A 57,671-nucleotide genomic window follows, 5' to 3' on the forward strand; every position below is an offset into this window, starting at 1 on the left:
GTCGGACGCGCCATGACGGACAGCCTGGCTCACTGCGGTGACCACGGTTTTTTCAGCATCCAGGTCAAAGGTCAAGTCAATATCAGTAATCTGGTAATCCGGAGCACGATAATCGTGGCGGTATTTGGCTTGTGGCTGTTGTGTCATAAAAAAACCTTTAGCATCTTTGGTAGAGTCTCGGCTTCAGTCTATTCCTGTTGCGTAAATCGCGCTACGCAGAATGTTCATCTTTTCAGGCACAAACGCCCTTTTTGCTACATTTTTATAACACGCGGCACGAATTGCCCTCGACCAGAAAGACAGCTTATGGTGTGATCGGGGTTCAATAAATCGCTAAACAGGGTATACTCCAGCGGTTTTCTTAGTTGTTTATTGTACTAAACGCTCCCGTGAGAGGATGCTACTGCGCACCTATGACACAATTCGCTTCTCCTGTTCTGCACTCGCTGCTGGATACAGACGCTTATAAGTTGCATATGCAGCAAGCCGTTTTTCACCACTACTATGATGTACAAGTAGCGGCTGAATTTCGTTGCCGTGGCGATGACCTGCTCGGTATTTATGCCGATTCTATTCGTGAGCAGGTGAATGCTATGCAGCACCTGCGACTGCAGGAGGACGAGTACCAGTGGCTCTCCGGCCTGCCTTTCTTCAAAGCTGATTACCTTACCTGGTTACGTGATTTCCGCTATAACCCGGAACAGGTTTGCGTCACCAATGATAACGGTAAGTTGAACATTCGCTTAACTGGTCCATGGCGCGAAGTGATCATGTGGGAAGTTCCGCTGTTGGCGGTAATAAGCGAGCTGGTACACCATTACCGTTCGCCTGAATCAGGCGTCCCACAGGCACTCGATGAGTTGGAAAGTAAACTAGTAGAATTCTCTGCTTTAACAAAAGATGTCGATATGTCCCGCTTCCATCTGATGGATTTCGGCACGCGTCGTCGTTTTTCACGTGAAGTCCAGCAGGCTATTGTTAAACGCCTGCAGCAAGAGTCCTGGTTTGTCGGTACCAGCAACTACGATCTCGCCCGCCGCCTGTCATTAACACCAATGGGTACGCAGGCGCATGAGTGGTTCCAGGCTCATCAGCAAATCAGCCCCGAGCTTGCCACCAGCCAGCGCGTTGCTCTGGCCGCCTGGTTAAATGAATACCCTGACCAACTCGGCATCGCGCTGACAGATTGCATCACCATGGATGCGTTTCTACGCGACTTTGGCGTCGAGTTTGCGACCCGCTACCAGGGTTTACGCCATGACTCAGGCGATCCGGTGGAATGGGGTGAAAAAGCCATCGCCCATTATGAAAAACTGGGCATTGACCCGCTGAGCAAAACGCTGGTGTTTTCAGATAACCTCGATCTGAAAAAAGCGATTGAGCTCTACCGCCACTTCTCTTCTCGTGTGCAGTTGAGTTTTGGCATTGGGACACGACTAACCTGTGATATTCCCCAGGTTAAGCCGCTCAATATAGTCATCAAGCTGGTGGAATGTAACGGCAAACCAGTGGCGAAGTTATCTGACAGCCCGGGTAAAACCATCTGCCACGATAAAGCGTTTGTTCGTGCGCTGCGCAAAGCCTTCGATCTCCCGCATATTAAAAAAGCCAGTTAAACCTTCCAGGGAGCCATTTGGGCTCCCTAATTCGCATTTATTTCCGAAATCTTTCACTCCAGCTACGAATTCTGCTTGTCTGATTGCAGATGCCAGGTAACATAGGTATCCCCCCATTACGGGTGGACATGTGTTTATATATCCGACTATTAACAGAGAGAATATTATGAGCGTTGTGCCTGTAGCCGACGTACTCCAGGGCCGCGTAGCCGTTGACAGCGAAGTCACCGTGCGCGGATGGGTGCGTACCCGCCGAGATTCAAAAGCTGGCATCTCCTTCCTCGCCGTTTATGACGGTTCCTGCTTTGATCCTGTACAGGCCGTCATCAATAATTCTCTGCCCAATTACAATCAGGACGTACTGCGCCTGACGACAGGTTGTTCAGTTATTGTAACGGGTAAAGTCGTTGCATCCCCTGGGCAAGGACAGAGCTTTGAAATTCAGGCCACTGAGGTTGAAGTCGCGGGCTGGGTTGAAGATCCTGATACCTACCCAATGGCGGCTAAGCGTCATAGCATTGAATATCTGCGTGAAGTGGCGCACATGCGTCCGCGTACCAATATGATTGGTGCGGTAGCGCGCGTACGTCATACGCTGGCGCAAGCGCTGCATCGCTTCTTCCACGAGCAGGGTTTCTTCTGGGTATCGACTCCGCTGATCACCGCTTCCGATACGGAAGGTGCGGGTGAAATGTTCCGTGTTTCTACGCTGGATCTGGAAAACCTGCCGCGTAACGATCAGGGTAAAGTCGATTTCGATAAAGACTTCTTTGGTAAGGAAGCGTTCCTGACCGTTTCCGGTCAGTTAAACGGCGAAACTTACGCCTGCGCCCTGTCCAAAATTTATACCTTTGGTCCGACTTTCCGTGCGGAAAACTCTAACACCAGTCGTCACCTGGCAGAGTTCTGGATGCTGGAACCCGAAGTGGCGTTCGCCGACCTGAACGATGTTGCAGGTCTGGCTGAAGCGATGCTGAAATACGCGTTCAAAGCCGTATTGGCAGAGCGTGCGGATGATATGAAATTCTTCGCTGAACGTGTCGACAAAGATGCGATTTCGCGTCTGGAACGTTTTATTGACGCTGACTTCGCGCAAGTGGACTATACCGACGCGGTGAGCATTCTGGAAAAATGCGGCAAAAAGTTCGAAAACCCGGTTTATTGGGGTGTGGATCTCTCTTCCGAGCATGAGCGTTATCTTGCTGAAGAGCACTTTAAAGCGCCGGTCGTAGTTAAAAACTACCCGAAAGATATCAAAGCGTTTTATATGCGCCTTAATGAAGACGGTAAAACCGTTGCGGCAATGGACGTTCTGGCTCCGGGAATCGGTGAAATCATCGGTGGTTCTCAGCGTGAAGAACGTCTGGACGTACTGGATGCCCGCATGCTGGAAATGGGTCTGAATAAAGAAGATTACTGGTGGTATCGCGACCTGCGTCGCTACGGTACCGTTCCGCATTCCGGCTTCGGTTTGGGCTTTGAGCGTTTAATCGCTTACGTTACTGGCGTACAAAACGTCCGTGACGTTATCCCATTCCCGCGTACACCGCGTAACGCCACTTTCTAAACCTGAATGTTTGATTCAAAGGCCAGCACTGCTGGCCTTTTTTGTACCCGTTTCCCCACGATGGGACTCTTCACTTAAAACACAACTTTCCCTTTTCCTGTTACTTATTATTTCACCGCAACACATTCGCACAAAAAAAAATCAGCACTTTTATTGTGGATTAGCATTTTCTGATTAAATAGTACATTTTATGACCACGCGCACAGCATTCCAGACGTCCAAAAATAGCCATCTGGAAAACCGGATCTTTGCGATGCAACACAGCAAAAAATGCCTTATCAAAATTAAACATAAGAAAATCATATAAATAGAATTAAAAGCGGTGAATTTTAGTGCAGAGACATCTGAAGTTTGACGTTGTTCACAAAGTTGCACAAAAACAACATTTTGTTACACATTTTTTCTTTCTGAAACCAAATCTTTATATTTGTAGCACTTTGACGGTAGCGAAACGATAGTTTGAATGGAAAGATGCCTGTCAGACACATAAAGACACCAAACTCTCATCAATAGTTCCGTAAATTTTAATTGACGGAATTTATTGGCGGCAGTGGCAGGTGTCATATAAAAACCAATGAGGGTAATAAATAATGATGAAGCGCAATATTCTGGCAGTGGTTATCCCTGCTCTGCTGGTAGCCGGGGCAGCTAACGCTGCAGAAGTTTACAACAAAGATGGTAACAAGCTGGATATCTACGGTAAAACCGTTGGTCTGCATTATTTTTCTGACAGCGCTGCTGACGATGGCGATCAGACTTATGCTCGTCTTGGTTTCAAAGGGGAAACTCAGATTAACTCCGAGCTGTCCGGTTACGGTCAGTGGGAATACAACTTTGCCGGTAACAACTCTGAAGGCGGTAGTGACGCTCAGAACGGCAACAAAACCCGTCTGGCATTCGCTGGTCTGAAATACGCAGACCTGGGTTCTTTCGACTACGGTCGTAACTACGGTATCGTTTACGATGCTCTGGGTTACACCGATATGCTGCCAGAATTTGGTGGTGATACCGCATACAGCGACAACTTCTTCGTTGGTCGTGTTGGTGGTGTTGCAACCTACCGTAACTCCAACTTCTTCGGTCTGGTTGACGGTCTGAACTTCGGTATCCAGTATTTGGGTAAAAACGAACGTGATGGCAATACCGGTCGCTCTAACGGCGACGGCGTTGGCGGTTCTGTAAGCTACGAAATGGATGGTTTCGGTATCGTGGGTGCTTACGGCGCAGCTGACCGCACCAACGCGCAGGAAAACTCTTTCTACGGCAATGGCGGTAAAAAAGCTGAGCAGTGGGCGACCGGCGTGAAATACGATGCTAACAACATCTACCTGGCAGCTAACTACGGTGAAACCCGTAACGCGACCCGCATCTCAGGTGCTGGTAACAGCGGTTTTGCGAACAAAACTGAAGACGTATTCGTCGTTGCTCAGTACCAGTTCGATTTCGGCCTGCGTCCGTCCCTCTCCTACAACAAGTCTAAAGCGAAAGACGTAGAAGGTATCGGTGATGTGGATCTGGTCGATTACTTCGAAGTAGGTGCGACCTACTACTTCAACAAAAACATGTCCACCTATGTTGACTACAAGATTAACCAAATCGATTCTGACAACAAACTGGGCGTGAACTCTGACGACATCGTTGCAGTTGGTATCGTTTATCAGTTCTAATAGCAGACCTCTTTGTTAAATGCCTTAAAAACAGGACTTCGGTCCTGTTTTTTTATATCTGCCAGCGGATTCTTGCGTCTTAAAAAAACACCTCAGCTTTTCGCCAGTAACGGTTGGCATTTTGTAAATCTACCGTTAACCTGATAGCGGACTTCCCTTCTGTAATCACTATGGAACCTCGTCATGTTTGAGAACATTACCGCTGCTCCTGCCGACCCCATTTTGGGTCTGGCTGATTTGTTTCGTGCCGATGATCGCCCTGGAAAAATAAACCTCGGGATCGGTGTATATAAAGATGAGACAGGCAAAACGCCAGTACTGACCAGCGTTAAAAAAGCCGAGCAATATATACTGGAAAATGAAACCACCAAAAATTACCTTGGCATTGACGGTATTCCAGAGTTTGGTCGTTGCACTCAGGAATTACTGTTTGGTAAAACGAGTTCGCTTATCATTGATAAGCGCGCACGTACAGCACAGACTCCTGGCGGCACTGGCGCACTGCGAGTGGCAGCTGATTTCCTCGCAAAAAATACGTCGACTAAACGCGTATGGGTGAGCAATCCAAGCTGGCCGAACCATAAGAGCGTCTTTAATTCTGCCGGTCTGGAAGTTCGTGAATACAACTATTATGATGCAGCGAACCACTCATTAGACTTTGATGCGCTGCTGGCAAGCCTCAGCGAAGCGCAGGCTGGCGATGTAGTACTGTTCCACGGCTGCTGCCATAACCCAACCGGTATCGATCCTACGCTTGAACAGTGGCAAACGTTGGCTCAGCTTTCTGTCGAAAAAGGATGGTTGCCGCTGTTTGACTTCGCATACCAGGGCTTTGCCCGCGGTCTGGAAGAAGATGCCGAAGGTCTGCGCGCGTTCGCCGCGCTGCACAAAGAGCTGATTGTCGCCAGTTCCTACTCCAAGAACTTTGGTCTTTACAATGAGCGCGTAGGCGCCTGTACGCTGGTTGCAGCTGATGCTGAAACCGTCGACCGTGCGTTTAGTCAGATGAAATCCGCCATTCGCGCTAACTATTCCAACCCGCCAGCCCACGGAGCATCCGTAGTTGCCACGATTCTGAGCAACGACGCGTTGCGGGCTATCTGGGAACAGGAACTGACTGATATGCGCCAACGCATTCAGCGCATGCGTTTACTGTTCGTGAATACGCTGCAGGAAAAAGGTGCGAACAGCGACTTCAGCTTTATCATCAAACAGAACGGCATGTTCTCTTTCAGCGGCCTGACAAAAGAACAGGTTCTGCGTCTGCGTGAAGAGTTTGGTGTCTATGCCGTCGCTTCCGGGCGTGTAAACGTCGCAGGAATGACGCCAGATAACATGGCACCGCTGTGCGAAGCGATTGTCGCAGTACTGTAATTTATCGCGCATAAAAAAGGCCGCAATCGCGGCCTTTTTATTTATCTGCGGTGTTACCAGACGGGCATTTCATCCTGCAGGAACGGGTTATGTAGCCGTTCGTTACCCAGTGTAGAAAGTGGGCCGTGACCCGGAATAAACGTCACGTCATCACCCAATGGTAAAAGTTTACGTTTAATCGAATCAATCAATTGGTTGTGATCTCCGCGTGGAAAATCGCTGCGCCCTACGCCGCCTTTGAAAATCACATCACCAGAAATCATTAACTTTGATTGCTCATCAAAGAAAACCACATGTCCCGGCGTGTGGCCCGGGCAATGCAGTACCTGTAACGTCACGTTGCCAACGCTTACTCTGTCGCCTTCATTCAGCCAGCGATCGGGCGTCAGCGGCTCACAATCGCCCAGGCCAAACATGCGGCTCTGAGCTGGGAGTCCCTGTAACCAGAACTCATCTTCTTTTTCCGGACCAATAACCGGAACACCATAATGCTGTGCCAGTTCAGCCGCTGCCCCTACATGGTCAAGATGACCGTGGGTAAGCAGAATCTGCATAAGCGTCAGACCGCTGGCATCCACTTCCTGTTTGATTTTCTCGGCATCACCGCCGGGATCGACCAGCGCGGCCAGACGAGTCTGCTCACACCAGATTAACGAGCAGTTCTGGGCGAATGCAGTGACCGGAATAATACGATAGTTCATACAGCTCCTGTTTCATTAAGCTTATGGATCACCAGTGCCGGGCAGGCCCGGTGTCGATATGCACAAAGTTACTGCTGGGGTAGTATCCTACACCACCTGCGCGCATAGATAACGCAGCTTTGCGAATATTGCTTAATGCGATGCCTTCAATATGGAAATCCATGGCCTGGCCTTTAGTGTGGTAGCTTTTCTTTGCCACACCCCGGCTGCGTGCACGGAGTTCGTTATTGGTATCGATAGAGCGATAGCCTGAGATTAGCTGTACGGGTTTACGCGTGCCCAGCAGGCCCTGCAGACGGAAGAGTTGATCAAACAATCCCGGGTCAATGGATTTCACTTTATTTGCCCGAAAATCACGGAAAAAGTGGTTAAGTTTTGCTAATTCGTCCTGAATATAGCCCCTGCCATCAAAAAACTCTGCTTTTATTGACTCACCGGTATGCAGGTTATTCAGAGTCAATATACGCGGACGTGGGGTGGAAAGAGTGGCAAACGCGGGCGTAGGCAGGATGGCAGCGCCGAGGGCAATACCACCAAGCGCCAGCAGTTTGCGGCGATTAGCGTCAAATTTGTCCATGGTATTAAGGTCTACAAGGTCAATGTTATCGTATGTATGCTCTAGCGCACGCGAGAAACCTTATCTGGCTAAGTAGTCCACGTCAAGGCTCCCAACCCCAGGAAACACGGGGCTTACAGCCATTCCGCCCCGTTTCCCGCATAACTTACGACAATCATTTTCCTCGAACTGCTTCATTTATCTGATTAATTGTTCAGCTTTTGACACAATTTGTGCACTGGATCGCGCTGTCAGATCGTAATTGTAAATATCTGTACGATACTGCGTGCGGCCATCCGGGCCAACAAATGCGGTCAGATAATAGAGGTTAACCGGAATATTCTGCCGGATATTCACGTATCGCGTATCCCCTTGCTTCAGGGCATCCGAGATGCGCGTATCATTCCATCCCGCATCCTGTAGCAGCATATTCGCTAACTCAGATGCCTTATTCACACGTACGCAGCCGGAGCTTAACGCCCGCGTATCCTTCTGGAACAGATTGTGGTTCGGCGTATCGTGCAGATAAATAGCATCCGAACTCGGCATATTGAATTTATAGCGCCCGAGCGAGTTACGTGCACCCGGAGCCTGCTGGAAGCGGAACGGCAAATTAGAGGCGGTGATGGTGGCCCAGTCAACCTGCCACGGATCTATCGTCTCTTTACTGTTCCAGCCGCGCATCACGGTATAGCCATGGCGTTCAAGATACCCCGGATCATTCCATAATTTAGGCAAGATATCTTTTCGGGCCAGCGTCGGCGGCACATTCCACGGCGGGTTAACGACCACATTATTCAGCGCACTGCTCATCATCGGCGTTTTACGATCGGGGCGCCCGACGATAACGCGCGAGGCTAGCACCTGATTTCCGTTCTGATAATAAACCAGCGAGTAGGCAGGAATGTTTACCATGATACCGGTAGACAGATCGCTCGGCAGCAGGCGCAAGCGTTGAATATTTAACGCCAGCACTCCCGCACGCTGAGCAGGCGTTACGTTCAGCCAGTCACGCGTCGCAGGGCCAATCGCGCCATCGGCGCCAAGTCCCTGCCATGTCTGAAACCGCTTTACCGCGTCGACAAGTTCACGATCGTAAGCGCTACGTCCTTCTTTAGCAGACGTACTGACGGCAGACCCCAGCATTCCAGTACGGCGCAAAATTTCACGCAGCGCGGGAATGTCGTTACTCCACTCTCCCGGACGCAGCGTCGCGGTACTGGTTAACCGTGGCCAGGGTTGCGTATCGCTCACCAGCTTGAGTAGTGAGTCATGCATTACGGCGTACTGCGGATGCTGTGGCGCCAGGCTGGCGACGAACGACGTCAGTTGGCCGTTATCCAGCGCGACCTGCCACTGGTTGATCACAGAAATCGGCGGCGTCGTCAGCGCATAGGGCTTATCGCTATAGAGCCAGCGATTTCCTTTAACGGGAATATTGGCTATAAAGTGCAGATATCCCATCATTGCATCAGACAGCACAATGTCTCGCGCCTGGCCGGACACTGCCGGGTCAGTCAGAAGCGCAACCCAGGAGGTAAACTGCGGCTGAAACCCGGCAATCGCCACCTCGGCTAACTGTTGCTGAAAGGCTTTTACCGCATCACGATTTTCCCACATCGGTTTCATTTCGCGTGCGGCATACAGCAGTTCCAGCTGGTTCATATAAACCGGCGTGAAGCCCGCTGGAAGTTGAGATTGTAATTCGGCGCGGGCTTGATCAACGGACACGCCCTGCGGCAGCGGTTGAATTCCCGCCATGATAGCCGTCGCGGAAGATTGTACCTGCGGTTGCGATAACGCTGTTGGCTGTTCACTGACGCTCGCTGAGCTATCGCCAGGGATCATTTCAGGCTCATCGGCCTGCGCATTGAACAGTGGAGCGAATGTTACGGCCAGGCACAAACTGATTGCCGACAGCCGACGACCATACATTTTATTAAGCAACATCCCTTGCCCCCTGTTTTCTTTATCATACTCTATAGCCAGGCACCATTAACCGGGTGTGGAACGCCTGTAGACGCCAATACAACTGAAGTATGACGAGTAAGCCTGCATACCCGTCAGGCTTAACTTCAGTATATAAACTTCGCCAATGTTTTACCTGGTATAATGTAAAGAAGTTAAAAGAAATTGCACCTGCAATTGAGACTTTTCGGAAAAGAAGAAAGGCGGTCATTTGACCGCCTTTTTATTCAGCTCGCCTGCGACGAGGCATCTTCGGTCCCTGGCAGCGGCTCAGGTAACTGAGGCGCAAACCCACGCAGACCAACCACGTGAACGTGTTCAGTGTTCTGGAAGACTTTACGCACCAGTTTGTAGGTTGTGCCTTTCTCCGGGCTGATGTTTTCCGGCGCGGCGATAATCAGCTGCATTTGCAGACGTTCGCACAGTTCAAACAGGGTCGCGATAGAGCGCGCATCAAGTCGCGCAGCTTCGTCAAGGAACAGCAGACGGCAAGGAGAAATATCTTTCCCGCGCAGTCTACGCCCTTCATCTTCCCAGCTTTGTACGACCATCACCAGAATAGACATCCCGGTACCGATCGCTTCCCCCGTTGACAACGCGCCTGATTCAGCACGCAGCCAACCGTCAGAACCTCGGTTTACCTCAACTTCCATCTCCAGATAGTTACGGTAGTCCAACAGCTCTTCACCTATGGTTTGCGGCGTACGCTGTCCCATGTCAATCTGCGGATTCAGACGTTGATACAGCTTCGCCAGCGCTTCAGAGAAGGTCAGACGATTGCTGTTAAACAGATCCTGGTGCTGCTCATGCTGCTCGGAAAGTACGTCCAGCAAGGTGGCATGGGTCTCACGTACGTTGACGTTCAGACGCACGCTGTTTACCTGGCCAAACGACACGCTTTGCAGCCCCTGGTTCAGCATGCGAATACGGTTCTGTTCGCGCTGGATCGTCTTACGAATAATATTCGCCACGCTGCGAGAGCTGATCGCCAGCTTCTGTTCGCGGGAGGTTAATTCTTCCGTCAGACGGCTCAGTTCAATCTCCATCTGTTCGATGGCTTCAACCGGATCGTCGGTACGGATAATATCCTGGCGAATACGTTCACGCAGATGTTGGTAAACCGCGACAAAGAACTGAATTTTACGCTCTGGACGTTTTGGATCTTCAGACATGCGCAGCACATCGCGCAGATGTTCGTTATCCGCAACGGCCAGACGCAGCGCGCCGAGCGCCTTATCCGACATAGAGCGCAGTTCATCACCGGACAGATACGCCAATTCACGACGGTGCAGACGACGTTCAACACCGTTGTCTTTCACCATTCGCATTACCGCACACCATCCCGCTTTCGCAGTAACCACCTGCTCGCGCATCTCAAAATAATCGCGTTCCAGCTTGCGCAGCTTGCGGGTCAGGTTATCCATCTCCGCTTCGCAGAAGGTCAGCGCTTTTTCCAGTTGGTTGCGACGAGCGCGGTTGTTACTGAGCTGCGCATGCAGTTCATCACGACGGATACGCGCACGCTCTTCGGCACCGCTGTCCGCGCGAACGCCAATGTCCTGCAGTTCACGTTGTAAATCGTTAAGCAGCTCTTTTTTGGTGTCGTACGAGCTTTTCAGCGACGCCATGACCTGATTGTACTGGCTTAACTGCGCGGCGTGGCTGCGCAAAGCTTCACGGGCGCGGGTACGTTCAGCTTCCGCCTGTTCAAGACGTTCACGCAGTTTTTCGTTTAGATCGCTGTTACCGCTCAGCATTTCGGCCGAGTCGGAATAGCTAAAGTGCGCCCGGCGCTGCACCACTTCGGTCAGGGCAAAAGCCTGCTGACGCGCATCGCGCTGCATCTGCTGGGAATATGCGTAGTCTTCCTTCAGTTGTTCAAACTGCTCAGGGTCATTTTGCAGAACCGAAACCATCGGCTCCAGTTTGGCTAACTGATTGCCGTGCTGCTGCACAAAACGCGCCGCTTCCTGAGCTTCATCCAGACGCTCACGAATTTCGTCCACACGATCGGCCAACGTGTCATCTGCCAACAGATTCAAACGCGGCAGCAGACGGTTAAGAGCAGAAACCCCCTCTTTCGCCTGTTCAAACTGCATACGGCTTTGCTGATTATCATTTTCATGATTGGTCAGCGCACGTTCCAGTTCAACGCGACGGCCATTCAGTTGACGAATTTCCGCTTCCGGGTCGGCTTCAAACGCCACCGACAGATGGCTGCCGATAAAGCGGCTAAACGCCTGGTGCAGACGTTGGGTTTTCTGGACGTCAAAGGAGAGCGTTGCAAAACGTTCAGACAGCCCTTCACGCTCGGCATGCAGGGTTTCGATACGGCTTTCGCGCGCGGCACGACCAAAAATCGGCACCGTCGGGAAGCGGGAATAACGCCATTGACGCTCGGCGGTTTTTACTACTACCGCTTTTTCCAGCTCATCAACGCTGAAAACGCTGTCATCAAACGACTGAGGATCCCCTTCGATGAAATAGAGATCTTCCGGACAATCCGTCAGTCCTTCAAGCTGTTCGGTGATCAGCGACAGATCCGGCACCACGATAGCATGACGCGAAGGACCGTACAGCGCAGAGAAGTACGGCGCATCTTCAAGGCTAACATCGTCATAGATTTCAGACAGCAGAACGCCGCCGAAGCGTTCCGCCAGCGCGTTCAGACGCTGATCTTCCGCCCCGCCCGGCTGACTTAAACGTTCAATCTCTTCATCAACCGCATTTTTGCGCGCGCCGACTTCATCACGCTCAACAATGGCTTCACGCTCGCGCTCCAGCAACTGTTGCAGGTACTCGGTGACGTCCTGGCTGGAGGTAAATTCTTCGCCACATTGCTCGCTAAGCTGGTTCAGGCTATTTTGCGCGGCCAGCCAGACAGGCGCACGCTTCATCAGATGCTGGATACGAGACTGAAGTTGCTCCTGCTCCTGACGCAACGTCATACGTTGTTCGCTGGCAGAAGAGACGCTGTCAGACAAGGCGGCGATACGTGCTTCCAGCTCCTGGTGCAGCGCTTCCAGCTCATCGATGTCGAACTGTTTACCCTGACGCTTGCAGAATTCAGCCAGCAGACGCTCGGCGTCTTGCTGTTCGCGCAGACGCTGCTCCAGCTCGCTGAGGCGCATACGTAACGGCTGAACCTGCTCCGCCAGATGGCGCTGCTCAACACCTTCCCGCAACAGTTCGCGCGCCACGCTCCAGGCTTCACCGCGCGCCAGCGGACCGTTGATAGCCGCCACCAGCTGATAAGCCTGCTCGAACTGGCTGTGCGCGGTTTGTGCCACGCTCATTTTTTGTTCCAGCGTCAGCAGTTTTTCCGTGGCTTCCTGCTCTTTCGCCTGGAACGTCTCCAGCCATTCGACAGCACTGTCGGGCGTCAGATCCGGTAAGTGACAGAGCTCTTTCGCCCGATTTAGCGCCTGAATCGCCTGAGTGTACTGGATGGCGCGCGTTTGCTGGACATCCAGCGCTTGCTGGTAATCGGCAAGCTGGCTTTTTAGCTCATCTACTTCCAGTTCGGCGGCTTCCGCGCGGGCTTCGTTTTCATCCTGGCGGTCAACGGCTTCCGCGACCACCTCATTTTGTTCTTCGAGACGAACCTGCAGTTCTTCGAGATCCGCTTCGTAGCGTTCAATTTTTTCCTGCTGACGCAGCGCGGTTTGCACCAGATTCAGGTGATCGCTCGCAGCCTGATAATCGGCTTCCAGATCGCCTTCAGCGCCGTTATGCTCACCCAGTTCACGCGCCATATCCACATGCTTATACTGCTCTGCGGCCAGTTGCTTGCGTGAGGTATGCAGCTCACGGCGATATTCCAGCGCTTTATCAAGATGGATACGACGTTCGTTGGCGTGGCGCATATAATCTGCGGCCACATAGTTGGTCGCCTCGCTGATCAAATGCTTAAACAGGTCGCGATCAGACTGGGTTACGCGAATCGCTTCCAGCGTCATGCGGTTTTCACGTAGCGCAGCTTCCATATCCTGGAACGCTTTACGCACCCCACCGTTTTCCGGTAGCAGGTAGTCACGCAGCGAGCGGGTAATGGCGCTGGAGATCCCGCCGTACAGCGATGCTTCAATCAGGCGATAGAACTTACTGCGGTCTGAGGCTGAGCGCAGACGACGGGCGATGATGCCCAGATCGAACATCAGCGAGTGATAATCGGTTATCGAGTTGAACTGCTTAAACTGCACGCCTTCCATCTCATCAAGCTTCTCTTTCAGCTCAGAGAGGGGCAGCACGCGCGCCTGGCGTTCATTCAGTGTTTCCGTTACCAGTTGGGTTGGCTGCACGGACATCGGCAGTCCCTGAATGGCAAACGGTTTGATATCCACTTTACGATCGCGGCCAGCAACCTGCTGCAGACGCACACCCACGACCACACGCTGATGGCGCGAGTTGAGGACGTCAAGCATTGAGTAACAGACACCCGCTTTCAGCTTACCGTGCAGGCCTTTATCACGTGAACCGCTGGTTGCACCGGCTTCGGTGGTGTTACGAAAATGCAGCAGGGTCAAGTCAGGGATAAGCGCCGTAACAAATGCCGCCATGGTAGTGGATTTACCCGCACCGTTACCGCCTGACAGCGTGGTAACCAGTTCATCAAGGTCGAACGTACGGGCAAAAAAACCATTCCAGTTAATCAGCGTAAGTGAGCGAAATTTACCGCGTTCAATCATTATTCTTCTTCTCCACTGTCCGGCTGATTCTCTTCGGGCTCATCGTTGAGCTGCAGGCGGTTCTCGACCGGCATCGCTTCGCCATCACGAATTAAGCGACGCTGTGCTTCGCGCGGATCGTCACCGCTGCGCACATCCGCGCCAAAGCGGAAGACTGATTCCGTAATTCGGAATTTGCTGCTGTCATGACCCATAAACCACACCATGCCTAAACGGCGCAGGCGGTTTAGCGAAGAACGAACCTTTTCCTGGAGTTTCTGGCGATCAACGTCCGAACCGGTTGAACGGTTGTTCACCAGCTTCAGCAGTTTGGCTTCATCCGCCAGCGTCAGCAGCTCGTCATACAGCTCTTGCTGGGTAAAAATCCCTTCGTTCGCCAGGCGTTCCGGGCTGAGGTAGAGATAACAAAGAATTTTACCGACCATCATGTCCAGTTCAGACAGAACCGAACGGGGAATGAGCGTCGTTGAACGTGGACGAAGGTAGAAGAACCCCTCCGGCGCACGGATCAATTCCACGTTATAGCGGCTGTAAAACTCTTCAAAATATTCCTGAAAATCCATCAGGAAGGCATGATTATCCAGTTCATCCAGGCCGATATGTCGGCCTGAACGTAAGGCGCTATCCAGCGCTGGAAATAACGGGTTCGCCAGCGCCTGCGCCAGCTTTACCGGCATCACTTGTTCAATATTTGTCAATGACATGCGCCTGTACCTTGGCTCCGTAATCATTAATCGGCTGCCATTTTGCGGGCAGTCCGGTGAAATCTGCTTGCGCTACGCCAAGACGTACCGCCTGATCAATAACAATACGCGCAACGTCGAAGTGACGAGCACGTGGGTATTGCGCCAGATACTCGCGCACGACCAAACCGAGATCCAGTGGTGTTTGTCTGGATTTGTAGATAGCCAGCTGTTCTTCGATGATCGCCGCCAGCTGTTCACGGATTTCGTTAAACTCTTCGTATTCCAGATCGGCCGGAAGCTCACCAGTGACCTCTTCGTCACGCAGTAGCATCTCTTCGTCGCGCATATCCAGCAGACGATCGGCGTTGGCATAGGTCAGCGCCCACGGTTCGTCAAAGTATGTCTGCACAGACTGGCGCAGACGCTGGGCAAAGACGCGGTTTTTATCCATATCGATCGCGGTACGGATAAACTTATGCACATGTCGATCGTAACCGATCCACAAATCAATAGATTGCTGGCCCCAACTGATAATGCGATCGAGCTTGCTTTGTAAGTCAAACACCAGCCGGTCGACAAAATGCAGATCGTCATGCGTCATCGTGGCGTCCTGAATGCGTAACAGGTTAGCCTGTAGCTTATCCCCTGCCGCTTCCAGCGTATCTTGCAATTCACGCAGCGTACCAGACGTTTCAGAAAGCAGCAGTTCACAGCTGGAAATCGCCGCTCGCCAGTCTTTGTTCAGTAACTGCGCGATATCGTCTTTTACCTGCTGCTGCTGTTCATCCATGATGCGCTGAGTCAGATCGATGCTGTCGAAAATCTCCGCCACCGAATATTTCAATGGCGCGTAGACGTTGCGATGCCAGTGAAACTCATCGCCACCTTCTTCCGCCGCATCCGCCGCGCGCTTCAGTTCACCGGCAACAATTGACAGCTGCATGGAAAGACGCAGCGTAGAGAATTCGCGCTGTCGAATATAGTAATCCGTGATGCCAATTCCGAGCGGCGTTAAACGATAAATGGCGTTGCCTTCAGCCTGCTCGCTGGTAAAGCGGTTCAGCAGACGTTGACGCACCATATCGTTGATCGCGTTGTTGGCGCGCACGCCGATGGTTTCGCTGGTTTGCTCAAACGCATCACTCACATGGCGGAACGCATCCACCAGCTCACCTTCACTCATCTCGCCGTCGAGTCGCTCACCGTTCAGTGTGGCGACAGCCAGCAGGAACGAAAGTCGGTCTACCGGCAGAGAGATGGAGAAGTCATTTTTTCTGGCCCAGGCAACCAGTTCGGGGACTGTCTGGGAAAATTCACTCATAAATTATCCTTGCATCTGCGGCTCGGGCCGGACGTTTAATCGCGGTGACGTGAATATAGCGCCCAAGGCTGATATACGGTTCCTGACGGCAATAGCGCGTTTCTAACTCAAGTAACATTTCGTAATCGTCATGCTGTTTATGCTTATCTCGCAGATAATCATGAAACACGCGGACGCCCGTTTTACCGGTAATTTGCCAACCGATCTCTTCCAGCCACTGGTAGACCTGCCCCGGATCGCGTGGGTAATCCGGTGAAAGCGTACGCTTTTTACGTTTCGGCATCCCCACCTGAACATAGTCAAAGTTCCCTGCGACCATGTTGTGCATCAACAGACCGTTAGCATTGTAGAACATTAACGACAGCGCGCCGCCAGAACGCAGCACTGACCATAAACTCTGCAACACGCCGACCGGATCTGTCACCCACTCCAGCACAGCATGAAACAATATCAGATCAACCGGGCTTTCCAAATGCGAAGCAACATCCTGAGCGGCGCATTGTATAAAATGCATGTTTCCGCTCACACCTTTTGCCTCTGTCGCCTGTTGCGCACGAGCGATCATCTCGCCTGACAGATCGCATAATGTGACAAAATGTCCACGTTCTGCCATTTTAATGGCCGTTTGCCCTTCACCACCACCGGCATCCAGAATGTGCAGTTTTTGCTCACCGAACGAGTCCAGTAATCGATCCAGATCCTGCCAAAGGATAGCCTGCCTTAGTTGACCTTTGGTGGTGCCGTAAATGTTACGGGAAAACTTCTCTGCAATGTCATCAAAATTGCGATCCCGCATCGGGCTCTCCACATACTGGCTTTAGGGTGACTAAGTAAAACCGCTATTTTGTCACACCCACGCCAAGAAGGAACCTTCCTGGTGTAATATCCCTGCAGATCCCCTGCTGTATGGTTAAAAAAGGAACCAAAAAGCATGCTTTTTACGCTGAAGAAAGTGATGGGCGGTATGATGCTGCCGCTGCCACTGATGCTAATTATGATGGGTATAGGCCTGGCACTGATCTGGTTTAGCCGTTTTCAAAAAACAGGGAAAGTGTGTATTAGCCTGAGTTGGCTGGCGCTGTTACTTTTAAGTTTGCAGCCCGTCGCCGATAGCTTGTTGAAACCGATTGAGGATAGTTATCCAACCTGGCAGGATAAACAAAAAGTGGAGTACATTGTGGTGTTGGGGGGCGGATATACCTGGAATCCGCAGTGGGCACCAAGTTCAAACCTGATCAACAACAGCCTTCCACGCCTGAGTGAAGGTATTCGCCTATGGCGCGCAAACCCGGGATCTAAGCTTATCTTTACTGGCGCTGCCGCAAAAACTAATAACGTCAGTACCGCAGAAGCTGGTGCACGCGTTGCGCAGTCGCTGGGGGTGCCAGCCGATGAAATAATCACCCTGGATCAACCGAAAGATACCGAAGAAGAAGCCGCCGCGGTAAAACAGGCCATCGGTAACGCGCCGTTCCTGCTGGTAACCTCAGCCTCACACTTGCCGCGAGCGATGATCTTCTTCCAGCAGGCCGGGTTACATCCTTTGCCAGCGCCAGCTAATCAGTTAGCGATTGATTCTCCGCTTAATCCGTGGGAACGCGCGATTCCTTCACCCGTCTGGCTGATGCATAGCGACCGCGCGGGTTACGAAACGCTGGGGCGCATATGGCAGTGGCTAAAAGGTTCAGGCGAGCCACGGCAGCAGTGATTTCGTAGCCAGGTCAAAGTTGGAACGATTAAAACGCCCGGTGTTAACCAGTTGCGCCACTTCATCCCATAACACATATAACCAGCGCCGCCAGATGAACGACTCCGCTACTGGCGCGCGCTGCAGGTATTGCCATAGCAGGCTTTCCGCCAGCGCATTATCCATTAAACGGAACAATTCATATTCCCTGGGTGCCCACAGCATCAAACCGGGCCCCACCATGGCCAGAAGCTGATCGCTACGGGCGTCTTTAAGCATGCTGCGTAAACTGAAATTACCATGGATCAACACGCAGTTATCATTGAATCCTTCAAATAAAGCGGGCAAACACTCGCGGGTCCGAAACAGGATCCGCTTGTCCTGCATCGTCAGCCCGGTATTGTTGAACTGACTTAACGTAGTCCACAGCACCTCAACTCGTTGACGATACCAGGATGGCCAGACATTCTCTTGCGTATTATCCACCATTCCCACGCAGCCACGGCTATCCTGCCGATGCCATGACAGCAGACCTTCTACAATCTGATCCTTTAAATGTTCCCAACGTTCGGGCGTTCGGGCTGGCGCTTCAACCGGCACCCCGCGTAAACGTTCAAGCAGTAGCACATCGGGACCGGGATGCTCCTCGTGCGTTAAGACTCCATAAATAACGGGCATACGTACCGTTCCACTGCGCGCCAGCATCGAAGTTTTCCATGCCAGCTGCTGCGCCATACCCGGCGTAGTGAAACTTCTTGCCATCAGCGGCATTGGATTTCCCTGGCTGTCGTACAGTGCCCACAGGGCCGTATCCACTTTTTCATTCACGCATTCTATACGACTGAGTTTTTCGCCCAGCAGATGGCTGAGTTCGGCACGCAACTGTTCCATTTCAGATTGCCCTCATTAATGCTACTGCTTTCATAATGAGCGTCGTGCAGACAGATGTCACCCGGATGAGATCAATTGATGAAAAGAAAAGTGGAGGGAAAACGTAACGATACGACACTCCTCCCAAAAATTCGCATCACCGGGGGGAGTGTCATGAGAAAAACTAACGCATTTCAGCGCGCACGCGTTCAAGGTCTTCGGCAGTGTCTACGCCGGTTCCGGGGACTTCTTTTGCGACGGCAACGTGAATTTTTTCGCCGTACCACAGCACGCGTAACTGCTCCAGCATTTCAATATGCTCAAGCGGGCTGGGCTGCCAGTTAACATAGCGGCGGATAAACCCGGCACGATAGCCGTAAATACCCAAATGACGCAGGAAGGTGTCACCCACCGTTTCCAGGCTTTTGGCGAAACGGTCACGATCCCACGGAATGGTCGCGCGTGAAAAATAGAGCGCATACCCTTCGGCGTCCAGAACAACTTTTACCGCATTCGGATTAAAGGCCTCTTCCGCGCTGTGAATCGGGGCTGCAAGGGTCGCCATACCAACCTGGCGCTGCGCCAGATTCTCAGCGACCTGGCGAATAATGACCGCCGGGATCATCGGCTCATCACCCTGGACGTTCACAATAACGGTATCGTCGCTAAAGCCACATTTCTCGACAACTTCCGCCAGGCGCTCCGTACCGGACTGGTGATCCGCGCGAGTCATACATACTTCACCGCCTACCGCTTCTACCGCGCGAGCAACATCTTCGTGATCGGTCGCAACGATGATGCGTTCGGCTCCAGATTCACGCGCACGCTCCAGGACATGCACGATCATTGGCTTGCCGTTGATATCCAGTAGCGGCTTGCCCGGCAGACGAGTGGACGCATAACGCGCAGGAATAATGACCACAAAACTCATGATTTACTCTCATCAGCAGTCAGAATGCGGGCTTCGGTTTCCAGTAACACGGGAATGCCATCACGCAGTGGGAAAGCAAGGTTATCCAGTTTACAAATCAGTTCCTGTTTTTCCTGGTTAAACCAGAGTTTGCCATTGCATACCGGGCAGGCAATGATTTCAAGCAGACGATGATCCATAGTTCCTCCAGATGGACCGGATTGTGAATCCGTAAATATTAACATAATCGCTTACAGGGCTGGGTCTATTTCCCAACCATGGCGTGCATCAGCAAATAAACCTTCAGGATAGCGCCCCAGCGTTACGCGAGTTGCCTGCTGCCAGCGGGCAAAATCATCAATCGCCTGAAACAATCCTTTTCGCAAAGTGCCCCCTGGTTTGACGCCATCCTGCAACCACAGCGAAATAACCTCCAGTACGCCCGTTTTGCGGTGCATTTTGGCATCCATCCGCCCAACCAACTGCCCGTGATGCAGCAACGGCAAGACAAAATAACCATATTGACGTTTCGGCGCTGGCGTATAGCATTCCAGCCGATAGCTAAAGTCGAATAGCTGCTCTGCCCGTTTACGATCCCAAACCACCGGATCAAAAGGCGATAAAACAGCGCTATGGGTCGCCGTTAATTTACCCGCCAGCGCCTGTTCCAACTGCGGCTGAAGGTGACTATGCAGCCATAGCGTTCCCAGCCCTTCAACGTCGACAGGAATAATTTGTTGCTGTTCTTTGCGCACCTCACACCAGCTTTTTAGCGCCGGGCGCTTCAGTCGGTAATAGTCTGCCAGCCACTGTTCGCGAAAAATCCCCAGACTGCGGGCGCTGTTATCCAGCATGACGCTTTCAGCATCTTCCTGTGAAAGTAGGTCGCGTTCATCATCCCAGTGCGGCATGACGCGATGGGTTAAATCATACACGCGCTGGAAATTACGCCGTTCAACTACCATGACTTTCCCGGCAGTGAACAAGCCTTCAAGATGGCGTTTGTGCGGTTTCCATTCCCACCAGCCGCTGGCACCCTTGCGCGGATGCTCAAAATCGACAGAGCGTACTGCTCCGTTATGCTGGATGTGCTGGAGCAGTTGCTCGATCTCCTGCGCATGTTCTTTCATCCACACCGCTTGATACTTCCAGCCCATTTTCTCCGGGGCCAGCATGCGGTGGCGGATCAGCATAAAGTCGCTGCGTGGCAAAAAGCAGGCCTCATGCGCCCAGTATTCGATCAATTCGCCCTGCAGGAGTGAGTCATCCAGCCACTGGGGCGAGTAATTGCCCAAACGACTAAACAGCACCAGATAGGGGCTACGCGCGACAATATTGATGGTATCGATTTGCAGTAAAGACATGCGCGAAATGGTGGGAAGAATATCTGCAGGCGTTGCCCGGCGGCGTGTTTTTTTCAGCAGCCCCTGGGCCGCAAGGTGAAGATGGCGGGCATCCGTCAGAGAAAGACGCGGCAACGACATTTATGGCCTCATAAATGATTCGCTGCCGCAGTATGAACCCGTTAGCGAGTCAGCGAGATTAAGCTATCCAGCAACACGTCAGGCCGGTCGCCTGACAAATGAGCGTCAACCGGTAAATACCACCAGTTTTCATCAGCAAATGCACGACATTTAACCGCATCTTTTTCCGTCATCACCAGCGTTTGTCCGGGGTTGGCAAGCGCGCTGACCTCACTGTAGGTCAGAGACTGATGGTCTGCCAGCGCGATACATTTTTGCACTCTGGCCCCACACGCTTCCAGTGTGGCGAAAAAACGCGGTGGATGGCCGATGCCCGCCATAGCGACAATATTGGGCAGGAGCGCCACATCGCGGCGTTCGCCCGTGCGTAAATTAACCGCCAGTCCAGGTTCAAGTCGCATCGGGATTTCCCCTGGCTGCGCAACTCCACCGTTCACAATAGTCGCATCTACCGATTTAAGGCGACCTGCGCGTTCCCGCATTGGGCCTGCGGGAAGCCACCAGCCATTGCCAAACCGACGTTCACCATCAATAACCACGATTTCAACATCCCGCGCCAGACGATAATGCTGTAGACCATCGTCCGTCACAATGATCTGCACGTCGTGATGGGCCAAAATGGCTTTTACCGCATCCGATCTTACCGGGGATACCGCTACCGGCACGCCGGTACGTTGGGCTATCAGCACCGGTTCATCACCCGCTTCTGCGGTGGTGGTCTCTGCAGTCAATAACAACGGGTAAGCAGCCGCTTTCCCACCGTAACCACGCGACACTACGCCCACGCGAATCCCGCGTTGCTGCAGTTGTTCAACCAGCCAAATTACCACCGGTGTTTTGCCATTGCCGCCGGCTGTAAGGTTTCCGACCACCACAACCGGTACTGGCGCGCGCCATGCGCGTTTCAGCCCAAGCTTGTAGCATAGGCGGATCCCGCCACTCACCAGGCCATACAGCCAGGAGAGTGGAAGTAACAGCCGCCACAGTGGCGACTCACCAGACCAGATTCGTGCGATCATTGGCCGAATTGCATTTTGTGTAATTGCGCATAGACCCCGCGCTGCTCAATCAGCTCGCTATGGGTTCCACGTTCAACAATAATACCGTCTTCCACCACGATGATTTCGTCCGCTTGTTCAATGGTAGAAAGACGGTGAGCAATCACCAGGGAAGTACGGTTTTTCTGAAGTTCATCCAGAGCAGCCTGAATCGCGCGTTCGGATTCGGTATCGAGAGCCGACGTTGCTTCATCAAGGATCAGAATCGGGCTGTCACGCAACAAGGCGCGGGCGATAGCGATGCGCTGGCGCTGGCCACCGGAAAGCAGGACGCCGTTTTCGCCAATCACCGTATCCAGCCCATTATCCATCTTATTGATGAAATCCATGGCGTAGGCCATCTGTGCCGCTTTTTCGATCTGCTCGCGACTGTACATATCGGTACGCGCGTAGGCGATGTTGTTGGCGACGGTATCGTTAAACAGATGCACATTCTGCGAAACCAACGCGACCTGATCGCGCAGGGACGCCAGGGTATATTCGCGCAGATCGTGTCCGTCCATCAGAATCTGCCCTTCATCAATATCGTAGAAGCGCGTAATCAGGCTGGCGATGGTGGATTTTCCTGAGCCCGAACGGCCAACCAGAGCAACGGTTTTACCCGCGGGAATATTCAGGTTGATGTTACGCAGAGCCGGTACTTCACGTCCCGGATAGGTGAAAGTCACGTTGCGGAACTCGAGATCGCCGGTCGCACGTTCGATAACGCGTTTACCTTCATCTTTTTCCTGTTCGCTATCCAGAATAGTAAATAAAGTCTGGCATGCTGCCATACCGCGCTGGAACTGCGCGTTGACGTTAGTCAGCGATTTTAACGGACGCATCAGCGCGATCATTGAGGAGAAGACAACGGTAATTGTCCCTGCCGTCAGGTTTTCCATTACGCTTGGGAAGCTGGCCGCATATAACACGAAGGCCAGCGCCAAAGACGCAATCAGCTGGATGATAGGGTCAGAGATAGAAGAGGCAGAAACCATCTTCATCCCCTGCAGACGCATCTTGTTGCTGACTTTATCAAAGCGCTTGGTTTCGACTTCCTGGCCACCAAAAATCAAAACTTCTTTGTGGCCTTTCAGCATCTGCTCCGCACTGGTCGTAACCTGCCCCATGGTGTTTTGCATGTTTTTACTGATGTTACGAAAGCGCTTGGAAACCACTCGGATTGCCACTGACACAATTGGCGCCAGCACAATCAGGATCAATGACAGCTGCCAGCTGTAATAGAACATCATGATAAACAGGCCAATAATCGAGGCACCTTCACGTACCACGGTGATTAGCGCGCCAGAAGATGATGACGCGACCTGCTCTGAATCATAGGTAATACGTGACAGCAGCGTACCTGTAGACTGCTTATCAAAGAAGGAGACCGGCATGCCCATCATGTGACCAAAGAGGCGGCGGCGCATGGTCATAACCACTTTGCCTGACACCCATGAGATACAGTAGCTGGAGACATAGCTGGTTAAGCCACGAACTATCATCAGTCCAATGACCACCAGCGGCATCCACAGCAGCACTGAGCGATCGGTTTTACCAAAACCATCATCCAGTAATGGCTTAAGGAGCGATAACATGAAGGTATCGCTGGCCGCGTTAAGGACTAACGCTATACCCGCCACGATCAGACCCGATTTAAAAGGCGCTATGGTTGGCCATAGTCGGCGAAACGTCTGCCACGTAGAGAGATCTTTATCGTTATGCATTCAAAAAACCGGCATTTGTTAGAATAGCCGCATATTCTACCCGTTATCCTCCGACACGCCAAACCACTGATGATACCAACGAGGTAAAATCTGATCCCGCAACCTGTGTATTCGCCAGTTGTTTTGATAGAAATCCAGCGTGATCTGCCCCTGATGTGGTGTATCCAGCCATTGATAATTTTGTTGTTGATAACGCTGTTTCACCTTCCAGGACGGTAGACGCCAGGCATTGTAACGGGATGCTGAGGCTAACGCAGCCTGTCCGCCGACCCGCTGAATCAACGCCAGTGATGATGAGGTATTGCTGCCATGATGTGGAACCTGCACCACCGTAGACTGCAGATGCTGCCAGTAGTGACTTAGCATTTTTTGTTCAGCGGGAGACTCAATATCGCCGGTCAGCAGAATACTCTGATACCCATCATCAACTTTAACCACGCAAGAGTGGTTATTCCCTACATCTGTATTGCCACGCACCGGCCAGTGCGCACTAAAGGTTAATCCTTGCCATCGCCAACTTTCCCCGCGAAAACAGGGCAGATGCCCTTCCCAACCTAGCGGACTTCTTATCCATAGCGACGGCCAGGCTTTCTGCAGCGAGCCTAACCCGCCCCGGTGATCCATATGCTCATGGCTTAAAATTACCCCTTCCGGCTCCAGATTGTGCCAGCGTAACCAGGGAATAATCAGCTGTTGCGCGCTATCACCTTCAGGCCATGCCAGACCTGTATCATAAAGCAGCGCTTTCCCATTACGCTCAATCACCATCGCCAGCCCCTGCCCGACATCCAGCATATGCACTTGCCACACATCAGTACGTGAGGTACGCCAGAATGGCCCACTCAATATAATCAGCACCGTGAAACAGACCACCGGTAGCGTACGCAAGATATTTAGTCGCCATGCGATGATCGTCAGCCCGGGTAAAAATGCAAACCCTTGCCAACGTGCATCAATATTGGTCCACCCTTCAGGCAGGCTCCTGAGTCCCCAAAACAGCAGCGCCAGAGAGCGATCGGCTAAAAACCACAGGCCCGATTCAACCATCACCAGCCCGGTTAAATGCACGATCATGCCTGCTAATATCAAGGGTACGGCAATAAACGTGACCAGCGGTACGGCAAACAAATTCGCCAGAAAAGAGGTCAGACTGAAACCGTGGAACATCGCGATTTGCACCGGCAGAAGCAGAAGCGTAATGCCCAGTTGCAGATGAGCAAGCGCCAGGAATTGACGTCCAACGAACGATAACGGCCAATTTGGCGCAGGAACCCATTGATACCAGAACAGCAGCGCTGCAACGGCAAAAGCAGACAACCACAGACTTTGTGAAAGAACGGCGACAGGATCTACCACCAGAATGGCTGCCAGACAACAGATCCACACCGACCATCCATTCCACTGCCTGCCGCTGAGTTTTAGCGCCCCCCAGACCAGCAGCGCAACAACCGTCCGTAATGCCGGGGGTTGCAACCCCGTTAGCCAGGCATAGAATGTTGCACAGACGATCCCCCCTACTAACGGAATCTGCCAGCAAATCCACCTGGTTGGCATGAAAAATTGGCCCGCGCGAATTATTCCTGCAGCCAGAAGGGCGGCAAATGCAATATGCAGCCCGGAAATCGCCATCAAATGCGCCGTGCCGGTATCACGCATAATGTATTTCACCTCTTGCGACACGGACAAGCGCTCCCCCATTCCCAGCCCCAGTATGACCTGCTGCCAGGAGAAATCAGCAAGCGTGGTTTTCAACGAGGCAAGATACTGCGCTCGCAGGCTACATTGTGGTGTGATAACCGAGGCCTGCGAAAATCGTCCCGTCAAGGGTTGGTGCTGCGCCAACGCATAACGCTGGCTATCAAATCCTCCCTCGTTCAATTGGCCGTGTACGGCACGGACCTTCAGCGTCATCGCCCATGTCTGACCCGCACAAACGTCACCAGGTAAGTACTGTCCATACAGGATAATTCCGACGGAGGGAAAGAGGCGTTTCCCCTGCAGATGCGTAATCTGACCATAGTGCGTCGTCATATTGTCAGTTCCGGTTATCCGCACAACAGCTTGCTGGGTTTTCGCAGGGAGCGTATTACCAGCCCACAGAGCATCTTTTGCTGCCAGGATGCCCCAAAGAAAGAACAGTAGGGTTATTCCGGCAAAACGCAAATGCCTACAGGAAAAAAGACAGAGTACACACGCCAGACAAAATACAACGCTGATGCACAGCATGCCTGGCAGCACGGGTAATAATATAAGCGGGAGAATGCCGAATAATGCGCACGTACTAACCGTTGTTATTTTCATCAATTACCTCCCTGTAGCAGGGAGTGTGCAGCACTCTTCGACAGTTGTCTGGCAACAATTTATCGTTATACGGCGTGCGTTCCGCTGACATTTAGCGGCGGAAGTAACGTACAAATTAACTGGGATGAGGATTCCGGAATTAGCAAACAGAAATGAAAAAAGCACCCATGCGGGTGCTTTTCTCGGCGTTAAGTTTCGCTAAAAACTTAACCGTAAATATTGGCGCGATCGCGCAGTTCTTTACCTGGTTTAAAGTGCGGAACGTATTTTCCTTCCAGGTCCACTTTATCGCCGGTCTTCGGATTACGTCCGGTGCGTGGTGCGCGGTAATGCAAAGAGAAGCTGCCGAAACCGCGGATTTCAATACGCTCGCCCTGCGCAAGAGTCGAGGCCATATGTTCCAGCATCTCTTTAACTGCATCTTCAACCGCTTTCGCGGGAATATGAGGTTGCTGGGTTGCAAGTCTTTCAATCAATTCTGACTTGGTCATGATTCCTCCGGTTCCTTAAAGGCATAATTAGCTGCTGCATTGATTAAGGGCGACCGTAGCCGCCCTTTGTCATTGATTACAGGACGAATCCTGTAATCTGTCAAGCTACTCGTCACCCTTTGTGCTGTTAACAGCACAAAGGATTTAGAGCACTCGATATTACTCGCCTTTAGCTGCTTTGAAAGCTTCAGCCATTGCGTTGTTAGAGAAGTTAGCATCTTCCTGTTTGTTAACAGTTGCGATTGCATCTTTCTCATCAGCTTCGTCTTTAGCACGAACAGACAGGCTGATTGCACGGTTCTTACGATCAACGCCGGTGAATTTCGCTTCAACGTCGTCGCCTACGCTCAGAACCAGAGTTGCATCTTCAACGCGGTCACGGGAAGCTTCAGAAGCGCGCAGGTAACCTTCAACGCCGTCAGCCAGTTCTACGGTTGCGCCTTTAGCGTCAACTGCAGTGACTTTACCGTTTACGATTGCGCCTTTCTTGTTCAGTGCAACCCAGTTGTTGAACGGATCTTCTGCGAGTTGTTTAACGCCCAGAGAGATACGCTCACGCTCTGCGTCAACCTGCAGAACAACGGCTGCGATTTCGTCGCCTTTTTTGTATTCACGAACTGCTTCTTCGCCTGCAACGTTCCAGGAGATGTCAGACAGGTGAACCAGGCCGTCGATGCCGCCGTCCAGGCCGATGAAGATACCGAAGTCAGTGATAGACTTGATTTTACCTTCAACACGGTCGCCCTTGTTGTGGGTTTCCGCGAACTGCTGCCACGGGTTGTTTTTGCACTGCTTCAGACCCAGGGAGATACGACGACGTTCTTCGTCGATATCCAGAACCATAACTTCCACTACGTCGCCAACGTTAACAACTTTGGACGGGTGGATGTTTTTGTTGGTCCAATCCATTTCGGAAACGTGAACCAGGCCTTCAACGCCTTCTTCGATTTCAACGAAGCAGCCGTAGTCGGTCAGGTTGGTCACGCGACCAGTCAGTTTGGTACCTTCCGGATAACGCTTAGCGATAGCTACCCATGGATCTTCGCCCAGCTGTTTCAGGCCCAGAGATACACGAGTACGCTCGCGGTCGAACTTCAGCACTTTAACAGTGATTTCGTCGCCAACGTTTACGATTTCGCTCGGATGCTTAACGCGTTTCCATGCCATGTCGGTGATGTGCAGCAGGCCGTCAACGCCACCCAGATCAACGAATGCACCGTAGTCAGTGAGGTTCTTAACGATACCTTTAACTTCCATGCCTTCCTGCAGGTTTTCCAGCAGCTGATCGCGTTCTGCGCTGTTTTCGGATTCGATAACGGCACGACGGGAAACAACAACGTTGTTACGCTTCTGATCCAGCTTGATTACTTTGAATTCAAGCTCTTTGCCTTCCAGGTGCAGCGTGTCGCGGACCGGACGAACGTCTACCAGAGAACCCGGCAGGAACGCGCGAATACCATTCAGCTCAACAGTGAAGCCACCCTTGACTTTGCCATTGATAACACCAGTAACGGTTGCAGCTTCTTCGTAAGCTTTTTCCAGCGTGATCCAAGCTTCGTGACGTTTAGCTTTTTCACGGGACAGCAGGGTTTCACCGAAGCCGTCTTCTACTGCATCCAGAGCAACGTCAACTTCGTCACCAACCTGGATTTCCAGCTCGCCCTGGGCGTTTTTGAACTGCTCTGCCGGAATGGCGGACTCAGATTTCAGACCAGCGTCAACCAGTACTACGTCTTTGTCGATAGCAACAACAACACCACGAACGATGGAACCCGGACGGGTTTCGATTTCTTTTAAGGATTCTTCAAACAGTTGAGCAAAAGATTCAGTCATGTTTAATCTTCAGGTTTCATATTTAACGTCCACCTGGCTCCGTGCCGGATGGGGTTGTTTAACATACCCGCTGTCAATCCATTGCAACGGGGGTACTGCAAATTCGGTCGCACTTAAGCGAGAGCCAGTTTTTGGCGCGCGTATTGTAACGCTTTTTCAATCACTTGCTCAATGCTTAATCGGGTTGAATCCAAAACTAAAGCATCAGCAGCGGGAACAAGCGGCGCTACAGCACGATTACGATCGCGGTAATCGCGTTCTTCGATCTCGGCCAAAAGGCGTTCAAAGTTAACACTAAAGCCCTTTTCCTGCAACTGTAGCATACGTCTGTGCGCACGTTCTTGCGAGGAGGCGTCCAGAAAAATTTTCACCGGAGCATCCGGGAACACCACGGTTCCCATGTCACGCCCGTCGGCAATCAGGCCGGGCGCTTCACGAAATGCGCGTTGACGGCGTAACAGCGCTTCGCGCACGCGAGGAAACGCAGCGACCTGAGAGGCGGCATTCGCCACTTCCTGGGTGCGGATTTCGCCGCTAACATCTTCGCCTTCCAGAATGACTTCCAGGTTGCCGTCCGTTGAGATAAAACGCACATCCAGGTGTGAGGCAAGCGGTACCAGAGCATCTTCAGAAGTGACATCAACATGGTGATGCAACGCTGCGAGCGCCAGTACGCGGTAGATCGCGCCTGAATCTAACAGATGCCACTGCAATGCTTCCGCCATTGCCTTGCACAAGGTGCCTTTTCCTGCACCGCTTGGGCCATCAATGGTAATAACCGGGGCAATTGCCGTCATCTTTTTCTCCTTAAACGGGCATACGTTAACGTGAACGCCGCGCATTATACGCGCCAACGACAACGATCGTTATCTTTGTGTGAAAAATGCAGAATCATTGAAGCTGAGTGTAGAATAAATAGACAGCCGGAGATGACGGAATGTGCCGCACCCAAGGGTGCGGCAATAAAATCAGACAGGTGTACTAATACGCGCCAGCTGTTCGAAATAATCCGGGAAGGTTTTGGCAGTACATTTAGGGTCCAGAATGGTTACCGGCGTGTCAGACAACGCCACCAGCGAGAAACACATCGCCATGCGGTGATCGTTGTAGGTCGCGATATCTGCAAACTGTAACGTCGCTGGCGGTGTAACGCGAATATAGTCCTCGCCCTCTTCCACCGTCGCCCCCACTTTACGCAACTCGGTCGCCATCGCGAACAGGCGGTCGGTCTCTTTGACGCGCCAGTTGTAGATATTACGTAAGGTCGTGATGCCTTTAGCGAACAACGCAGCCGTGGCAATGGTCATCGCCGCATCGGGAATATGGTTCATATCCATATCTACTGCATTCAGCTCACCGTGAGTACAGGCAATAAAGTCATCACCCCAGGTGATTTTCGCCCCCATTTTTTCCAGTACATCAGCGAAGCGAATATCACCCTGCATACTGTTGCGGCCAATCCCGGTGACTTTTACCGTACCGCCTTTAATAGCGCCTGCCGCGAGAAAATAGGAAGCTGATGAAGCATCACCTTCAACCAGATATGCACCCGGCGACTGATACTGCTGCTGACCCTGCACGACAAAGCGCTGGTAGTTCTGATTCTCAATTTCAACACCAAACGTTTTCATCAGGTTCAGTGTGATATCAATGTAAGGTTTGGATACCAGCTCGCCTTTAATGACGATCGTCGTGTCCTGCCGCGCCAGCGGCGCAGTCATCAGCAATGCCGTGAGGAACTGGCTGGATACGCTGCCGTCAACCTCAACCTGTCCTCCGGTGAAACCACCGCGCAGACGTAAAGGCGGATAGTTTTCCTGCTCCAGGTATTCAATGTTGGCTCCGCCCTGGCGTAGCGCATCAACCAAATGACCAATCGGGCGCTCTTTCATGCGCGGTTCGCCCGTGAGCACGATGTCATTGTTGCCCAGGCACAGCGCTGCGGCCAGCGGGCGCATTGCGGTTCCGGCATTGCCAAGGAACAGCTCCACAGCACCTTCTGCATGCAGCGCACCGCCATTACCGATTATCTCGCAACGCGTGCGATCGGCTGAAAGGGTATAGATAATCCCTAACGCATTCAGAGCATTAAGCATATGGCGGACATCATCGCTGTCCAACAGGTTGGTCAGAACAGTGGTGCCATTTGCTAATGCAGCCAGCAGCAAAGCGCGGTTAGAAACACTTTTGGATCCAGGCAGATTGATGGTGCCATCCACCCGCGCAATGGGTTGTAACGTCAGGGATTCCATGAAACTCGACTCTCAAAAACAGACATAAAAACCCCACAGGTTGGCTGTGGGGATGAAAATAAAGCTGATTAACCGCGGCGACGCTCGAAATCGACCATGAAATCGGTCAGCGCTTTTACACCTTCCAGCGGCATTGCATTGTAGATGGACGCGCGCATACCGCCGACCACACGATGCCCTTTCAGCGCATGCAGGCCCGCAGCGAAAGACTCTTCCAGGAAGAGTTTATCCAGCGTGCTATCAGCCAACTGGAACGGGACGTTCATGCGAGAACGGTTCGATTTCGCCACGTCATTACGGTAGAAATCGCTGTTATCGATTACGCCATACAGCAGTTCCGCTTTTTGCTGGTTAATTTTATCCATCGCGTTAACACCGCCCTGCTCTTTCAGCCATTTAAAGACCAGGCCAGACAGATACCAGGCAAAAGTTGGCGGCGTATTAAACATGGAGTCGTTGTCATTCAGCACGGTATAATCGAGGATTGACGGGCAAGACACATGGGCCTTACCCAGCAAATCTTCACGCACGATGACAATCGTCAGCCCCGCCGGGCCAATGTTTTTCTGCGCTCCGGCATAAATTACGCCATAGCGGCTTACGTCAATCGGTGCGGAAAGAATGGTCGAGGACAGATCCGCCGTAACCACCACGTCGCTGGCAAAATTCGGCGTTTCATCGATCGCAATGCCATCGATGGTTTCATTCGGGCAATAGTGCAAGTACGCCGCATTGTCAGAAAGCTGCCATTCACTCATCGGCTTAACGGCACGCAGTCCGTCAACGGTGACTTTGGCGTCGATAACGTTTGGCGTACAGTACTTCTTCGCTTCTTTAATTGCACTGGCGGCCCAATACCCAGCATCCACGTAATCCGCCGTGGTTTTGTCACCCAGAATATTTAACGGGATACCCGCGAATTGCCCACGGCCACCGCCATGGCAGAACAACACTTTATAGTTGGAGGGGATACTGAGAAGATCGCGAAAATCCTGCTCTGCTTCCTCTGCGACTTGAATGAATTCTTTGCCACGGTGGCTAATTTCCATCACCGACGTGCCAAGACCGTTCCAGTCGCGAAGATCCTGTTGAGCCAGTTTAAGTACTTCTGCCGGTAGCATTGCCGGACCTGAACTAAAATTGAAGACCTGAGCCATTTCCCCTCACCACGTTGTGTTGTTGTCCAATCAACATCCTGTCATTGACGATAATCCGGTGACAGATATTGGTATAAGTTATTCCTGTGGATATCGGTTTTATCATTCAGTGACACGCGCCGCAATGGGTAAAAATGACCAGGGTAAAAATGTGTCGTTGGTCACACAACAGAATCTATCGGATTGACGGGTAAAAACCGAGATTTTCGCTGTCAGGTAACCCGTTTTGCCCGACTGGCCTTCGACCATTCTGGATTTGCACAGCGCGGGCATAATTGATGATCGCCGGCATTCATTTGCACCACTTCACTGCAACGTATGCAGGCATAGTCCCCAGCTTCAGGCATTATCTTAAAGCGTTGCGTACAGCGTTTTGGCAGAATACTGAGTCCCGGCTTTACATCTTCATTGGCATAGAAATAGACGCTGATTTGCCCGTTCGTTTCCAGAATGGCCAGTTTCACCTGTCCTAATTGCTCTACGCCGTTCAAACGCAATTCCATAAAGAACTCGAATTCCGTCATATTGGCGCTATTGAGCTTTGACCATGCCAGCTCACCATCTTCAATGATCACAACAGGCTTCCCCTCCAGCAAATCCTCCATTTTTTCGCTGTGTGCCATCAACCACATTACCAACCGGTACAGCACTGCAAGGGTAATAAAGACCACCAGCACCGGCAGCATTGGAACATCATCATAAAACGCCACGTCTCCCGCTGCGGAACCCAGCGTAAGGATGATCAGGACTTCAAAAAGCGACATCTGACGTACGCCGCGACGTCCGGTGATTTTTAAAAACAGAAAAACCAATATAAAGGTATAGAGGCTGCGCAAAGCAACTTCGCCCAGAAAATCCATCGGCACTTTATCAAGCGCCATACGGTGTAAATCGAATGCTTTCATTAATATGCTCTAAACGTGGTTGGCTGTAAGAAAGCATAGCTAATGCTTTTATTTACGCCTGGAATCCGGCGACGATAGCGCCGTTCATTGAAAACCCGTATCATTGCGCGCTTTCCGTACGACAAAAGTGATTTTCATGACGCAAACATTTATCCCCGGCAAAGATGCCGCTCTGGAAGACTCCATCGCTCGCTTCCAGCAAAAATTGCTCGACCTTGGTTTTCAAATTGAGGAAGCCTCGTGGTTGAATCCCGTCCCTAACGTCTGGTCTGTACATATTCGCGACAAAGAATGCGCGTTGTGCTTTACCAACGGGAAAGGCGCGACAAAAAAAGCGGCACTGGCTTCCGCGTTGGGCGAATACTTTGAGCGTCTGTCGACTAACTACTTCTTTGCGGATTTCTGGCTGGGTGAAACCATCGCCAACGGTCCGTTCGTGCATTACCCGAACGAAAAATGGTTCCCGCTGACTGAAAACGACGATGTACCAGAAGGTCTGCTGGATGCACGACTGCGAGCGTTTTACGATCCAGAAAACGAACTGACTGGCAGCATGCTTATCGATCTACAGTCCGGTAATGAAGAACGTGGCGTCTGCGGTCTGCCGTTTACCCGCCAGTCTGATAACCAGACCGTCTATATACCGATGAATATTATCGGCAATCTGTATGTTTCTAACGGCATGTCTGCGGGTAACACGCGAAACGAAGCTCGCGTTCAGGGCCTGTCTGAAGTCTTTGAGCGTCATGTGAAGAACCGCATTATTGCGGAAAGCATCAGCCTGCCGGAAATCCCGGCCGAAGTCATGGCGCGCTATCCGGCTGTGGTGGAGTCCATCGCCAAACTGGAAGCGGAAGGTTTCCCAATTTTCGCCTACGATGGCTCGCTGGGCGGCAAGTATCCGGTGATTTGCGTTGTCCTGTTCAACCCGGCGAACGGTACCTGCTTTGCCTCCTTCGGCGCGCACCCGGATTTCGGCGTAGCACTGGAGCGTACCGTCACTGAACTGTTGCAGGGCCGTGGTCTGAAAGACCTTGATGTCTTCACCCCACCGACTTTTGACGACGAAGAAGTGGCTGAACACACTAACCTTGAAACCCACTTCATTGATTCCAGCGGTCTGATTTCATGGGATCTGTTCAAGCAGGATGCCGACTATCCGTTCGTTGACTGGAATTTCTCTGGCACCACGGAAGAAGAGTTCGCCACCCTGATGGCTATCTTCAATGCTGAAGATAAAGAAGTGTATATCGCCGACTATGAGCATCTGAGCGTTTACGCCTGCCGCATTATTGTTCCGGGAATGTCTGACATCTACCCGGCTGAAGATCTGTGGTTAGCCAACAACGCCATGGGCGCCCATCTGCGTGACACCATCCTCTCTCTGCCGGGAAGTGAATGGGATAAAGAAGACTATCTCAACCTGATCGAACAACTGGATGAAGAAGGCTTTGACGACTTCACCCGCGTACGCGAACTACTTGGTCTGGCAACCGGCGCGGATAACGGTTGGTACACCCTGCGTATTGGCGAGCTAAAAGTGATGCTGGCGCTGGCCGGTGGCGACCTGGAGCAGGCGCTGGTCTGGACAGAATGGACGATGGAATTCAATGCCTCCGTCTTTAGCGCTGAACGTGCCAACTACTACCGCTGTCTGCAAACGCTGCTTCTGCTCTCTCAGGAAGAAGATCGTCAGCCGCTGCAATATCTGAATGCGTTTGTCCGCATGTACGGTGCCGAGGCGGTTGAAGCGGCAAGTGCAGCATTGAGTGGCGAAGCGCCATTCTACGGGTTGCAAACCGTTGATAGCGATCTGCAGGCTTTCCCGGCGCATCAGTCTCTGCTGAAAGCCTATGAAAAACTACAGCGCGCGAAAGCGGCACATTGGTCAAAATAATGACAGTCAGCCTGCGCTAAGTAGGCTAAAAGTTTTGTCTGGGATATATTACGGGGCGCTTTGAGCGCCCTGTTTTTTTTATTTTGGTCAAATCGGAAAATAAATGTAAAAACAAGGTTAAATATTAGTAGTTGATATTAAAAAAATTAGCGTATTAATGCAGTTTTTTATCTCAATTACTCCATTTTAATTAACCGTCTAACAGGAGACAAAAAGAAAAAATTCAACTCACTTTATAATTTTTAAAATTTATTTTTATGTGGATAATCAACAAGTTACTCCGTAATCGCATAAAAACCATGCGTCTTACGGGCCTATAAGCCAGGCGAGATATGATCTATATCAAATTCTCATCTATAATGCTTTGTTAGTATCTCGTCGCCGACTTAATAAAGAGAGAGTTAGTGTGAAAGCTGACAACCCTTTTGATCTTATTCTTCCTGCTGCAATGGCCAAAGTTGCCGAAGAAGCAGGCGTCTATAAAGCAACGAAACATCCGCTTAAGACGTTCTATCTGGCAATTACTGCCGGTGTATTCATTTCAATTGCCTTTGTTTTCTATATCACCGCAACAACCGGTACCGGAACTATGCCTTTCGGCATGGCAAAATTAGTAGGTGGTATCTGCTTTTCCCTGGGGCTGATTCTTTGCGTTGTCTGCGGCGCAGACCTCTTCACCTCAACCGTATTGATTGTCGTAGCAAAAGCCAGTGGTCGTATTACCTGGGGCCAATTGGCTAAAAACTGGCTTAACGTGTATGTCGGTAACCTGGTGGGTTGCTTGCTCTTCGTGCTACTGATGTGGCTTTCCGGCGAATACATGACCGCCAACGGCGCGTGGGGGCTCAACGTCCTGCAAACAGCCGACCACAAAGTGCACCATACTTTTGTTGAGGCAGTAAGCCTTGGCATCCTTGCTAACCTGATGGTGTGCCTGGCGGTATGGATGAGCTACTCTGGCCGCAGCCTGATGGACAAAGCGTTTATCATGGTATTACCGGTCGCAATGTTTGTTGCCAGCGGTTTTGAGCACAGTATCGCAAACATGTTTATGATCCCTATGGGTATTGTAATACGCGATTTCGCCACCCCGGAATTCTGGACCGCTGTTGGGTCTTCTCCGGAGAATTTTTCTCACCTGACCGTGATGAATTTCATCACCGATAACCTGATTCCGGTTACGATCGGTAACATTATCGGCGGCGGTTTGTTGGTCGGGTTGACATACTGGGTCATTTATCTGCGTGGTAACGATCATCATTAATCTGATGATGCCCATTACACGCAGTAAATAAAAAATCCACTTAAGAAGGTAGGTGTTACATGTCCGAGCTTAATGAAAAGTTAGCCACAGCCTGGGAAGGTTTTACCAAAGGTGACTGGCAGAATGAAGTAAACGTACGTGACTTCATTCAGAAAAACTACACTCCATATGAGGGTGACGAGTCCTTCCTGGCTGGCGCAACTGATGCGACCACTGCACTGTGGGACAGCGTGATGGAAGGCGTTAAACAGGAAAACCGCACTCACGCGCCTGTTGACTTTGACACCTCCGTTGCTTCTACCATCACTTCTCACGACGCTGGCTACATCAACAAAGCGCTCGAGAAAATTGTTGGTCTGCAGACTGAAGCTCCGCTGAAACGTGCGATCATTCCGTTTGGCGGCATCAAAATGGTTGAAGGTTCCTGCAAAGCGTACAACCGCGAACTGGACCCGATGCTGAAAAAAATCTTCACCGAATACCGCAAAACCCACAACCAGGGCGTATTCGATGTTTACACCAAAGACATTCTGAACTGCCGTAAATCCGGTGTTCTGACTGGTCTGCCAGATGCGTATGGCCGTGGCCGTATCATCGGTGACTACCGTCGCGTTGCGCTGTACGGTATCGACTACCTGATGAAAGACAAATACGCTCAGTTCGTCTCTCTGCAGTCCGATCTGGAAAACGGCGTAAACCTGGAAGCAACTATCCGTCTGCGTGAAGAAATCGCTGAACAGCACCGCGCACTGGGTCAGATCAAAGAAATGGCTGCTAAATATGGCTGCGATATCTCTGGTCCGGCTACCAACGCTCAGGAAGCTATCCAGTGGACTTACTTCGGCTACCTGGCCGCGGTTAAATCTCAGAACGGCGCAGCAATGTCCTTCGGTCGCGTATCCACCTTCCTGGATGCTTACATCGAACGCGATCTGAAAGCAGGCAAAATCACCGAACAAGACGCTCAGGAAATGATTGACCACCTGGTCATGAAACTGCGTATGGTTCGCTTCCTGCGTACCCCAGAATACGATGAACTGTTCTCCGGTGACCCAATCTGGGCAACTGAATCTATCGGTGGTATGGGCGTTGATGGCCGTACTCTGGTTACCAAAAACAGCTTCCGCTTCCTGAACACCCTGTACACCATGGGTCCTTCTCCGGAGCCGAACATCACCGTTCTGTGGTCTGAAAAACTGCCTCTGAACTTCAAGAAATTCGCCGCTAAAGTGTCCATCGACACCTCTTCTCTGCAGTACGAGAACGATGACCTGATGCGTCCGGACTTCAACAACGACGATTACGCTATCGCTTGCTGCGTAAGCCCGATGGTTGTTGGTAAACAAATGCAGTTCTTCGGTGCGCGTGCAAACCTGGCGAAAACCATGCTGTACGCAATCAACGGCGGCGTTGATGAAAAACTGAAAATGCAGGTTGGTCCTAAATCTGAACCGATCAAAGGCGACGTTCTGAACTTCGACGAAGTGATGGACCGCATGGATCACTTCATGGACTGGCTGGCTAAACAGTACGTCACCGCACTGAACGTTATCCATTACATGCACGACAAGTACAGCTACGAAGCCTCTCTGATGGCACTGCATGACCGTGACGTTATCCGCACCATGGCGTGTGGTATCGCTGGTCTGTCCGTCGCTGCTGACTCCCTGTCTGCAATCAAATATGCGAAAGTTAAGCCGATTCGTGACGAAGACGGTCTGGCTATCGACTTCGAAATCGAAGGCGAATACCCGCAGTTTGGTAACAACGACTCTCGCGTTGATGACATGGCGGTTGATCTGGTAGAACGTTTCATGAAGAAAATTCAGAAACTGACTACTTATCGTAACGCTATCCCGACTCAGTCTGTTCTGACCATCACCTCTAACGTGGTTTATGGTAAGAAAACGGGTAACACCCCAGACGGTCGTCGTGCTGGCGCGCCATTCGGACCGGGTGCTAACCCAATGCACGGTCGTGACCAGAAAGGTGCTGTTGCCTCTCTGACCTCCGTTGCTAAACTGCCGTTTGCATACGCTAAAGATGGTATCTCTTACACCTTCTCTATCGTTCCGAACGCACTGGGTAAAGACGACGAAGTTCGTAAGACCAACCTGGCTGGTCTGATGGATGGCTACTTCCACCACGAAGCATCCATCGAAGGTGGTCAGCACCTGAACGTGAACGTCATGAACCGTGAAATGCTGCTGGATGCGATGGAACATCCGGAAAAATATCCGCAGCTGACCATCCGTGTTTCTGGCTACGCAGTACGTTTTAACTCCCTGACTAAAGAACAGCAGCAGGACGTTATTACTCGTACCTTCACTCAGACCATGTAATTGGTTTTGACTGAAATCGTACTTTAAAAAGCGTACAATAAAGGCTCCACGTAAGTGGGGCCTTTTTAATAGCCTGCTTTGTCAGCTATCTATACTTATGGATATCAGCCAAAACAGACTCGACACAGTTAATAACTGTGCACTAACACTGGCCCCGGATGGGCCACACCTGGAGAAACACCGCAATGTCAGTTATTGGTCGCATTCACTCCTTTGAATCCTGTGGCACTGTTGATGGCCCGGGCATCCGTTTTATTACCTTTTTCCAGGGCTGCCTGATGCGCTGCCTGTATTGCCACAACCGCGACACATGGGATACGCACGGCGGTAAAGAAGTCACCGTCGATGAATTAATGAAAGAGGTCGTGACCTATCGCCACTTTATGAACGCTTCCGGCGGCGGTGTGACAGCGTCCGGCGGTGAGGCTATCCTGCAAGCTGAATTCGTACGTGACTGGTTCCGCGCCTGTAAAAAAGAAGGCATTCATACCTGTCTGGATACCAACGGTTTTGTTCGCCGCTACGATCCGGTGATTGATGAACTGCTGGAAGTCACCGACCTGGTAATGCTCGATCTCAAACAGATGAACGATGAAATCCATCAGAATCTGGTAGGCGTATCTAACCATCGTACGCTGGAGTTCGCTCGCTATTTGTCTAACAAAGATATCAAGGTTTGGATCCGCTACGTAGTCGTGCCTGGCTGGTCTGACGATGACGATTCCGCACACCGCCTGGGCGAGTTTACCCGCGATATGGGCAACGTCGAAAAAATCGAGCTGCTGCCTTACCACGAACTGGGCAAGCACAAATGGGTGGCGATGGGTGAAGAGTACAAGCTGGACGGCGTTAAGCCGCCGAAGAAAGAGACCATGGAGCGCGTGAAAGGCATTCTCGAGCAATATGGACATAAAGTGATGTATTGATATTTATGGTGGGTAACGGACCCGTTACCCACCAGACTCTACCTTAGCGCCCTCTTCTCGCCAGTAGCGGGAAAATCAACCCCAATCCTACCAGCACAAACGGCGTCACGATATTCAGCGTGAGCTGGAATGTCCACTCAGGGGTAAAGGCTTCCATTTTCGGGAAGATCCCGGTCAGACAAGCAAATGCGGTAAAAGCGAAGCACCAGATCCCCACCGTCATCGCCAGCGATCGATTCCGGATAAAGACATATTCCGGCTTATACTTCTGCGCCAGGCGAATAACAGCAATAAACGCCACAAACACCCATAGATAACGCAATGGCATCACGACTGAATTGAGATTTAGCAACCACTTGTAGAGATTGTTCATGTCGCCAATCCCCAGGGTTGGCAACATAATCAAAATCGCTACCAGCACCAGCGTCAGAATATAACCATTGACCGGTGTCCCCGAGGCATTGGTTTTACACAGGCTTTCCGGAATATATTTACGATCCGCATCGCCCAGCAGAACTTTAAGCGGTGCATCAATAGAAAATACTAATGCCGCGATCTGTCCTAATGTGTTGGCAATAGCGTAAATAACCATCAGCGAGTTACCCATACCATAATACTCGCCCAATTTCTGGAAGGCGTAATATTGACCATTGGTCATGAGATCATCAGGAATATGCCGGGAGTCAAACATCATCCCCATGGCCAGCGACCCGAGGATCGCACACACTGCCACCATCACCGCCAGGACGAGCATCCCTTTCGGAAATTCTTTGCCCGGATTACGTGTCTGATTAACGTAAGGTGATATTTTCTCGGCGCCGCCAACGGCAAAGACCAGCATTGAGATCGTGGTAATATAGGTAAAATCGATATGCGGGATGAACGATTCCCATGTGATATTGGTTGTTGCTATCTGCACATCGGTGATCGCCGGAGCAGTTACCGCCATCACGACATACAGAATAGACATCACGAACATCGCGATGCCCGCCACTGAGCCCACAATTTTCAGTGATTTCATACCACGGGACGCAACCCACATGAAAAAGACAAATAGCGCCAGCGTCAGTCCTTGCAGGGCCACAACGGTATACTCTTTTATCAGTGACCCATCGCCTTTTAGCGCCCATCCCAGCGCAATCAGAATGGCCTGCGGCTTTTGCGCCAGATAAGGAATATGCACGACCCAATAGGTCCATGCAGCAAGATAGGCAAGGCCTGGCCCCATCGTGTGCTTAATCCAGGTACTGACCCCGCCTTTCCCATCTTTAAAGGTAGAACCAAGTTGTCCAACAATCAGCGCATAGGGAATAAAATAGAGCGCAAAAATAAATATCCATGAGGAGACAACAACCAGTCCCTGATTAGCATAGTTGTTAACAACGTTGCCAAAACCCCAAACGGTGATAAACGACATCAATGCGATGTTGTACCATCGCAATTGTTTTTCCTGCACACCAGCCATACGCGATCCTTCGTAGAAGCTTTTTGAGTATTAATATATAAGGCGTGGGATTATGCGCGTTAAAATGAACGAGCGGAAACGGCGGGATGTAAAACTATAACCTTCTGCACACTTTATTTTCAGGACAGATGCGTGCGATTAAATAATACCAGGTCCACATAAAGCATACATAAACAATATGTATGGGAACCTGGTCGGTTTGTGTTAAATCAGATCAAACATGCGCAATAGAATTGGGCGTATGGCCCGTTTTACGTAACAGCATCAGTAAATAAATAAACGATACGCTGGCGATCATGATAAACAGCAAGCTATCTGAATAATTTTGCATCAGCATCGCGGTAAATGAAGGACCAAGCAGGCTGCCCACGGTATAGCTTAATAACAATGCCTGATTCATGGCGACCAGCTGATGATGTTCCACCTTTTCACAGGCCCAGGCCATCGCCACCGGATAGAGGGTAAAACCTGCAGCACCCAACATAAACAATGCGGGCGCCATCGCCGCCTGATTTAGCATGGCGATACTGCCAACGATGACCACGAAAACCTGGACGCGTAAAACCAACAGGCGTCCCAGCTTATCCGCCAGGCGGCCAATCGGCCACTGTCCCAGAATTCCGGCACTAACCAGAACAGCCATCCAGAAGCCAATACTGGCGTTGCTCACTCCCTGATGGTTGAGATACAGCGGCATCAGGCCATACAAAGACCCCAGCACAATCCCGGAAATGATACAGCCATTCACGCCCAGGCGCGCCTGTCGCAGTTTCAGCATGGAGACAATAGGTGTGGACTTCTGCTCATCACCCTGCTGATTGGCAATGCGAGTAAAGAGCAGTGGCAAAACACCAGCCAGGATAGTCCCTGTCACCCACGGCAGGACGTTCATCAATTCCGTGGATACTTTACTCACCAGCAGCTGGCCTAAAAACGTCCCCACATAATAGATCATCATATAGGCGGCAAGTAAACGTCCGCGATTACGCGAAGTCCCGCTGCACATCAGCGCGCTTTCCACCACCACCCAAATCATGGCGCAGCCAACACCGGCGATAAAGCGCCAGGTCATCCAGCTCCAGAATCCCACCATAATCCCCAACCCGACACAACCCGCAGCAAAAATAAACGAGGCGATGTAATAGCTGCGATTAAAGCCAAGGTGTTTGATTAAATACCCGGTCAACAACGTCCCTACCAGATTACCGGTAAAGTAAGACGAGCTCACCACGCCTACCTGCCAGGTGGGCAGGTTTTCATGGGCGAGCCAAAGCGGGACGAGCGTGTTTAACACGGCGATCGCCAGGGTCAACAGAAGCAGCCCGCACAGCAGCAGCATGACGGGACGAGTATAGGTGGACATGAATAAAAACCGTGAGGAAGTTCAAATTTCATGCGCATCATGCCACTGCCAAAAACATTGTCAATCGGCGTAATCAGAGGGCTGTGGCGCTTTCTGGCCGATCGATTTGCATTACTGATTCTTAATGTGAATAGATAAAAAGCTCAAAAACACATCTGCTTGTTTTTATTGATCTAAAACAAAAATCTCGCGTTCCGTTCAGTCGAAAAATTTCATGGACTCCCCGTGCTTTTATTTCTTACTAAACTCTATGCGGGATGCAAACCTGCATTGTCCTCAAAATAGAACTGTGAGTTCCTTTTTACCTATCTAATCCAAATTTCGCTCTCTCTGTAGACTTAAACTCATCAAATTTTCCCCACTGATGCTGAACAGGAGAAATATCATGACTAAACCTTACGTGAGACTTGATAAAGATAATGCGGCAGTACTGCTGGTCGACCATCAGGCTGGCCTGCTCTCTCTGGTTCGGGATATCGATCCCGATAAATTTAAAAATAACGTGCTTGCCCTCGGTGACTTAGCAAAATACTTCAAACTCCCGACCATTCTGACAACCAGTTTTGAGACCGGACCCAATGGGCCGCTGGTGCCGGAGCTAAAAGCGCAATTTCCCGACGCGCCCTATATTGCTCGCCCCGGAAACATTAACGCGTGGGATAATGAAGATTTCGTGAAAGCGGTGAAAGCGACCGGCAAAAAACAGCTGATTATCGCCGGCGTCGTGACGGAAGTTTGCGTTGCCTTCCCTGCGCTCTCGGCTATTGAAGAAGGTTTTGACGTCTTTGTTGTCACCGATGCCTCAGGCACATTTAATGAAATTACCCGCCATTCAGCATGGGATCGGATGTCGCAGGCCGGTGCTCAACTGATGACGTGGTTTGGCGTCGCATGCGAGCTGCACCGCGACTGGCGCAACGATATCGAGGGGCTGGCAACGTTGTTCTCTAACCACATCCCCGATTATCGCAATCTGATGACCAGCTACGACACGTTAACGAAACAGAAGTAAAAAACCGGGGCTAAGCCCCGGTTTATCATTTAGCTCGCTACCGCCATACCAACGGTCATATGCAGGCCGTAGAACACGCCACGACCTATTAACTCTCCAACAAGCAACAGAATAAATGCGACGGAAAGCAACGGAACTGCAGGCTGGTAACCCTTCACTTGCGGTACAATCCAGCAGCACAGCGCTAATGCCAGCGCCACAATCCGCCACGCCATGAGCGATCCGTAATCCGGAACCAGCGCAGACGCCTGCTGAATCGAACTGTGGATCGTCGCCAGTTCAGCCCCCTGCATTACTGACATGATGGCGCTCACCACCAGTGCAAGCACTGAGATAGCCGGCAGCAAGCGCATCGCCCAACCGTCAACACCGGCAATTCTCAGTAACAGATACCCCAGCAGCGGACCGCCCATAAACATCGTCAGGAAGAAGCCCAACGGTGTCCAGACGCTGTACCAGGTCGGCACAGTGTCGATAGTGTTATACACACGTACCATCATCCAGACAAAAATCACGCCCAGTACCATGGTGACAACTAACCACAGATTGCGTAACGCGGGCGACATTTTTTTCAACGTGGCCAGCAGCCAGCCGATACCACCAACGGCAAAGAAGATGGAGCCGCTGGCAATTTCGTTACTCAACGCCGAAGACCCTACACGATTGAGTGAGTTAAAGGCGCGCATCGGCGAGCCCAGATGAAGCATAGAAGCAATAAAGCCAATACCCATCAATACCCACAGTCCAAACATGCAGGCGATCACGCGCTGCTGCGTTTCAGGACGTAAGTCCCCTTTCATCAGCGCCAGCGCCAGAACAATAAAGCCACCAACCACACACTGTCCGAAGACCGTGAAGATCATCAGCGGCCATTCATGCCATCCACTTCCCATCTTACACCTCCTTCGGATTAGCCAGATAACCTGTGGTATCCCCGGTCGGGCGGCTATTGGCGTTAGGTTTGATGACAATACTTGGTTTGGTAAAGTGCGCACCCGGCAGTGGCGCAACCGCAGCCAGGGAACCATGCTTTTTGCGCAGCTCTTCAATCGGGCCAAAATCCAGCGCACGCAACGGGCAGGATTCGACACAGATAGGTTTCTTGCCTTCAGCGACACGCTCATGGCAGCCGTCACATTTTGTCATATGCCCTTTTTCAGCATTGTACTGCGGCGCACCGTAAGGACAGGCCATGTGGCAATACCGACAGCCAATGCACACGTCTTCATCGACAACGACAAAACCATCTTCACGTTTGTGCATCGCGCCGCTCGGACATACCTTGGTACAGGCCGGATCCTCACAGTGGTTACAGGCAATGGAGAGGTAATAGGCAAAGACATTCTGATGCCAGACGCCGTTGTCCTCCTGCCAGTCACCGCCTGCATACTCATAAATGCGGCGGAAGCTGACCTCCGGGGTTAAATTTTTGAAATCTTTGCAGGCCAGTTCGCAGGTTTTGCAACCGGTGCAACGGCTGGAATCAATAAAAAATCCATACTGGGTTGTCATCGGTTACTCCTTACGCCTTTTCAACCTGAACAAGGTTCGTGTGTGACGGGTTCCCCTTCGCGAGAGGAGACGGACGCTGAGTTGTCAGGACGTTAATGCAACCGCCCTGATCCACGCGTTTTGCATCCGGGTCATACCAGGCGCCTTCGCCTAATGCCACCACACCAGGCATCATACGCGGCGTCACTTTCGCCTCGATATGCACTTCACCACGATCGTTAAAGATACGCACCTTGTCGCCGTTGTTAATGCCGCGTCGCTGCGCATCCATAGGGTTGATCCACATTTCCTGACGGCAGGATGCTTTTAGAACATCCACGTTGCCATAGGTCGAATGGACACGAGACTTGTAATGGAAGCCGGTCAGTTGCAGAGGGAATTTCTCCACCAACGGATCGTTCAGGCTTTCAAATCCAGGGGTATAAATCGGCAACGGATCGATCACATCACCTTCCGGCAGTTCCCAGGTTGCCGCAATCTCGGCAAGCTGTTGCGAATAAATTTCGATCTTACCTGACGGGGTGGTCAACGGATTAGCGTTAGGATCTTCGCGGAACGCTTTGTACGCGACGTGATGCCCTTGTGGGTCGCGCTGTTTAAAGATCCCTTGCTTACGGAATTCTTCAAACGTTGGCAGTTCAGGAATCGCTTTGCGTGACTGCTCGTAGAGATGACGCATCCACTCTTCCTGAGTTCGACCTTCTGTAAACTGCTGCTCAACGCCAAGGCGTTTCGCCAGTTCACTGGTCATCTGGTAGATAGTCTTGCATTCGAAGCGTGGTTTGATTGCCTGGTCGGTGAAAATCACATAGGACATATTCCCGCATGAGGCATCCAGCGCGAAGTCCATCTGTTCGGAGGCAGTGCAGTCCGGTAGTAAAATATCCGCATATTTAGCCGAGGAAGTCATATGACAGTCGATGACGACGATCATCTCGCACTTCTTCTCATCCTGCAGGATTTCATGCGTACGGTTGATATCAGAGTGCTGGTTAATCAAACAGTTACCAGCATAGTTCCAGATCATCTTAATGGGAACATCAAGCTTGTCTTTGCCGCGCACACCGTCACGCAGGGCCGTCATCTCCGGGCCTCGCTCAATCGCGTCCGTCCACATAAACATCGAGATGCTGGTTTCTACAGGGTTTTCCAACGTAGGCATACGCTCAAACGGCAAACTGTATGAGCCTTCACGTGCCCCGCTATTGCCGCCGTTGATGCCAACGTTACCGGTCAGGATAGCCAGCATAGAAATAGCGCGAGTCGCTATTTCACCATTGGCGTGACGCTGCGGCCCCCACCCCTGACTAATGTATGCCGGTTTTGCGCTACCAATTTCACGAGCCAGTTTGACAATACGTTCAGCGGGAATGCCAGTAATCTGCGCCGCCCACTCAGGCGTCTTGGCAATACCATCTTTGCCCTGCCCAAGAATATATGCCTTATAGTGACCGTTCTTAGGCGCGTCGGCCGGTAAGGTTTTCTCGTCGTAACCCACGCAGTATTTGTCGAGGAACGGTTGATCAACCATGTTTTCGGTGATCAGGACATACGCCAGACCATTAACCAGCGCCGCATCGGTGCCTGGACGGATCGGGATCCATTCATCTTCTCGGCCCGCGCCGGTATCCGTGTAGCGGGGATCGATAATAATCATACGAGCATTGGATTTCTGTCGCGCCTGTTCAAGGTAATAGGTTACCCCGCCCCCGCTCATACGCGTTTCACCAGGGTTATTACCAAACAGGACCACCAGCTTGCTGTTTTCAATGTCGGACGGGCTGTTGCCGTCTGCCCAACCGCCATAGGTATAGTTCAACCCGGCAGCGATCTGCGCAGAAGAGTAATCCCCGTAGTGGTTCAGGTAACCGCCGCAGCAGTTCATCAACCGTGCCACCAGCGTTTTGCCCGGCGGCCAGGAGCGCGTCATGGTGCCCCCCAGCGTACCGGTACCGTAGTTCAGATAGATAGACTCGTTGCCGTAGTCTCTAATAAGACGCTGCATATTACTGGCAATGATTTCGTAGGCTTCATCCCAGCTGATACGCTCAAACTTACCTTCACCGCGCTTACCGACGCGTTTCATCGGATATTTCAGACGATCGGGATTATAGACGCGACGACGCATGGAGCGCCCACGCAGACAGGCGCGTACCTGGTGCAGACCATCATAGTTGTCATCACCGGTGTTGTCGGTTTCGACATACTTTATTTCACCGTCTACCACATGCATACGCAGCGGGCAGCGGCTACCACAGTTCACCGTACACGCGCTCCAGATCACTTTCTCATTAATCTGTTTTGGATTAAGGGCCTCTGCGGCATTTGCAATACGGGTAAATGGCAGGGTAAACGCGCTACTGGCCACCGCCAGCCCGCCTATCGCCGTCGTTTTCACCAGACCGCGGCGACTAACCTCAGCTGCCAGTACGGCATCGGGGATCTTAGTTTTCATAGTGGCTCACTCTGCTGCTCACAATAAACAAAAGGCAAATATTCGTTGTATAGATTTTTATATAACGTTACTATCGATATACAGACAGGTAGGTAATGAATTTGCAGAAAGGCAGTGATAAATACCAACCTTCGTTCGAAGGCAGTATTACTCCTGAATGAGTAGGTGTTATTGTCCAGCGTCAAACAGGTGTAAAAAAAGCGCCCTGAGGCGCTTTTTTAGCAGAGAAAAGTAGCTTAACCGATGAATTCCAGGCCATTCATGTACGGACGCAATACTTCCGGAACCTGAATGCGGCCATCAGCCTGCTGATAGTTTTCCATTACCGCAACCAGCGTACGTCCTACCGCCAGACCAGAACCATTCAGCGTATGCACTAAACGGGTCTTTTTGTCGGATTTGCTGCGACAACGCGCCTGCATGCGACGAGCCTGGAAATCCCACACGTTGGAGCAAGAAGAGATTTCGCGATAGGTATTCTGTGCCGGGATCCATACTTCCAGATCGTAGGTTTTGCATGCGCCGAAGCCCATGTCGCCAGTGCACAGGATGATCTTGCGATACGGCAGACCCAGCAGTTGCAGGACCTTCTCAGCATGACCGGTCATCTCTTCCAGCGCATCCATCGAATCTTCTGGACGAACAATCTGCACCATCTCAACTTTATCGAACTGGTGCATACGGATCAGACCACGAGTGTCACGGCCGTAAGAACCTGCTTCAGAACGGAAGCACGGCGTATGCGCAGTCATTTTGATCGGCAGCGCATCTTCGTCGATGATTTCGTCACGTACCAGGTTTGTCAGCGGCACTTCTGCCGTTGGGATCAGCGCATAGTTGCTGCTGTCAGCTTCTTCATCCAACGGACGCGTGTGGAACAAGTCGCCAGCAAATTTCGGCAGTTGGCCTGTGCCGTACAGGGTGTCATGGTTAACCAGATACGGGACATAGTTTTCGCTGTAACCATGCTGCTCAGTGTGCAGATCAAGCATGAACTGGGACAGCGCACGGTGCATACGCGCAATCTGGCCTTTCATAACAACGAAACGAGAGCCGGTCAGCTTAACCGCCGCAGCGAAATCAAGACCCGTGTGCATTTCACCCAGGGTAACGTGATCGCGCACCTCGAAATCGAACTCGCGCGGTGTACCCCAGCGGCTGACTTCGACGTTATCATTTTCATCTTTACCCACCGGAACTTCGTCTGCTGGCAGGTTAGGAATAGTCAGCGCAATATCGCGGATCTCAGCCTGTAAGGTATCAAGTTCAGCTTTCGCGGCATCCAGCTCTTCGCCCAGTTTGTTCACTTCCAGACGTAAAGACTCGATATCTTCCCCGCGCGCTTTTGCCTGGCCGATGGATTTCGATCGAGAGTTACGCTCTGCCTGCAGGTTTTCAGTTTGTACCTGCAGAACTTTACGACGCTCTTCAAGAGCGCGCAGCTTATCTACATCCAGCTTAAAGCCCCGGCTTGCCAGTTTTTCTGCGACTGCGTCTGGCTCATTACGCAGCAGATTGGGATCGAGCATGCTTATCCTGTGCTTATCGAATTAAAATAGGAGAAAGTGACCACAGCCTGCGGTCACAGGGATACAGAGACAACATTACCGCAACGATAACACTAACGGTAGCGTTTTATAGGGCTATTTTGATCCTGTCCGGCGAGCCAGGCGAGCTTTTCGCCAATCTTGCCTTCAAGACCTCTGTTTGTGGGATGATAATAGCGCGTTTGTGCCATTTCCTGCGGGAAGTACTCTTCTCCGGCGGCATATGCATTTGGCTCATCATGGGCGTAACGATATTCCTGACCGTAGCCCATCTCTTTCATCAGCTTAGTCGGCGCATTACGCAGGTGGACCGGCACGTCGTAATCCGGACGTTCACGGGCATCAGCAAGTGCGGCTTTAAAGGCGGTGTAAACTGCATTACTCTTCGGCGCACAGGCCAGATAAACAATCGCCTGAGCAATCGCGCGTTCGCCTTCAGCTGGCCCCACGCGAGTAAAGCAATCCCATGCAGAAATCGCCACTTGCATAGCGCGAGGATCGGCATTACCAACATCTTCAGAGGCAATCGCCAGACAGCGGCGGGCAACGTACAACGGATCGCCACCAGCGGTGATAATACGTGCATACCAATAAAGCGCCGCATCCGGTGCACTCCCGCGTACCGACTTGTGTAATGCGGAGATGAGATCGTAAAAACGATCGCCTTTATTATCGAAACGCGCGGTGCGTTCACCGGCAATTTCAGTGAGCAATTCTGCTTTCAATATGCGCTTGCCGGAATCATCAACTTCGGCCATATCGGCCATCATTTCCAGCGTATTCAGCGCCCGGCGCGCGTCACCATTAACCAGTTCGGCAATCGCCCGACGCGTCTCAGGCGGGAGTACGATATCCTGTCCGCCGTAGCCCCGCGCTTTGTCTGACATCGCCTGGTCCAGTACCAGTTCAATATCGTCGGTGGTTAACGATTTCAGTAAGTAAACGCGTGCACGTGATAGCAGCGCTGAGTTCAGCTCAAACGAGGGGTTTTCTGTTGTCGCGCCAATAAACGTGATGGTTCCGTCTTCAATATGCGGTAAAAATGCATCCTGTTGGCTTTTATTAAAACGGTGAACTTCGTCCACAAACAGGATCGTACGCCGACCAGCGTTACGGTTCTGACGCGCACGCTCAATCGCTTCACGAATTTCTTTCACACCAGACGTAACCGCCGAAATGCGTTCAACATCAGCGTTGGCGTAACGGGCAATAACTTCGGCAAGGGTGGTTTTGCCCGTTCCCGGTGGTCCCCATAAAATCATGGAGTGCAGATGCCCTGCCTCGATAGCGCGTGGCAAAGGCTTACCCGCAGCCAGCAGATGCTGCTGTCCGATATACTGCGCTAAATTTTCTGGCCGCATGCGCGCGGCCAGTGGCTGAAAAGTATTATCAGAAAAGTCGAGCGACAGATTGCTCACTCACACGCCTCTACTTACGTTGATCGTCAACCGTTACACCTTGCGGCGGGGTAAAGGTGAATTTGGAAGGTTCGATCGCACCATTCTGCTGAGATTTCAGCTGATAACTGCTGCGCTGATCGTCTTGTTCAACGGCGCTAAACTGGTGGATCGTCCCGTCACGCCCAACATTGATCGTAAACTGCTTCAGGTTACCGCTACTGGTTTTAGGCGTCAGTACGAAATCATCACCGTTTTGCTTAATGTTGTACTGCTGCCAGTCGCTGGCCTGGTTACGTGCAATCAGCATGAACGGCGTATTGCCAGTGGCGTCTTTCAGCCAGGTCGCGGTCGCCTGTTCAACAAACGGGTTAAAGAACCACAGCGTTTTCCCATCGGAAACCAGGATACTCTCGTCAGGCTGCGTCATATGCCAGTTAAACAGATTAGGACGTTTAACCCATAAATCACCCTGACCTTCTTGCACTGCTGCGCCGCTACCGTCCGTGACCTTCTGAGTAAAGCTGGCATGGAAGCTACTGACTTTATCCAGGCGGCTTTTCAGGTCGCTGGCAGCGTCAGCCCAGACGCTGCTCACCACAAAGCTAGACAGTAATGCACAGGTGATTGCGATTCTTTTCATCGTTATTCCTCAAAATACGTCACTCCCAACGGGGAGATCCCTCTGCTATCCATTTCAGGCCAAAAATCAGCATGAGGAAAGTAGAAAATACTGAATTACTTAACTTTGCAATCATTCGAAGGGCGGCGGAGCCAGCACTTCACGATTACCATTATGTCCTTGTTCGCTGACAATTCCCTGCGCTTCCATTTGTTCGATGATGCGCGCAGCTCGGTTGTAACCGATGCGGAACTGACGCTGGACGCCGGAGATTGAGGCTTTGCGTTTCTGGGTCACAAAGTTTACCGCCTGATCGAACAGCGGATCCAACTCTTCGCCACCATCAAAGCCGCCACCGCCGCCTTCGCTTTCGCTGTCAGAGGTAATGCCGTCAACGTATTGCGGACGACCGCGCGCCTTCCAGTCCTGAACCACCGCGTGAACTTCTTCATCACGAACAAAGGCGCCGTGAACACGCACAGGGATCGTCGAGTTTGGTGCGGAATAAAGCATGTCCCCCATACCTAACAGCGATTCCGCTCCGCCCTGGTCAAGAATGGTACGCGAGTCAATTTTACTGGAGACGGTAAAGGCGATACGCGTTGGAATATTCGCTTTAATCAGACCGGTGATAACGTCGACCGACGGTCGCTGGGTCGCCAGTACCAGGTGTATCCCTGCCGCACGCGCTTTTTGCGCCAGGCGAGCAATCAGTTCTTCCACCTTTTTACCTACGGTCATCATCAGGTCGGCGAATTCATCTACCAACACAACGATATACGGCAGTTTTTCCAGCACCGGATGCTGAACATCCATGCTGTCGCCCGGCTTCCAGTATGGGTCCGGAATCGGACGACCCATGCGGGCTGCTTCGGCGATTTTCTCGTTATAACCAGCAAGGTTACGCACCCCAAGCGCCGACATCAGCTTGTAGCGACGTTCCATTTCATTGACGCTCCAGCGCAAGGCGTTAGCAGCATCTTTCATGTCGGTCACAACTTCAGTCAGCAGATGCGGAATGCCTTCATAAACTGACAGTTCCAGCATTTTCGGGTCAATCATGATAAAGCGAACGTCTTCCGGCTGCGCCTTGTACAGCATGCTGAGGATCATGGCGTTCACCCCAACAGACTTACCGGAACCGGTTGTCCCTGCCACCAGCAGGTGCGGCATTTTCGCCAGATCGGCCACCACCGGTTCGCCCGCAATATCTTTACCCAACACCACGGTCAGCGGAGATGAGTTATCACGGAATTTGGTGTTATCCAACACTTCGCGCAGATAAACGGTTTGACGTTTTTTGTTCGGTAACTCCAGTCCGACATACGGTTTGCCCGGAATAACCTCGACAACACGTACCGCTGCGGTAGACAACGAACGCGCCAGATCGCGCGACAGGTTGGAAATACGTGCCGCTTTAACCCCAGGAGCAAGATTAAGCTCAAAGCGGGTTATCACCGGGCCTGGGGAATAGTTCACCACATCGGCTTTAATGCGGAAATCCGCCAGACGCGCTTCCACCAGACGTGCCATTTGCTCCAGCGCGAATGTATCAATTGGCTCAACTTCGCTCGGCGGCGGTGTGAGCAGATCTAACGATGGCAGCGGCGTGTTTGGACGATGCGCCGGACGGCTATCGCCATTGCGCATCAGGAGCGGATGGATCAGGCTATCCTGCGGTGGCGGTGTAACAGGTTGCGCTGGCTGCTGATAATGCTGCTGCGGTGCGACAGGCTGCGCTGGCTGCTGATAATGCTGCTGCGGTGCAACAGGCTGCGCTGGCTGCTGATAATGCTGCTGCGGTGCAACAGGCTGCGCTGGATGCTGATAATGCTGCTGCGGTGCAACAGGTTCCTGGTACTGTGGCACAGGCTCCGGCATCACGCCAGGCGTAAACAGGGGCTCATGCGGCCCCTCATCCACCAGCGTTTTCATTGGCGAAAATTCAAAGTCATCGAGAGAAAACGGATTCGCTCCGGCTGGCTGCTCACCAGAATAACGTTGCTGCTGGGAAGAGGCAAACTGGCGAGCCAGTTCCGCTTCTGCAGCTGAATCTTCGTCATCAGTTTGATGGGTATCATCCTGATATTCTTCGCCATAGCGGTGCTGCTGCGACTGGGCAAACTGACGTGCCAGCTCATCTTGCTGCATGACATCAATTTCATCGTCACTGTACGCATCTGTATCAAGCTGCTCTTCGCGGGCTTTCTCTTCAGCCATACGCTGTGACGGCAGTTTGATGCCATACGACGCCAATTCCCGACGAGTAGGCACGCGCACACGATTCGGACGCGGTAACTGCGGACCAATACCCTCTTTCACCTGTGGACGCGGCGCACCGCCACCCGCAAGGCTAAAGACAGGCGCTGCGGCAGCGGCCCCCGCCCCCAAAGCGGCACTTTTTACGCCTGCGGCCAGCGGCGCAACGGCAGCAACAGACTCAACGGGCGGAATGGATGTAGCCGTCGGCATAGATGGCATAGACGGCTTAACACGTTCAGTCTCCTGAACCGGCTCTGGTATCGGTTGATACCAGGCAGCCAGTTGCTCACGTTCACGCGCACGTTTCTCTTCAACTTCTTCAAAATAGTAAAGCGGCGGACGAGTCGGTTTAACCTCTTCAACCACTGGCTCAGGTTCCACCACTGTCGGTTGTTCAACCACAGGCTGCTGGAACGGAGCGCTCTGTTGAAAAGTTGATTCCTGATGATAAACAGGTTGCTGAACTGGCTCCGGCTGATAAGCAGGCTGCTGAAATGCGGCGTTCTGTTGTAAAGTTGACTCCTGTTGATTGACAGGTTGCTGCAGTGGTTCCGGTTGGTAAACAGGTTCCGGCTGCCAGTTTTGCTCCGCGGTAAATGCCTGCGCTTGCGGCGCGAGGGGCTGCGCATATGTGGGTTCCGCGGTCTGTGGCGCATAATATTGTGGCTGAGGACTCTGCTCCACTACCGGCTGCTGCCAAGGTTCATACTGTTGCTGTACCGGTGGCTGCGCGTACTGGGTTGGCTGCGGATAACCTTCAGGTGCTGGCGCAATCACCGCATCCCCGGTTTGCGCGCCTGGCGCGGATTGCCAGGCTACAGCTGGGGCCGCTTGTTCCATAACGGGGTTGGTCACTGGCGACGTTTGCAGCAGCGGATCAACCGGCGCGCTCCAGGCCTGCGCAGCCGTTGTTGCTGCAGCTGCGGCGGCCACAGGCTCTGTTACCGAATGACCATTCAGCAGCGGGTCCAGTTCGTCATATTCAGGCAACGTCGCGCGATTGCCGGAAAACAGCACATCGTTAGGATCGGCCACAACACCGCGGGCGCTGTATTCAATTTCGTCTTCATCATCCATGCGTTTGCCGGAGAACAGCGCGGCATCAGTATGACGGCCCAGTGGGTTGGTAAACTTCTCTGCCAGACGCTTACGGCGCGCTAACGCACCACGAAGAATACGAGCCCGGCGCGATTCATGAGGTTTGCCATCAGCGGCGTCGATAGATTCGTCTTCATCTTCATATTCTTCGTCATCGACCCAGGTATCGTCACGGCGGGTACGGTTGCTGGCAAACGTCAGGATATTGAGTAACCAACCGCCCAGTTTTTCCGCAATGCTAACCCACGACCAACCGGTAAATAGCGTTAATCCAGCAGCCCAAATGCACAATAACGTCAACGTACCGCCGCTGCTGTGCAGTAATGGTTGCAGGGTAGTACTGAGCAAGCTGCCAATCACGCCGCCAGAGGCGAAATACCAGATGTCATCGGCATTGATTGCGGCAAGTCCGCAGGATGTGAGAATCAGCGCCAAAACGCCAATAATGCGCAGCGAAACGGCAAAATAATCGACGTATTCGTCGCTGGCCTGGTGTCGCCATGCAAACCAACAGCCGCCAACAATGATGACGGGAATGGTGTAGGCCATGATGCCAAAAATAAAGAACAGCGTGTCTGCCAGCCATGCGCCGGGTATTCCGCCCAGATTATGAATTGGTTCATGCCACGCCGTTTGCGACCAACTGGGATCCGAAGGATTAAAGCTGAGTAAGGCTGCCATCAACCAGACGGCAAAAAGGGCAATAAGGATCAGTAGCGCTTCCAGAAGTCGGCGCCCGCTGCTTAACTTCGTCAATGTGACGTCTTTGTCTTCAGTGTATTCCTGGCTCAAAAACGGCTCTCCAGGTTTTAGGCTTTTCCTGCCCGATGCTAAAACGGACAACAGCACCGGGTTACCCCGGCACTGTTGCTGTATGGATTAACAGGAGTGTAATCAAACTACGTCGATTTTGCACCTGTTCCGTGTTAGCGCGTCTTAATTACCAGACGATTGCTCTGTTTGACTTCTTCCATTACTACATAAGTACGTGTGTCATTCACGCCAGGCAGACGCAGCAGGGTTTCCCCCAACAGCTTACGGTATGCCGACATATCCGGTACGCGTGTTTTCAGCAAATAGTCGAAATCACCGGAAACCAAATGACACTCTTGAATTTCTTCAAGTTTTTGTACTGCAGAGTTAAATTGTTCAAACACATCCGGGGCGCCACGATTCAGAGTAATCTCAACAAAAACCAGAAGTGATGCATCCAGATAATGCGGGTTTAACAGCGCTGTATAGCCCTGAATAAAACCCTGTCTTTCCAACCGACGCACACGCTCAAGGCAGGGCGTTGGTGAAAGTCCCACACGTTTAGAAAGCTCGACGTTAGAAATACGCCCATCCTTTTGCAGCTCATTAAGAATGTTACGATCAATACGGTCGAGATCTTTGCCAGGGCGCTTCTTACTATCTACCATTATTATTGTCTCTCTGTATTCCTTCCCTACTCCTGCCTGACTCTACTAACATCACTGTTCAGAGTCGCTACCCATCAAAATTAACCGCAACCCAGAGGGATTTTCGGTTCGCAATGCCTGGGTTTATGGTGAGAAGACCGTTGCCTGTCGGCGGCTATCGACATCACGAATGGCATCTGTCCACACCATGCGTAGATTTCGCTAACACGGTAAACATGGTATCTACATGCATGATTATGCAGCACATACATGACACAGTTTTTTTCTTCCTTGAATGTTTTCGCAAAACAGCAGGTGATTGTCAAAGCAAAACATCGATTTTTAGTACAACATGCCAGTTATTCATTCGCAGTGATGGAAAATCGTCATTTTATCACCTTATAACTGACCGATTTTAAGTAGAAATCGTTATAGTATTACGGATAATTACCCCCGCTCATCGGTTTCTGCTATTACACATATTGTTAACAAAATCGCCATACTCTTTTTTTACGTCTGTAAATTCCCTACAATCCTGCTCATTGCCTGCCAACAACTATGGGGATCTCATGGGCGCAACCAAACACAGTAAACTTCTTATTCTGGGCTCAGGCCCTGCGGGATATACCGCTGCGGTCTACGCTGCACGCGCTAACCTGCAACCGGTCCTGATTACCGGTATGGAAAAAGGTGGTCAGTTGACCACAACAACAGAAGTGGAAAACTGGCCTGGCGATCCGCACGATCTTACTGGCCCACTGCTGATGGAGCGTATGCACGAACATGCAACCAAATTTGACACTGAAATCATTTTTGATCACATCAGCAAAGTTGATCTGCAAAACCGTCCTTTCCGTCTGACCGGCGACAGTGGTGAATACACCTGTGACGCACTGATCATCGCCACCGGCGCTTCAGCACGTTACCTGGGTCTGCCTTCAGAAGAAGCATTTAAAGGCCGTGGCGTTTCCGCCTGCGCGACCTGCGACGGTTTCTTCTATCGTAACCAAAAAGTTGCGGTGATCGGCGGCGGCAACACTGCTGTTGAAGAAGCGCTGTATCTGGCGAATATCGCATCTGAAGTGCATTTGATTCACCGTCGCGACAGCTTCCGCGCGGAGAAAATTCTCATCAAACGTTTGATGGATAAAGTTGAGAACGGCAACATTGTGCTGCACACCCACCGTACGCTGGAAGAAGTGACCGGCGATCAAATGGGCGTAACCGGACTGCGCCTGCGCGATACGCAAAACACTGACAACGTGGAATCACTGGACGTTGCCGGGCTGTTTGTCGCTATCGGCCACAGCCCGAATACCGCTATTTTCGACGGTCAGCTTGAACTAGAAAACGGCTACATCAAAGTTCAGTCCGGTATTCATGGCAATGCCACCCAAACCAGCATTCCGGGTGTTTTCGCAGCTGGTGATGTGATGGACCATATTTATCGCCAGGCGATTACCTCTGCGGGCACGGGCTGTATGGCCGCACTTGATGCAGAACGTTATCTCGACGGACTTGCGGACGCTAACAAATAAGTTTTACAAATCAGTAACAAAAGTAAAAAAGGCGACTATAAGTCGCCTTTATTTTTGCCTCGTTGTAACATTGCCCTGCCCAAAAATTCCAATAACTCACCTGCTAAGCGTGCAATGAATAAAACCCGTCAAAAAGAGCTGACCCGCTGGTTAAAACAGCAAAGTGTAATTTCCCAACGATGGCTGAACATTTCGCGCCTGTTGGGGTTCGTGAGCGGACTGTTAATCGTCGCTCAGGCCTGGCTCATGGCCCGAATTCTGGACCATATGATCATGGCCAATATTCCCCGAGAAGCGCTTCTGCTTCCTTTCATCGTACTGGTATTGATTTTCATCCTGCGGGCATGGGTCGTCTGGTTACGCGAACGGGTCGGGTTTCACGCAGGGCAGCATATTCGCTTTGAAATTCGCCGCCAGGTGCTTGACCGTCTACAACAGGCAGGTCCGGCCTGGATAAAAGGCAAACCGGCCGGGAGTTGGGCCACGTTGATCCTGGAGCAGATTGACGATATGCATGATTACTATGCGCGTTATCTGCCGCAAATGGCGCTGGCCGTGTGCGTCCCCTTATTAATTGTGGCGGCGGTATTCCCCTCAAACTGGGTGGCCGCTCTTATTCTGCTTGGAACTGCCCCGTTGATCCCATTGTTCATGGCAATGGTCGGTATGGGCGCAGCCGATGCTAACCGCCGCAATTTTCAGGCTCTTGCCCGCCTCAGCGGTCATTTCCTCGATCGCTTGCGGGGCATGGAGACGCTAAGAATATTTGGTCG

The 57,671-nt window shown here is 51.6% G+C and carries 43 protein-coding genes (2 of these 43 cut by a window edge); 12 read left to right on the plus strand and 31 right to left on the minus strand.

The genetic code is table 11. From position 1 onward, the window contains the following. On the minus strand, positions 1-147 hold the start of the coding sequence (gene pepN, locus OGX99_RS23015; protein ID WP_187259715.1) for an aminopeptidase N. The gene continues 2,466 nt to the left of window position 1, outside the view; 147 of the gene's 2,613 nt are visible here — the first part of the coding sequence; its start codon is at positions 145-147; the stop codon falls past the left edge of the window. A 266-nt stretch (positions 148-413) separates the two neighbouring features. Between pepN and pncB the strand changes: the two genes are divergently transcribed. The 4 genes from pncB to aspC all read left to right on the plus strand — a co-directional run bounded on the left by pncB (position 414) and on the right by aspC (position 6,224). Continuing rightward, the gene (gene pncB / locus OGX99_RS23020; protein WP_151217933.1) at positions 414-1,616 is read left to right on the plus strand and encodes a nicotinate phosphoribosyltransferase; all 1,203 of its coding nucleotides are present in this window, start codon (positions 414-416) and stop codon (positions 1,614-1,616) included. 166 nt (positions 1,617-1,782) lie between these two features. Further along, positions 1,783-3,183, plus strand: a complete 1,401-nt coding sequence (gene asnS / locus OGX99_RS23025; protein ID WP_151217932.1) for an asparagine--tRNA ligase — start codon at positions 1,783-1,785, stop codon at positions 3,181-3,183. Between the two features lie 590 nt (positions 3,184-3,773). Next, on the plus strand, positions 3,774-4,850 hold the full coding sequence (ompF, locus tag OGX99_RS23030; RefSeq protein WP_016149871.1) for a porin OmpF: 1,077 nt from the start codon (positions 3,774-3,776) through the stop codon (positions 4,848-4,850). 183 nt (positions 4,851-5,033) lie between these two features. Further along, positions 5,034-6,224: an aspartate transaminase gene (gene aspC / locus OGX99_RS23035; RefSeq protein WP_151217931.1), complete on the plus strand. Its 1,191-nt coding sequence runs from the start codon at positions 5,034-5,036 to the stop codon at positions 6,222-6,224. Positions 6,225-6,277: 53 nt separating this feature from the next. Here aspC and OGX99_RS23040 read toward each other — a convergent pair whose 3' ends face one another. The 7 genes from OGX99_RS23040 to cmoM all read right to left on the minus strand — a co-directional run bounded on the left by OGX99_RS23040 (position 6,278) and on the right by cmoM (position 16,940). Continuing rightward, positions 6,278-6,925, minus strand: coding sequence for an MBL fold metallo-hydrolase (locus tag OGX99_RS23040; protein WP_151217930.1), 648 nt, complete (start codon positions 6,923-6,925; stop codon positions 6,278-6,280). A 28-nt stretch (positions 6,926-6,953) separates the two neighbouring features. After that, positions 6,954-7,502: a peptidoglycan L,D-endopeptidase MepK gene (gene mepK / locus OGX99_RS23045; protein WP_003831948.1), complete on the minus strand. Its 549-nt coding sequence runs from the start codon at positions 7,500-7,502 to the stop codon at positions 6,954-6,956. Between the two features lie 177 nt (positions 7,503-7,679). Beyond that, a complete protein-coding gene (ldtD, locus tag OGX99_RS23050) occupies positions 7,680-9,431 on the minus strand; it encodes a L,D-transpeptidase (RefSeq protein WP_151217929.1) in 1,752 nt (583 codons plus the stop codon). Between the two features lie 245 nt (positions 9,432-9,676). Then, on the minus strand, positions 9,677-14,137 hold the full coding sequence (mukB, locus tag OGX99_RS23055) for a chromosome partition protein MukB (protein WP_187259758.1): 4,461 nt from the start codon (positions 14,135-14,137) through the stop codon (positions 9,677-9,679). Next, entirely contained in the window at positions 14,137-14,841 is a 705-nt protein-coding gene (gene mukE, locus OGX99_RS23060) for a chromosome partition protein MukE (RefSeq protein ID WP_016152457.1), read from the minus strand. The genes mukB and mukE overlap by 1 nt, the downstream gene beginning before the upstream one ends. Further along, positions 14,822-16,144 carry a chromosome partition protein MukF gene (mukF, locus tag OGX99_RS23065; protein ID WP_151217928.1) on the minus strand — a complete coding sequence of 441 codons (1,323 nt, stop codon included), beginning with the start codon at positions 16,142-16,144 and terminating at the stop codon, positions 14,822-14,824. Before mukF ends, mukE begins: the two co-directional genes overlap by 20 nt. Beyond that, on the minus strand, positions 16,137-16,940 hold the full coding sequence (cmoM, locus tag OGX99_RS23070) for a tRNA uridine 5-oxyacetic acid(34) methyltransferase CmoM (protein WP_210904894.1): 804 nt from the start codon (positions 16,938-16,940) through the stop codon (positions 16,137-16,139). The genes mukF and cmoM overlap by 8 nt, the downstream gene beginning before the upstream one ends. Before the next feature lie 135 nt (positions 16,941-17,075). Between cmoM and elyC the strand changes: the two genes are divergently transcribed. Continuing rightward, a complete protein-coding gene (gene elyC / locus OGX99_RS23075; RefSeq protein ID WP_187252716.1) occupies positions 17,076-17,852 on the plus strand; it encodes an envelope biogenesis factor ElyC in 777 nt (258 codons plus the stop codon). On the opposite strand, the gene OGX99_RS23080 is transcribed toward elyC, so the two are convergent. The 13 genes from OGX99_RS23080 to OGX99_RS23140 form a co-directional block, all read right to left on the minus strand. Beyond that, entirely contained in the window at positions 17,829-18,722 is an 894-nt protein-coding gene (locus OGX99_RS23080) for a YcbJ family phosphotransferase (RefSeq protein ID WP_151217925.1), read from the minus strand. The two genes, elyC and OGX99_RS23080, sit on opposite strands and share 24 nt — an antisense overlap. A 163-nt stretch (positions 18,723-18,885) precedes the next feature. Then, entirely contained in the window at positions 18,886-19,632 is a 747-nt protein-coding gene (gene kdsB / locus OGX99_RS23085) for a 3-deoxy-manno-octulosonate cytidylyltransferase (protein WP_016152452.1), read from the minus strand. Continuing rightward, positions 19,629-19,811 (minus strand): protein YcaR, encoded by a 183-nt coding sequence (ycaR, locus tag OGX99_RS23090; RefSeq protein WP_151217924.1) that lies wholly within the window; start codon positions 19,809-19,811, stop codon positions 19,629-19,631. Before ycaR ends, kdsB begins: the two co-directional genes overlap by 4 nt. Before the next feature lie 51 nt (positions 19,812-19,862). Further along, the gene (locus tag OGX99_RS23095; RefSeq protein ID WP_286545194.1) at positions 19,863-21,095 is read right to left on the minus strand and encodes a winged helix-turn-helix domain-containing protein; all 1,233 of its coding nucleotides are present in this window, start codon (positions 21,093-21,095) and stop codon (positions 19,863-19,865) included. A 41-nt stretch (positions 21,096-21,136) separates the two neighbouring features. Further along, positions 21,137-22,114 (minus strand): tetraacyldisaccharide 4'-kinase, encoded by a 978-nt coding sequence (lpxK, locus tag OGX99_RS23100; RefSeq protein ID WP_151217922.1) that lies wholly within the window; start codon positions 22,112-22,114, stop codon positions 21,137-21,139. Then, entirely contained in the window at positions 22,111-23,859 is a 1,749-nt protein-coding gene (gene msbA, locus OGX99_RS23105; protein ID WP_252838063.1) for a lipid A ABC transporter ATP-binding protein/permease MsbA, read from the minus strand. The genes lpxK and msbA overlap by 4 nt, the downstream gene beginning before the upstream one ends. A 36-nt stretch (positions 23,860-23,895) precedes the next feature. Next, positions 23,896-26,160 (minus strand): ComEC family protein, encoded by a 2,265-nt coding sequence (locus OGX99_RS23110; protein ID WP_286545197.1) that lies wholly within the window; start codon positions 26,158-26,160, stop codon positions 23,896-23,898. 206 nt (positions 26,161-26,366) lie between these two features. Further along, positions 26,367-26,651, minus strand: a complete 285-nt coding sequence (gene ihfB, locus OGX99_RS23115; protein ID WP_003035780.1) for an integration host factor subunit beta — start codon at positions 26,649-26,651, stop codon at positions 26,367-26,369. A gap of 159 nt (positions 26,652-26,810) precedes the next feature. Then, positions 26,811-28,484 (minus strand): 30S ribosomal protein S1, encoded by a 1,674-nt coding sequence (gene rpsA, locus OGX99_RS23120; protein ID WP_003035776.1) that lies wholly within the window; start codon positions 28,482-28,484, stop codon positions 26,811-26,813. Between the two features lie 113 nt (positions 28,485-28,597). Beyond that, complete coding sequence (gene cmk / locus OGX99_RS23125; RefSeq protein ID WP_005123561.1) at positions 28,598-29,281, minus strand: (d)CMP kinase; 684 nt, start codon at positions 29,279-29,281, stop codon at positions 28,598-28,600. 171 nt (positions 29,282-29,452) lie between these two features. Then, positions 29,453-30,736, minus strand: a complete 1,284-nt coding sequence (aroA, locus tag OGX99_RS23130) for a 3-phosphoshikimate 1-carboxyvinyltransferase (RefSeq protein ID WP_286545198.1) — start codon at positions 30,734-30,736, stop codon at positions 29,453-29,455. Between the two features lie 68 nt (positions 30,737-30,804). Then, complete coding sequence (serC, locus tag OGX99_RS23135) at positions 30,805-31,893, minus strand: 3-phosphoserine/phosphohydroxythreonine transaminase (RefSeq protein WP_151217919.1); 1,089 nt, start codon at positions 31,891-31,893, stop codon at positions 30,805-30,807. A gap of 212 nt (positions 31,894-32,105) precedes the next feature. Next, positions 32,106-32,798 carry a DUF421 domain-containing protein gene (locus tag OGX99_RS23140; protein WP_151225128.1) on the minus strand — a complete coding sequence of 231 codons (693 nt, stop codon included), beginning with the start codon at positions 32,796-32,798 and terminating at the stop codon, positions 32,106-32,108. A gap of 136 nt (positions 32,799-32,934) precedes the next feature. Between OGX99_RS23140 and ycaO the strand changes: the two genes are divergently transcribed. From ycaO to pflA, 4 genes are all read left to right on the plus strand, one after another. Next, positions 32,935-34,695: a 30S ribosomal protein S12 methylthiotransferase accessory factor YcaO gene (ycaO, locus tag OGX99_RS23145; RefSeq protein WP_187252722.1), complete on the plus strand. Its 1,761-nt coding sequence runs from the start codon at positions 32,935-32,937 to the stop codon at positions 34,693-34,695. A gap of 406 nt (positions 34,696-35,101) precedes the next feature. Continuing rightward, positions 35,102-35,959 (plus strand): formate transporter FocA, encoded by an 858-nt coding sequence (focA, locus tag OGX99_RS23150; protein WP_003035756.1) that lies wholly within the window; start codon positions 35,102-35,104, stop codon positions 35,957-35,959. 59 nt (positions 35,960-36,018) lie between these two features. Next, positions 36,019-38,301, plus strand: a complete 2,283-nt coding sequence (gene pflB / locus OGX99_RS23155; protein ID WP_003035753.1) for a formate C-acetyltransferase — start codon at positions 36,019-36,021, stop codon at positions 38,299-38,301. Positions 38,302-38,486: 185 nt separating this feature from the next. Then, positions 38,487-39,227 (plus strand): pyruvate formate lyase 1-activating protein, encoded by a 741-nt coding sequence (gene pflA / locus OGX99_RS23160; RefSeq protein ID WP_003035751.1) that lies wholly within the window; start codon positions 38,487-38,489, stop codon positions 39,225-39,227. A 43-nt stretch (positions 39,228-39,270) separates the two neighbouring features. On the opposite strand, the gene OGX99_RS23165 is transcribed toward pflA, so the two are convergent. Both OGX99_RS23165 and OGX99_RS23170 read right to left on the minus strand, forming a co-directional pair. After that, positions 39,271-40,692, minus strand: a complete 1,422-nt coding sequence (locus tag OGX99_RS23165) for an amino acid permease (RefSeq protein ID WP_151217918.1) — start codon at positions 40,690-40,692, stop codon at positions 39,271-39,273. Between the two features lie 214 nt (positions 40,693-40,906). Continuing rightward, a complete protein-coding gene (locus OGX99_RS23170) occupies positions 40,907-42,055 on the minus strand; it encodes an MFS transporter (protein ID WP_187259766.1) in 1,149 nt (382 codons plus the stop codon). A 385-nt stretch (positions 42,056-42,440) separates the two neighbouring features. Between OGX99_RS23170 and ycaC the strand changes: the two genes are divergently transcribed. Then, positions 42,441-43,067, plus strand: a complete 627-nt coding sequence (gene ycaC / locus OGX99_RS23175; protein WP_016152433.1) for an isochorismate family cysteine hydrolase YcaC — start codon at positions 42,441-42,443, stop codon at positions 43,065-43,067. A gap of 29 nt (positions 43,068-43,096) precedes the next feature. On the opposite strand, the gene OGX99_RS23180 is transcribed toward ycaC, so the two are convergent. The 8 genes from OGX99_RS23180 to lrp all read right to left on the minus strand — a co-directional run bounded on the left by OGX99_RS23180 (position 43,097) and on the right by lrp (position 55,381). Continuing rightward, complete coding sequence (locus tag OGX99_RS23180; RefSeq protein ID WP_187252723.1) at positions 43,097-43,960, minus strand: dimethyl sulfoxide reductase anchor subunit family protein; 864 nt, start codon at positions 43,958-43,960, stop codon at positions 43,097-43,099. Between the two features lies 1 nt (position 43,961). Next, positions 43,962-44,579, minus strand: coding sequence for a DMSO/selenate family reductase complex B subunit (locus OGX99_RS23185; protein ID WP_151217916.1), 618 nt, complete (start codon positions 44,577-44,579; stop codon positions 43,962-43,964). Positions 44,580-44,589: 10 nt separating this feature from the next. Next, a complete protein-coding gene (gene dmsA, locus OGX99_RS23190) occupies positions 44,590-47,034 on the minus strand; it encodes a dimethylsulfoxide reductase subunit A (RefSeq protein ID WP_286545205.1) in 2,445 nt (814 codons plus the stop codon). A 236-nt stretch (positions 47,035-47,270) separates the two neighbouring features. Further along, a complete protein-coding gene (serS, locus tag OGX99_RS23195) occupies positions 47,271-48,563 on the minus strand; it encodes a serine--tRNA ligase (RefSeq protein WP_003836908.1) in 1,293 nt (430 codons plus the stop codon). A gap of 92 nt (positions 48,564-48,655) precedes the next feature. Further along, complete coding sequence (rarA, locus tag OGX99_RS23200; protein ID WP_286545207.1) at positions 48,656-49,999, minus strand: replication-associated recombination protein RarA; 1,344 nt, start codon at positions 49,997-49,999, stop codon at positions 48,656-48,658. A gap of 10 nt (positions 50,000-50,009) precedes the next feature. Further along, on the minus strand, positions 50,010-50,621 hold the full coding sequence (gene lolA / locus OGX99_RS23205) for an outer membrane lipoprotein periplasmic chaperone LolA (protein ID WP_003831898.1): 612 nt from the start codon (positions 50,619-50,621) through the stop codon (positions 50,010-50,012). Between the two features lie 111 nt (positions 50,622-50,732). Further along, positions 50,733-54,752 carry a DNA translocase FtsK gene (gene ftsK / locus OGX99_RS23210; protein ID WP_286545209.1) on the minus strand — a complete coding sequence of 1,340 codons (4,020 nt, stop codon included), beginning with the start codon at positions 54,750-54,752 and terminating at the stop codon, positions 50,733-50,735. A 134-nt stretch (positions 54,753-54,886) separates the two neighbouring features. Beyond that, entirely contained in the window at positions 54,887-55,381 is a 495-nt protein-coding gene (gene lrp, locus OGX99_RS23215; RefSeq protein WP_002439523.1) for a leucine-responsive transcriptional regulator Lrp, read from the minus strand. A gap of 548 nt (positions 55,382-55,929) precedes the next feature. On the opposite strand from lrp, the gene trxB reads away from it, so the two are divergent. Both trxB and cydD read left to right on the plus strand, forming a co-directional pair. Then, the gene (trxB, locus tag OGX99_RS23220; RefSeq protein ID WP_151218818.1) at positions 55,930-56,898 is read left to right on the plus strand and encodes a thioredoxin-disulfide reductase; all 969 of its coding nucleotides are present in this window, start codon (positions 55,930-55,932) and stop codon (positions 56,896-56,898) included. 114 nt (positions 56,899-57,012) lie between these two features. Then, positions 57,013-57,671 carry the 5' portion of a heme ABC transporter permease/ATP-binding protein CydD gene (gene cydD, locus OGX99_RS23225; protein ID WP_286545211.1) on the plus strand. Its footprint extends 1,108 nt past the window's final position, so 659 of the gene's 1,767 nt are visible here — the first part of the coding sequence; the start codon lies at positions 57,013-57,015; the stop codon falls past the right edge of the window.

The sequence above is a fragment of the Citrobacter sp. Cu096 genome, from assembly GCF_030332285.1.
Taxonomy (GTDB): Bacteria; Pseudomonadota; Gammaproteobacteria; order Enterobacterales; family Enterobacteriaceae; genus Citrobacter; species Citrobacter meridianamericanus.

What these genes read in the sequence shown, in the direction of transcription:
- OGX99_RS23185 (WP_151217916.1), bottom strand. Translation starts at nt 44,579, where the DNA reads ATGACAACCCAGTATGGATTTTTTATTGATTCCAGCCGTTGCACCGGT.
- OGX99_RS23040 (WP_151217930.1), bottom strand. Translation starts at nt 6,925, where the DNA reads ATGAACTATCGTATTATTCCGGTCACTGCATTCGCCCAGAACTGCTCG.
- serS (WP_003836908.1), bottom strand. Translation starts at nt 48,563, where the DNA reads ATGCTCGATCCCAATCTGCTGCGTAATGAGCCAGACGCAGTCGCAGAA.
- serC (WP_151217919.1), bottom strand. Translation starts at nt 31,893, where the DNA reads ATGGCTCAGGTCTTCAATTTTAGTTCAGGTCCGGCAATGCTACCGGCA.
- lrp (WP_002439523.1), bottom strand. Translation starts at nt 55,381, where the DNA reads ATGGTAGATAGTAAGAAGCGCCCTGGCAAAGATCTCGACCGTATTGAT.
- pncB (WP_151217933.1), top strand. Translation starts at nt 414, where the DNA reads ATGACACAATTCGCTTCTCCTGTTCTGCACTCGCTGCTGGATACAGAC.
- aspC (WP_151217931.1), top strand. Translation starts at nt 5,034, where the DNA reads ATGTTTGAGAACATTACCGCTGCTCCTGCCGACCCCATTTTGGGTCTG.
- cmk (WP_005123561.1), bottom strand. Translation starts at nt 29,281, where the DNA reads ATGACGGCAATTGCCCCGGTTATTACCATTGATGGCCCAAGCGGTGCA.
- mukF (WP_151217928.1), bottom strand. Translation starts at nt 16,144, where the DNA reads ATGAGTGAATTTTCCCAGACAGTCCCCGAACTGGTTGCCTGGGCCAGA.
- lpxK (WP_151217922.1), bottom strand. Translation starts at nt 22,114, where the DNA reads ATGATCGCACGAATCTGGTCTGGTGAGTCGCCACTGTGGCGGCTGTTA.
- OGX99_RS23140 (WP_151225128.1), bottom strand. Translation starts at nt 32,798, where the DNA reads ATGAAAGCATTCGATTTACACCGTATGGCGCTTGATAAAGTGCCGATG.
- trxB (WP_151218818.1), top strand. Translation starts at nt 55,930, where the DNA reads ATGGGCGCAACCAAACACAGTAAACTTCTTATTCTGGGCTCAGGCCCT.
- asnS (WP_151217932.1), top strand. Translation starts at nt 1,783, where the DNA reads ATGAGCGTTGTGCCTGTAGCCGACGTACTCCAGGGCCGCGTAGCCGTT.
- cmoM (WP_210904894.1), bottom strand. Translation starts at nt 16,940, where the DNA reads ATGCGGGATCGCAATTTTGATGACATTGCAGAGAAGTTTTCCCGTAAC.
- mukE (WP_016152457.1), bottom strand. Translation starts at nt 14,841, where the DNA reads ATGTCATTGACAAATATTGAACAAGTGATGCCGGTAAAGCTGGCGCAG.
- OGX99_RS23180 (WP_187252723.1), bottom strand. Translation starts at nt 43,960, where the DNA reads ATGGGAAGTGGATGGCATGAATGGCCGCTGATGATCTTCACGGTCTTC.
- ihfB (WP_003035780.1), bottom strand. Translation starts at nt 26,651, where the DNA reads ATGACCAAGTCAGAATTGATTGAAAGACTTGCAACCCAGCAACCTCAT.
- ycaC (WP_016152433.1), top strand. Translation starts at nt 42,441, where the DNA reads ATGACTAAACCTTACGTGAGACTTGATAAAGATAATGCGGCAGTACTG.
- ompF (WP_016149871.1), top strand. Translation starts at nt 3,774, where the DNA reads ATGATGAAGCGCAATATTCTGGCAGTGGTTATCCCTGCTCTGCTGGTA.
- pflB (WP_003035753.1), top strand. Translation starts at nt 36,019, where the DNA reads ATGTCCGAGCTTAATGAAAAGTTAGCCACAGCCTGGGAAGGTTTTACC.
- OGX99_RS23080 (WP_151217925.1), bottom strand. Translation starts at nt 18,722, where the DNA reads ATGGAACAGTTGCGTGCCGAACTCAGCCATCTGCTGGGCGAAAAACTC.
- rpsA (WP_003035776.1), bottom strand. Translation starts at nt 28,484, where the DNA reads ATGACTGAATCTTTTGCTCAACTGTTTGAAGAATCCTTAAAAGAAATC.
- OGX99_RS23095 (WP_286545194.1), bottom strand. Translation starts at nt 21,095, where the DNA reads ATGTCGTTGCCGCGTCTTTCTCTGACGGATGCCCGCCATCTTCACCTT.
- pflA (WP_003035751.1), top strand. Translation starts at nt 38,487, where the DNA reads ATGTCAGTTATTGGTCGCATTCACTCCTTTGAATCCTGTGGCACTGTT.
- OGX99_RS23110 (WP_286545197.1), bottom strand. Translation starts at nt 26,160, where the DNA reads ATGAAAATAACAACGGTTAGTACGTGCGCATTATTCGGCATTCTCCCG.
- ycaR (WP_151217924.1), bottom strand. Translation starts at nt 19,811, where the DNA reads ATGGATCATCGTCTGCTTGAAATCATTGCCTGCCCGGTATGCAATGGC.
- lolA (WP_003831898.1), bottom strand. Translation starts at nt 50,621, where the DNA reads ATGAAAAGAATCGCAATCACCTGTGCATTACTGTCTAGCTTTGTGGTG.
- kdsB (WP_016152452.1), bottom strand. Translation starts at nt 19,632, where the DNA reads ATGAGTTTTGTGGTCATTATTCCTGCGCGTTATGCGTCCACTCGTCTG.
- ldtD (WP_151217929.1), bottom strand. Translation starts at nt 9,431, where the DNA reads ATGTTGCTTAATAAAATGTATGGTCGTCGGCTGTCGGCAATCAGTTTG.
- msbA (WP_252838063.1), bottom strand. Translation starts at nt 23,859, where the DNA reads ATGCATAACGATAAAGATCTCTCTACGTGGCAGACGTTTCGCCGACTA.
- mepK (WP_003831948.1), bottom strand. Translation starts at nt 7,502, where the DNA reads ATGGACAAATTTGACGCTAATCGCCGCAAACTGCTGGCGCTTGGTGGT.
- dmsA (WP_286545205.1), bottom strand. Translation starts at nt 47,034, where the DNA reads ATGAAAACTAAGATCCCCGATGCCGTACTGGCAGCTGAGGTTAGTCGC.
- elyC (WP_187252716.1), top strand. Translation starts at nt 17,076, where the DNA reads ATGCTTTTTACGCTGAAGAAAGTGATGGGCGGTATGATGCTGCCGCTG.
- mukB (WP_187259758.1), bottom strand. Translation starts at nt 14,137, where the DNA reads ATGATTGAACGCGGTAAATTTCGCTCACTTACGCTGATTAACTGGAAT.
- OGX99_RS23165 (WP_151217918.1), bottom strand. Translation starts at nt 40,692, where the DNA reads ATGGCTGGTGTGCAGGAAAAACAATTGCGATGGTACAACATCGCATTG.
- aroA (WP_286545198.1), bottom strand. Translation starts at nt 30,736, where the DNA reads ATGGAATCCCTGACGTTACAACCCATTGCGCGGGTGGATGGCACCATC.
- ycaO (WP_187252722.1), top strand. Translation starts at nt 32,935, where the DNA reads ATGACGCAAACATTTATCCCCGGCAAAGATGCCGCTCTGGAAGACTCC.
- OGX99_RS23170 (WP_187259766.1), bottom strand. Translation starts at nt 42,055, where the DNA reads ATGTCCACCTATACTCGTCCCGTCATGCTGCTGCTGTGCGGGCTGCTT.